The 47,148-nt window shown below is 71.8% G+C and carries 42 protein-coding genes, 7 tRNA genes and 1 pseudogene (1 of these 50 running past the window's edge); 17 read left to right on the plus strand and 33 right to left on the minus strand.

Translation table 11 applies throughout. The features are described from left to right. Together ACWCQS_RS31475 and ACWCQS_RS31480 are read left to right on the plus strand one after the other, a co-directional pair. Positions 1 to 625, plus strand: partial view of an elongation factor G-like protein EF-G2 gene (locus ACWCQS_RS31475; RefSeq protein ID WP_451007592.1) — the 3' portion only. The gene continues 1,577 nt to the left of window position 1, outside the view; only the last 625 of its 2,202 coding nucleotides appear in the window; the start codon falls outside the window, past its left edge; its stop codon occupies positions 623 to 625. A gap of 211 nt (positions 626 to 836) precedes the next feature. Continuing rightward, a complete protein-coding gene (locus ACWCQS_RS31480; RefSeq protein ID WP_451007593.1) occupies positions 837 to 2,483 on the plus strand; it encodes a hypothetical protein in 1,647 nt (548 codons plus the stop codon). A 30-nt stretch (positions 2,484 to 2,513) separates the two neighbouring features. Here the strand turns inward: ACWCQS_RS31480 and ACWCQS_RS31485 are convergent, their stop codons facing one another. Continuing rightward, positions 2,514 to 3,071 carry an HIT family protein gene (locus tag ACWCQS_RS31485; RefSeq protein ID WP_451007594.1) on the minus strand — a complete coding sequence of 186 codons (558 nt, stop codon included), beginning with the start codon at positions 3,069 to 3,071 and terminating at the stop codon, positions 2,514 to 2,516. 67 nt (positions 3,072 to 3,138) lie between these two features. Between ACWCQS_RS31485 and ACWCQS_RS31490 the strand changes: the two genes are divergently transcribed. Next, positions 3,139 to 3,795 (plus strand): potassium channel family protein, encoded by a 657-nt coding sequence (locus ACWCQS_RS31490; protein ID WP_451007595.1) that lies wholly within the window; start codon positions 3,139 to 3,141, stop codon positions 3,793 to 3,795. Between the two features lie 37 nt (positions 3,796 to 3,832). Here ACWCQS_RS31490 and thrS read toward each other — a convergent pair whose 3' ends face one another. The 3 genes from thrS to ACWCQS_RS31505 form a co-directional block, all read right to left on the minus strand. Beyond that, positions 3,833 to 5,809 carry a threonine--tRNA ligase gene (gene thrS, locus ACWCQS_RS31495; protein WP_451007596.1) on the minus strand — a complete coding sequence of 659 codons (1,977 nt, stop codon included), beginning with the start codon at positions 5,807 to 5,809 and terminating at the stop codon, positions 3,833 to 3,835. A gap of 119 nt (positions 5,810 to 5,928) precedes the next feature. Further along, positions 5,929 to 7,161, minus strand: coding sequence for a hypothetical protein (locus ACWCQS_RS31500; RefSeq protein WP_451007597.1), 1,233 nt, complete (start codon positions 7,159 to 7,161; stop codon positions 5,929 to 5,931). Further along, positions 7,158 to 7,724, minus strand: coding sequence for a DUF4365 domain-containing protein (locus ACWCQS_RS31505; protein WP_451007598.1), 567 nt, complete (start codon positions 7,722 to 7,724; stop codon positions 7,158 to 7,160). The genes ACWCQS_RS31500 and ACWCQS_RS31505 overlap by 4 nt, the downstream gene beginning before the upstream one ends. A 168-nt stretch (positions 7,725 to 7,892) precedes the next feature. On the opposite strand from ACWCQS_RS31505, the gene ACWCQS_RS31510 reads away from it, so the two are divergent. Then, a complete protein-coding gene (locus ACWCQS_RS31510) occupies positions 7,893 to 8,618 on the plus strand; it encodes an exonuclease domain-containing protein (RefSeq protein ID WP_451007599.1) in 726 nt (241 codons plus the stop codon). Positions 8,619 to 8,671: 53 nt separating this feature from the next. On the opposite strand, the gene ACWCQS_RS31515 is transcribed toward ACWCQS_RS31510, so the two are convergent. From ACWCQS_RS31515 to ACWCQS_RS31535, 5 genes and pseudogenes are all read right to left on the minus strand, one after another. Continuing rightward, positions 8,672 to 8,743, minus strand: a tRNA-Val gene (locus ACWCQS_RS31515). Positions 8,744 to 8,782: 39 nt separating this feature from the next. Then, positions 8,783 to 11,356: pseudogene (locus ACWCQS_RS31520) on the minus strand (extracellular solute-binding protein); the annotation flags it as partial. Positions 11,357 to 11,889: 533 nt separating this feature from the next. After that, positions 11,890 to 12,873, minus strand: a complete 984-nt coding sequence (locus ACWCQS_RS31525) for an alpha/beta fold hydrolase (RefSeq protein ID WP_451007600.1) — start codon at positions 12,871 to 12,873, stop codon at positions 11,890 to 11,892. 469 nt (positions 12,874 to 13,342) lie between these two features. Then, positions 13,343 to 13,414: transfer RNA gene (locus tag ACWCQS_RS31530), tRNA-Val, on the minus strand. Positions 13,415 to 13,498: 84 nt separating this feature from the next. Further along, on the minus strand, positions 13,499 to 13,975 hold the full coding sequence (locus tag ACWCQS_RS31535; RefSeq protein ID WP_451007601.1) for a TIGR02611 family protein: 477 nt from the start codon (positions 13,973 to 13,975) through the stop codon (positions 13,499 to 13,501). A 191-nt stretch (positions 13,976 to 14,166) separates the two neighbouring features. Between ACWCQS_RS31535 and ACWCQS_RS31540 the strand changes: the two genes are divergently transcribed. Both ACWCQS_RS31540 and ACWCQS_RS31545 read left to right on the plus strand, forming a co-directional pair. Continuing rightward, positions 14,167 to 14,580, plus strand: coding sequence for an SsgA family sporulation/cell division regulator (locus ACWCQS_RS31540; RefSeq protein ID WP_004002642.1), 414 nt, complete (start codon positions 14,167 to 14,169; stop codon positions 14,578 to 14,580). A 304-nt stretch (positions 14,581 to 14,884) separates the two neighbouring features. After that, complete coding sequence (locus tag ACWCQS_RS31545; RefSeq protein ID WP_451007602.1) at positions 14,885 to 15,445, plus strand: CGNR zinc finger domain-containing protein; 561 nt, start codon at positions 14,885 to 14,887, stop codon at positions 15,443 to 15,445. Positions 15,446 to 15,557: 112 nt separating this feature from the next. Here ACWCQS_RS31545 and ACWCQS_RS31550 read toward each other — a convergent pair whose 3' ends face one another. After that, positions 15,558 to 15,725: a hypothetical protein gene (locus tag ACWCQS_RS31550; protein ID WP_450983273.1), complete on the minus strand. Its 168-nt coding sequence runs from the start codon at positions 15,723 to 15,725 to the stop codon at positions 15,558 to 15,560. Between the two features lie 108 nt (positions 15,726 to 15,833). After that, on the minus strand, positions 15,834 to 16,277 hold the full coding sequence (locus tag ACWCQS_RS31555) for a hypothetical protein (RefSeq protein WP_451007603.1): 444 nt from the start codon (positions 16,275 to 16,277) through the stop codon (positions 15,834 to 15,836). Positions 16,278 to 16,536: 259 nt separating this feature from the next. Between ACWCQS_RS31555 and ACWCQS_RS31560 the strand changes: the two genes are divergently transcribed. Further along, a complete protein-coding gene (locus tag ACWCQS_RS31560) occupies positions 16,537 to 17,061 on the plus strand; it encodes a DsbA family protein (protein ID WP_450983139.1) in 525 nt (174 codons plus the stop codon). A gap of 14 nt (positions 17,062 to 17,075) precedes the next feature. Here ACWCQS_RS31560 and ACWCQS_RS31565 read toward each other — a convergent pair whose 3' ends face one another. From ACWCQS_RS31565 to ACWCQS_RS31575, 3 genes are all read right to left on the minus strand, one after another. Next, positions 17,076 to 17,900, minus strand: coding sequence for a GNAT family N-acetyltransferase (locus ACWCQS_RS31565; RefSeq protein WP_451007604.1), 825 nt, complete (start codon positions 17,898 to 17,900; stop codon positions 17,076 to 17,078). 73 nt (positions 17,901 to 17,973) lie between these two features. Continuing rightward, complete coding sequence (locus ACWCQS_RS31570) at positions 17,974 to 18,795, minus strand: aminotransferase class IV (RefSeq protein ID WP_451007605.1); 822 nt, start codon at positions 18,793 to 18,795, stop codon at positions 17,974 to 17,976. Then, positions 18,792 to 19,847, minus strand: coding sequence for a chorismate-binding protein (locus tag ACWCQS_RS31575; RefSeq protein ID WP_451007606.1), 1,056 nt, complete (start codon positions 19,845 to 19,847; stop codon positions 18,792 to 18,794). The genes ACWCQS_RS31570 and ACWCQS_RS31575 overlap by 4 nt, the downstream gene beginning before the upstream one ends. Before the next feature lie 178 nt (positions 19,848 to 20,025). On the opposite strand from ACWCQS_RS31575, the gene ACWCQS_RS31580 reads away from it, so the two are divergent. The 5 genes from ACWCQS_RS31580 to ACWCQS_RS31600 all read left to right on the plus strand — a co-directional run bounded on the left by ACWCQS_RS31580 (position 20,026) and on the right by ACWCQS_RS31600 (position 20,503). Then, positions 20,026 to 20,098: transfer RNA gene (locus ACWCQS_RS31580), tRNA-Gly, on the plus strand. Between the two features lie 38 nt (positions 20,099 to 20,136). Continuing rightward, positions 20,137 to 20,210, plus strand: a tRNA-Cys gene (locus ACWCQS_RS31585). 1 nt (position 20,211) lies between these two features. Next, positions 20,212 to 20,283: transfer RNA gene (locus tag ACWCQS_RS31590), tRNA-Val, on the plus strand. A gap of 47 nt (positions 20,284 to 20,330) precedes the next feature. Then, positions 20,331 to 20,402, plus strand: a tRNA-Val gene (locus tag ACWCQS_RS31595). Between the two features lie 29 nt (positions 20,403 to 20,431). Next, positions 20,432 to 20,503, plus strand: a tRNA-Val gene (locus ACWCQS_RS31600). 47 nt (positions 20,504 to 20,550) lie between these two features. Here ACWCQS_RS31600 and ACWCQS_RS31605 read toward each other — a convergent pair. The 3 genes from ACWCQS_RS31605 to ACWCQS_RS31615 form a co-directional block, all read right to left on the minus strand. After that, positions 20,551 to 20,838, minus strand: coding sequence for a TFIIB-type zinc ribbon-containing protein (locus ACWCQS_RS31605; RefSeq protein ID WP_388626234.1), 288 nt, complete (start codon positions 20,836 to 20,838; stop codon positions 20,551 to 20,553). 80 nt (positions 20,839 to 20,918) lie between these two features. Then, positions 20,919 to 21,878: a phosphotransferase family protein gene (locus ACWCQS_RS31610; RefSeq protein WP_451007607.1), complete on the minus strand. Its 960-nt coding sequence runs from the start codon at positions 21,876 to 21,878 to the stop codon at positions 20,919 to 20,921. 245 nt (positions 21,879 to 22,123) lie between these two features. Then, positions 22,124 to 22,300: a hypothetical protein gene (locus tag ACWCQS_RS31615; protein ID WP_228618820.1), complete on the minus strand. Its 177-nt coding sequence runs from the start codon at positions 22,298 to 22,300 to the stop codon at positions 22,124 to 22,126. Between the two features lie 602 nt (positions 22,301 to 22,902). Here ACWCQS_RS31615 and ACWCQS_RS31620 point away from each other — a divergent pair. Then, the gene (locus ACWCQS_RS31620) at positions 22,903 to 24,315 is read left to right on the plus strand and encodes a protein kinase domain-containing protein (protein WP_451007608.1); all 1,413 of its coding nucleotides are present in this window, start codon (positions 22,903 to 22,905) and stop codon (positions 24,313 to 24,315) included. 17 nt (positions 24,316 to 24,332) lie between these two features. Here ACWCQS_RS31620 and ACWCQS_RS31625 read toward each other — a convergent pair whose 3' ends face one another. From ACWCQS_RS31625 to ACWCQS_RS31665, 9 genes are all read right to left on the minus strand, one after another. Further along, the gene (locus ACWCQS_RS31625) at positions 24,333 to 25,151 is read right to left on the minus strand and encodes a TrmH family RNA methyltransferase (protein ID WP_451007609.1); all 819 of its coding nucleotides are present in this window, start codon (positions 25,149 to 25,151) and stop codon (positions 24,333 to 24,335) included. An 88-nt stretch (positions 25,152 to 25,239) separates the two neighbouring features. After that, positions 25,240 to 26,472 carry a uroporphyrinogen-III C-methyltransferase gene (gene cobA, locus ACWCQS_RS31630; protein ID WP_451007610.1) on the minus strand — a complete coding sequence of 411 codons (1,233 nt, stop codon included), beginning with the start codon at positions 26,470 to 26,472 and terminating at the stop codon, positions 25,240 to 25,242. A gap of 167 nt (positions 26,473 to 26,639) precedes the next feature. Beyond that, positions 26,640 to 30,683, minus strand: a complete 4,044-nt coding sequence (gene cobT, locus ACWCQS_RS31635) for a nicotinate-nucleotide--dimethylbenzimidazole phosphoribosyltransferase (RefSeq protein ID WP_451007611.1) — start codon at positions 30,681 to 30,683, stop codon at positions 26,640 to 26,642. Between the two features lie 345 nt (positions 30,684 to 31,028). Beyond that, on the minus strand, positions 31,029 to 32,252 hold the full coding sequence (gene cbiE, locus ACWCQS_RS31640) for a precorrin-6y C5,15-methyltransferase (decarboxylating) subunit CbiE (protein ID WP_451007612.1): 1,224 nt from the start codon (positions 32,250 to 32,252) through the stop codon (positions 31,029 to 31,031). 87 nt (positions 32,253 to 32,339) lie between these two features. After that, the gene (locus ACWCQS_RS31645; protein WP_451007613.1) at positions 32,340 to 32,978 is read right to left on the minus strand and encodes a GNAT family N-acetyltransferase; all 639 of its coding nucleotides are present in this window, start codon (positions 32,976 to 32,978) and stop codon (positions 32,340 to 32,342) included. A 131-nt stretch (positions 32,979 to 33,109) separates the two neighbouring features. Further along, positions 33,110 to 33,940, minus strand: a complete 831-nt coding sequence (locus ACWCQS_RS31650) for a MetQ/NlpA family ABC transporter substrate-binding protein (protein ID WP_451007614.1) — start codon at positions 33,938 to 33,940, stop codon at positions 33,110 to 33,112. A 71-nt stretch (positions 33,941 to 34,011) separates the two neighbouring features. Continuing rightward, positions 34,012 to 34,749, minus strand: coding sequence for a methionine ABC transporter permease (locus tag ACWCQS_RS31655; RefSeq protein WP_451007615.1), 738 nt, complete (start codon positions 34,747 to 34,749; stop codon positions 34,012 to 34,014). Continuing rightward, positions 34,746 to 35,780 (minus strand): methionine ABC transporter ATP-binding protein, encoded by a 1,035-nt coding sequence (locus tag ACWCQS_RS31660; protein WP_451007631.1) that lies wholly within the window; start codon positions 35,778 to 35,780, stop codon positions 34,746 to 34,748. Before ACWCQS_RS31660 ends, ACWCQS_RS31655 begins: the two co-directional genes overlap by 4 nt. Before the next feature lie 343 nt (positions 35,781 to 36,123). Beyond that, positions 36,124 to 36,774, minus strand: coding sequence for an HAD family hydrolase (locus ACWCQS_RS31665; RefSeq protein ID WP_451007616.1), 651 nt, complete (start codon positions 36,772 to 36,774; stop codon positions 36,124 to 36,126). Positions 36,775 to 36,862: 88 nt separating this feature from the next. Here ACWCQS_RS31665 and ACWCQS_RS31670 point away from each other — a divergent pair, with 88 nt between their 5' ends. Further along, positions 36,863 to 37,222 (plus strand): hypothetical protein, encoded by a 360-nt coding sequence (locus tag ACWCQS_RS31670; protein ID WP_351021782.1) that lies wholly within the window; start codon positions 36,863 to 36,865, stop codon positions 37,220 to 37,222. 7 nt (positions 37,223 to 37,229) lie between these two features. Then, positions 37,230 to 37,661: a hypothetical protein gene (locus tag ACWCQS_RS31675; RefSeq protein WP_450983266.1), complete on the plus strand. Its 432-nt coding sequence runs from the start codon at positions 37,230 to 37,232 to the stop codon at positions 37,659 to 37,661. On the opposite strand, the gene ACWCQS_RS31680 is transcribed toward ACWCQS_RS31675, so the two are convergent. The 3 genes from ACWCQS_RS31680 to ACWCQS_RS31690 all read right to left on the minus strand — a co-directional run bounded on the left by ACWCQS_RS31680 (position 37,649) and on the right by ACWCQS_RS31690 (position 39,966). Then, a complete protein-coding gene (locus ACWCQS_RS31680; protein ID WP_451007632.1) occupies positions 37,649 to 38,146 on the minus strand; it encodes a GNAT family N-acetyltransferase in 498 nt (165 codons plus the stop codon). The two genes, ACWCQS_RS31675 and ACWCQS_RS31680, sit on opposite strands and share 13 nt — an antisense overlap. Before the next feature lie 45 nt (positions 38,147 to 38,191). Further along, complete coding sequence (locus ACWCQS_RS31685; protein WP_451007617.1) at positions 38,192 to 38,698, minus strand: sigma-70 family RNA polymerase sigma factor; 507 nt, start codon at positions 38,696 to 38,698, stop codon at positions 38,192 to 38,194. Between the two features lie 92 nt (positions 38,699 to 38,790). Continuing rightward, positions 38,791 to 39,966: a glycerophosphodiester phosphodiesterase gene (locus tag ACWCQS_RS31690; protein ID WP_451007618.1), complete on the minus strand. Its 1,176-nt coding sequence runs from the start codon at positions 39,964 to 39,966 to the stop codon at positions 38,791 to 38,793. Positions 39,967 to 40,329: 363 nt separating this feature from the next. Here ACWCQS_RS31690 and ACWCQS_RS31695 point away from each other — a divergent pair, with 363 nt between their 5' ends. After that, on the plus strand, positions 40,330 to 41,001 hold the full coding sequence (locus ACWCQS_RS31695; protein ID WP_388626254.1) for a lysophospholipid acyltransferase family protein: 672 nt from the start codon (positions 40,330 to 40,332) through the stop codon (positions 40,999 to 41,001). Positions 41,002 to 41,112: 111 nt separating this feature from the next. On the opposite strand, the gene ACWCQS_RS31700 is transcribed toward ACWCQS_RS31695, so the two are convergent. The 3 genes from ACWCQS_RS31700 to ACWCQS_RS31710 form a co-directional block, all read right to left on the minus strand. Next, positions 41,113 to 42,636: an MFS transporter gene (locus tag ACWCQS_RS31700; RefSeq protein WP_451007619.1), complete on the minus strand. Its 1,524-nt coding sequence runs from the start codon at positions 42,634 to 42,636 to the stop codon at positions 41,113 to 41,115. Next, positions 42,633 to 43,184, minus strand: a complete 552-nt coding sequence (locus ACWCQS_RS31705) for a TetR/AcrR family transcriptional regulator (protein ID WP_451007620.1) — start codon at positions 43,182 to 43,184, stop codon at positions 42,633 to 42,635. Before ACWCQS_RS31705 ends, ACWCQS_RS31700 begins: the two co-directional genes overlap by 4 nt. Before the next feature lie 83 nt (positions 43,185 to 43,267). Then, positions 43,268 to 44,239 carry an aldo/keto reductase gene (locus ACWCQS_RS31710; RefSeq protein ID WP_451007621.1) on the minus strand — a complete coding sequence of 324 codons (972 nt, stop codon included), beginning with the start codon at positions 44,237 to 44,239 and terminating at the stop codon, positions 43,268 to 43,270. A 177-nt stretch (positions 44,240 to 44,416) separates the two neighbouring features. Between ACWCQS_RS31710 and ACWCQS_RS31715 the strand changes: the two genes are divergently transcribed. Continuing rightward, positions 44,417 to 45,172 (plus strand): HAD family hydrolase, encoded by a 756-nt coding sequence (locus tag ACWCQS_RS31715; protein ID WP_451007622.1) that lies wholly within the window; start codon positions 44,417 to 44,419, stop codon positions 45,170 to 45,172. Between the two features lie 94 nt (positions 45,173 to 45,266). Here the strand turns inward: ACWCQS_RS31715 and ACWCQS_RS31720 are convergent, their stop codons facing one another. Next, on the minus strand, positions 45,267 to 46,703 hold the full coding sequence (locus ACWCQS_RS31720) for a hypothetical protein (protein ID WP_451007623.1): 1,437 nt from the start codon (positions 46,701 to 46,703) through the stop codon (positions 45,267 to 45,269). Positions 46,704 to 47,148: the final 445 nt, after the last annotated feature.

Genomic DNA, 47,148 nt, shown 5'->3' on the forward strand with positions numbered 1-47,148 from the left:
CAAGGCCGGCGGACGCGGGCGGCATGTGAAGCAGTCCGGCGGGCACGGGCAGTACGCCATCTGCGAGATCGAGGTGGAGCCGCTGCCGGGCGGCTCGGGCATCGAGTTCGTGGACAAGGTGGTCGGCGGTGCCGTACCGCGCCAGTTCATCCCGTCCGTGGAGAAGGGCGTACGGGCGCAGGCCGCCAAGGGTGTCGCCGCGGGATATCCGCTGGTGGACGTGCGGATCACGCTGCTGGACGGCAAGGCGCACTCGGTGGACTCCTCCGACGCGGCCTTCCAGACCGCGGGCGCGCTCGCGCTGCGCGAGGCCGCGGCGGACGCGAAGATCCATCTGCTGGAGCCGGTGGCCGAGGTGTCCGTGCTGGTCGGCGACGACTACGTGGGCGCCGTGATGAGCGACCTGTCCAGCAGGCGCGGCCGGCTGCTCGGCACCGAACAGGTGGGTTCCGGGCGGACGCTGATCAAGGCCGAGGTGCCCGAGTTCGAGATCGGCCGGTACGCCGTCGACCTGCGCTCGCTGTCGCACGGCACGGCACGGTTCGACCGCGCCTACGCCCGGCACGAGCCGATGCCGCCGCAGATCGCCGAACGGATCCGGGAACAGGCAGGTGAGAACGGGTAGTTCAGCACCCGCGAGCGGGTGCGCGGGCGGGCGGCTTCGGCCGTCCGCCCGCGGGTTGTCGGTGGCGGCGGATACGCTGATCACGTGATCGGGTCGTGCCGCAGTCGTCCGGTTGTGACGGGTAATCGACGCGACGGCCCGTTCAACAGGTGTGCGGAGCAGGGAAGTCGGGAAGGCCGCAGAAGCGACACCGGCGGCGATGGGGGCGGGAATGTCGTTGGGAACGGAGTGGGACGGGCCCCAGGTGCCCGTCTCGGGCGACGCGAGTCAGGCGGCGACCGCCGCGCTGGCCTCCGCGGCGTACCGGGACAGCCCGATGGAGGAGATCAAGAAGGCCGACAACGAGTGGCACGAGTCGACTCTCAAGCCCGGCAGGATCGCCCTGCTGCGGCCCAACCTCGGTGAGGCGTTCTCGCGGGCCGTGATCGGCCGGATGCTCGCTCCCGGCCGCAAGCCGCTCATCCAGTCCTTCGGCACCGAGCCCCAGTTCGTCGTCGAGCACTGCCTCGCGGCGAACAACATCCGCCGGGAGCGCGACAACCGCCTGACCGCCGTGACGGTCCTGTGCGGAGTCCTCTTCCTGCCCGGGCTGCTCGCCTGGCTGCTCGTCTTCCAGCTGCGCACGTTCGTCGCCACGCGCGAGCACAAACGGGCGGGTGCGCTCGCCACCGCCCTGCTCCTGGGGGTCGGCGTGCTCGCCGCGCTGTTCCTGATCAAGATGCCGTTCACCGGCTTCTGGGCGTGGTATGCCCGGGGGTCGGTCGTGCTCCCCGTGCTCGGCTGGTTCTGGGCCAAGCGGATCTGCGAGCGCACGGCCAAGGATCTGCGGGCCCGCTGGGGCGGCCTGCTCTCGGGCACCAGCGTCGGCGCCAAGGTCCCCGAGGCCGTGCCGCGCGGCCCCAACCAGACCGCGGCCGAGGAGCTGCGCCAGTCGCTGGCCCGGCTCAGCGCCGAGCAGCAGTCCAACTCGGTCTTCTACGCCGGCCCCAAGGGCATACTCGGCATGGGCACCCGCTGGGGCGCCTGGCAGCTCGCCGAGGACCTGGTGCCCGCCGACCCGGCCCGGGAGATCCACCCCTTCCGCAGCTGGGACGTGATACGCGCGATCCACGACCAGCTCGCCCTGCTGGAGCGGGGCCCGCTGAACACCGGCGGGTTCCCCAAGCCGTCCATCAAGCACTGGATCGTCACGCCGATCGGCGAGAAGGCCACGGAGGTGGCCCGGCCCGAGGGCACCGACGTCGAGGCCTTCCAGGTCAAGACGCACGCGATACAAGAGATCTGCAACAAGCAGCAGTTCGGCAGCGGCGACCGGCACTATCTGGGCGTGCAGTGGACGCTGTGGGACGGGCAGCTGGTCCTCACCATGCTGATCACGGTGACGGTGCTGCACGAGACGCTGCGCATCGAGGTGACCGGGCATGCGCTGGGTCCGGTGAACGCGCTGTTCACCTCCAAGCCGGAGCCGCCGAGCAAGGAGGTGGCCAAGTCCCTCAAGCCCTGGGAGACCAGGAAAATCATGCTGCCGCTGGTCACCACCGACGAGGTGGTACGGCTCGCCGCGCGCGCCCCGCTGACCTGGTACCCGCCGCTGCTCAACTGGCTCGGCGGCTCGCTCGTCCTGCCCGAGCCGTTCGGTCTGCGGCACGCCTGGGCTGACCAGCCCTGGCGGCACCGCTTCATGGCCGACGACGCGCTGCGCGCGGCCACCCCGGTGCTGCGGGTGGTGCACTCGGCGGCGATCCGGGTGCTGGAGGAGAACGGCGTGGACACGGAGAAGTTCGGCACGCGGTCGGGCATCCTCAGCGGCTTGGTCCAGGACCCCACGCCGAAGAAGGCCGACCTGTACGACGCGTGAGCGGTGCCCTCGGCGGAGGGCACCCCGCGGCTACGCCGGCCAGGACTCCGCCAGCATCTTCCTGGTGTCGGCCAGCAGCTGCGGCAGCACCTTCGTGTGGCCGACCACCGGCATGAAGTTCGTGTCGCCGCCCCAGCGCGGGACGATGTGCTGGTGCAGGTGGGCGGCGATGCCGGCGCCCGCGACCGTGCCCTGGTTCATGCCGATGTTGAAGCCGTGCGCGCCGGACGCGGTGCGCAGGGCCGTCATCGCCTGCTTGGTCAGCTCGGCGAGCTCCGCGGTCTCCGGACCGGTCAGGTCCGTGTAGTCGGCGACATGGCGGTACGGGACCGTCATCAGATGGCCGCCGTTGTACGGGTAGAGGTTGAGGACGGCGTAGACATGCTCGCCGCGCCGGACGATCAGCCCGTCCTCGTCGGACTTGGCCGGGATCGTGCAGAAGGGGCAGCCGTCGTCGGCCCCCGGGCCGCTCGGCTTGTTCTCGCCCTGGATGTAGGCCATCCGGTGGGGCGTCCACAGGCGCTGGAACGCGTCCTGCGTCCCCACTCCGATCTGCTGCTCCGGCTCACTCGTCATGCTAGGCAGCATATGGCTTCGCCCGTTCGCGGCGTGTCGCCGGGGCGGCGGGAGAAAGGTCACCGGCCAAGCTTGGCCGGTGGACGACGACAGCCGCCGGGCGCTCTGGGAGCAGCGCACCGAGATCCCCCTCTTCCTGGCGTCGCTGGTCTTCCTGGCCGCGTATGCCACCCACGTCCTGGCTCCGGACCTGCCCGCCTTCTGGCACACCGTGTGCAAGCTGGTGATGCTGGCCCTCTGGGTGCTGTTCGCCGCGGACTACGGGGTGCGCTGGCGGCTCAGCGGGCAGGGGCTGCGCTTCGTCCCCACGCACATGCTGCACACGATGGTGGTCATTCTGCCGCTGCTGCGCCCGCTGCGGATCGTTCCGCTGTACGACGCGGTACAGCGCAAGGCCGGACAGCCCCGGCTCTCGCTGCACGCACGCGTGATCTCCTACGCCGGCCTGTCCACCCTGCTGCTCGGCTTCTCCGGTGCTCTCGCGGTCTACCAGGCGGAACGCGGGGCGCCCGGCGCCACCATGCGCACGTTCGGGGACGCCGTGTGGTGGGCGGCGTCGACCCTCACCACGGTCGGCTACGGCGACGTCACCCCGGTCACCCCGATGGGCCGGACGATCGCCATCGGGATGATGATCGGCGGCCTCGCCCTGCTCGGCGCGGTGACGGGCTCGTTCTCGTCCTGGCTGATGCAGACCTTCACCCGCGAGGGAGACGAGAGGCCCCCGGGGAGGTGAACCTCCCCGGGGGCCTTCGTACGGAGCCGGTGCCGGATCAGACCTGGGCCCGCTCCTGGACGACCTGTGCGATCTTCGCGATGGCCGCGTCGAACGGGATGCCGTTCTCCTGCGAGCCGTCGCGGTAGCGGAACGACACCGAGCCGTTAGACATGTCCTCGTCGCCCGCGATGACCATGAAGGGCACCTTCTGCTTCTGGGCGTTGCGGATCTTCTTCTGCATGCGGTCCGAGGAGGAGTCCACCTCGACGCGCAGGCCCTGCTTCCGGGCCGCGGCGGCGAACTTCTCCAGGTACTCCACGTGCGTGTCGCCGATCGGGATGCCCAGCGCCTGGACCGGGGCCAGCCACGCCGGGAAGGCACCCGCGTAGTGCTCCAGCAGGACGGCGAAGAACCGCTCGATGGAGCCGAACAGCGCGCGGTGGATCATGACCGGGCGCTGCTTGGAGCCGTCCGGGCCGGTGTATTCCAGGTTGAAGCGCTCGGGCAGGTTGAAGTCGAGCTGGATGGTCGACATCTGCCAGGTCCGGCCGATCGCGTCCTTCGCCTGGACGGAGATCTTCGGGCCGTAGAAGGCGGCGCCGCCCGGGTCCGGGACCAGGGGCAGGCCCTGCTTCTCGGCGACCTGGCGCAGGGTCTCGGTCGCCTCCTCCCAGACCTCGTCGGAGCCGACGAACTTCTCCGGGTCCTTGGTGGACAGCTCCAGGTAGAAGTCGGTCAGGCCGTAGTCGCGCAGCAGGCCGAGGACGAAGGTGAGCGTCTTGTCCAGCTCCTCGGACATCTGCTCACGGGTGCAGTAGATGTGCGCGTCGTCCTGGGTGAAGCCGCGGGCACGGGTCAGGCCGTGCACGACGCCCGACTTCTCGTACCGGTACACGGTCCCGAACTCGAAGAGGCGCAGCGGCAGTTCGCGGTAGGAGCGGCCGCGCGCGTCGAAGATCAGGTTGTGCATCGGGCAGTTCATGGGCTTGAGGTAGTAGTCCACGCCCTCGTCGAGCTGCATGGGCGGGTACATGCCCTCGGCGTACCAGTCCAGGTGCCCGGACGTCTCGAAGAGCTTCCCCTTCGTGGCGTGCGGGGTGTAGACGAACTCGTAGCCCTCCTCCTCGTGGCGGCGCCGCGAGTAGTCCTCCATGACCCGGCGGACGATGCCGCCCTTGGGGTGGAAGACGGCGAGGCCGGAGCCGATCTGCTCCGGGATGGAGAAGAGGTCCAGTTCGGTGCCGAGCTTGCGGTGGTCGCGCTTCTCGGCCTCGGCGAGGAAGTCCAGGTAGGCCTTCAGCTCGTCCTTGGACGGCCAGGCGGTGCCGTAGATGCGCTGGAGCATCGGGTTCTTCTCGCTGCCGCGCCAGTAGGCGGCCGCGTTGCGCATCAGCTTGAACGCCGGGATGAGGCGGGTCGAGGGCAGGTGCGGACCGCGGCAGAGGTCCTTCCAGCACAGCTCGCCGGTCTTGGCGTCCAGGTTGTCGTAGATCGTCAGCTCACCGGCGCCGACCTCGACGTCCGCGCCGTCGTCGGAGGAGGCCGAGCCCTTGAGGCCGATCAGCTCCAGCTTGTACGGCTCGGCGGCCAGCTCCTCACGGGCGGCCTCGTCGGTGACCACACGGCGGGCAAAGCGCTGCCCCCGCTTCTGGATCTCCTGCATCTTCTTCTCGATGGCCTTGAGATCCTCGGGCGTGAACGGCTTCTCGACGTCGAAGTCGTAGTAGAAGCCGTCCTTGACGGGCGGGCCGATGCCCAGCTTGGCCTCGGGGAACAGCTCCTGCACGGCCTGCGCCATGACGTGCGCGGTGGAGTGGCGCAGGATGTTCAGGCCGTCCTCGGACGAGATCTCGACGCCCTCGACGGTCTCGCCGTCCTCGACCTCGTGGGCGAGGTCCTTCAGCTCGCCCCCGACACGCGCGGCGATGATCGAGCGCTCGCCCGCGAAGAGGTCGGCGGCCGTAGTGCCCGTCGTCACCACGCGTTCTTCCCGCTCGGAATCGCGTTGGATGATCACACGGACGTCTGACACCGGTCTCTCCTGACTGAAGGTGGGTGCGGCGCCATACCAGGAGCGCGCGCACAGGCGATCGTACCGACCCCACGGCGCCGACCGCGAAACGGTCACCCACAGTCCCCTGTCGTCACTCCTCAGTCCTCGTCCCCGTACGCCTCCCCGCAGGCCTCCTCGAAGAAGTCGAGGTTCTCCTGCAGGGACTTCAGCAGCCGGTCCCGCTCGCCCTCGTCCACCTGTACGGGCACGACCCCGGAGGCGCCGGTGAGCCGGCGGAAGCCGCCCCGGCGCTCCAGCCGGCCGTGCACGCGCACCGGGAGTCCGACGAGGTGGGCGTGGCCGGCGATGCGGTAGTCCTCCTCGTCCAGGGTGACGCGGACGTGCGGGACATCGGCTCCGGCGAGGACGCGGAGCCGTACGGTGCCCTCGCCGCCCGGTCCGGAGCGGCGCATACGGACGACGGCGCCGGTGATCCGGACCGGTACGGAGGGTTCCTCGCGCAGATAGCGGGCGGCGGCCTCGCGCAGCACGGGCAGGTCGCCGGGTGAGAACTCGACGGGTTCGGCGGAGGGGGCGCAGCCTTCGGGGACGCCGGCGCCGGGTGCCCAGGCGACGGCGATCCGGGCGCCCTCGGTGCCCCGCACGAGCGCGGCCAGCGCCTCGGTCAGTTCACGGCTGACGCCGGCCTCGACCGCGCCGTCGAAGGCGTCCATGCCGCCGGTGGCCCGCTGGTAGTCGACGGCCTCGCGGGCGGCGTTCAGGGCCTGGTGCAGGCGGACGGCGAGCGCGCGGCCGGTGGGCACGGGCACGAAGGCGGTGAGGTGCCGGCCCTCGGCGGCGGGCCCGACGAGGACGTCCTGCAGCAGTGCGGCGGCGGAGCGGCGGTGGCGGGCGCCGTAGTACCCGGCACGCGCGCGTGTGGCGAGCGCGGCGGCGAGCAGCATCTGCCGGGCGGCGCCGCGCAGTTGCTCGGCGGCCGTCCAGGGCGCGGCGCCGACGGGTCCGCTCGGGGTGTCCCGCCACCAGCGGATCTCGTCGCTGGGCACGGCGAGGGAGATCAGCACCTCGCGCGCGGCGGGCGTCGCGCTGCGGGCGAGGGCGTCGAGGGCCTCGCCGAGCAGGTCGTCGCTGTCGGGGAAGGCGCGGCTCTCGGGCACCAGCAGGCTGGTCCCGCCGGCGCCCGGTCCCGGCGGGGTCCAGCGGCCGTAGCGCCCGGGGGCTCCGCCGCGCCGCTGCCAGCCGTGCCGGTGCAGCAGGGCGCCGAGCACGGCGGGGTCGACCTCGGCGGGCTCCGGGGGCCGGTTCCACGCGAGGTCGTCGGGATGCGGCCGGACCTGGCGCGGCAGCTCCTCGTACGGACGGCTCCTCATGGCCTGCCTCCCGTCCCGACCCGCGTCATGATCTCGCACAGCGCCCGGTCGTCGAAGATGCGTGTGGTCGGTATCCGCACGGTGGTCCGGTGCCGGCCGGTGATGGGGTGGCCGGCGAGGTTGATCCAGTAGCAGCAGTGCCTGAGGTCGAGCCGGTCGTGGCTGGCGCGCAGCCAGTCGTCCTGCGAGCGCGGGACGAGCATGACGACCAGGATCTTGTGCACCGAGACGGGTGTGCGGGCGAGCTTGCGCAGGTGGTCGTTGTCGAGGGTGAAGGAGAAGGTGCGCCCCGGAGGGTTCGGCGCGACCTGGTACGTGGCCTTCAGCTGCACCTTGATGGTGACCTCGTCGTCGACGGTGTGTCCGGGCGCGCTGTGGCTGACGTGCCAGTCGATGCCGTTGTCCGGGAAGGGCTGGGACAGCGAGCAGCCGGCCGCGGCGGCGACCGCGTGCAAGTAGCCGACCTGCAGTGTCTCCATGCAGGCGGTGGTGGCGAGCGTGCCGCGAAGGGGGCCCGTGCGATCGGGCAGCAGCCCGCCCCGCTCGGGCTGCGCTATGGCCATGACCAACAGCCTTCCAAGCCAAGAGTTTCCCCGCTGCGGGCCGCTGAACTGCAAAGACCCGTACTCCTGTTGTCTCCCCCCGGCGTACGGCGCAAACGGCCCGGGTATCACCAAACGGGCAGAAGACGGAACGTCACCTGCCCTGGGTGAACGAGGAGTTGGGTTGGGATGACGTACTGGTACGAGGGGCCGCTGGCCGGCTTCGACACGGAGACGACGGGCGTGGACGTCGAGACCGACCGGATCGTGTCGGCCGCCGTCGTCGTCCAGGACGCGCCGGGCACCCGGCCCCGGGTCACCCGCTGGCTGGTGAACCCGGGTGTCCCGGTGCCCGAGGAGGCCACCGCCGTGCACGGGCTGACGGAGGAGCACCTGCAGCGCAACGGCCGCTGGCCGGCGCCGGTGATGTACGAGATAGCCGAGCATCTGGCGGAGCACGCGGCGATGGGCCGCCCGCTGGTGGTGATGAACGCGCCCTTCGATCTCACCCTGCTGGACCGGGAGTTGCGCCGGCACCGGGCGTCGTCGCTGGACCGCTGGTTCGAGGCGACCCCGCTGCACGTACTGGACCCGCGCGTGCTGGACAAGCACCTGGACCGCTACCGCAAGGGCCGCCGCACCCTGACCGACCTGTGCGCGCACTACGGCGTGACGCTGCAGGGTGCGCATGATGCTGGTGCGGACGCCCTGGCCGCGCTGGACGTCGTACGGGCCCTCGGCCGCCGTTTCGCGACCCGGCTGGAGCGTCTGACCCCCGCCGAGCTGCACACGCTCCAGACGGGCTGGCACGCGGCACAGGCCCGCGGGCTGCAGGCGTGGTTCGCGCGCAGCGGCTCGGAGGAGATCGTCAGCACGGACTGGCCGCTCAGGCCGGAGCTGCCGGCGGCGGCGTGAGCCCGCTCAGTACGCAGAAAGCCGGCCCACTGCTGCGGACCGGCCTCTCCGGGTGGGCGATACTGGGTTCGAACCAGTGACCTCTTCGGTGTGAACGAAGCGCTCTCCCACTGAGCTAATCGCCCGGGAACGCACTGAACAATACAGGTCTCGGCGCCGATCCTTCAAACCGCTTGGAGGCGGCGCAGCAGCCCGCGCCGTCCGGACCGCATCATCAGGCGGTGGTTGGCCCGGAAGACCGGGCGGCCGAGTACGGCGAACCGGCGCAGCAGCGGCTTGTGCACGTCCACTTCCTGGTCGTAGCGGGCCAGGGTCCCGGAGCCCTCCGCCGTGACCGTCCAGCGCGCCCAGCCCTCGATGTCGCCGGACAGGGTGACCTCCAGCACACCGGCGTCGGGGTCGCGGTGGGCCTGCCGCGCGGTGAAGGTCATGTCGTACGGCAGGAGGGAGCGGACGGTGATCACCCCGGTGTCGGCGTCCAGCCTGGTCACCGAGCGGACCTGCGGCCACCAGCCCGGATAGTCCTCGGGCCGCTCCAGCACCGCGTACACGGCGGCGGGCGGTGCGGGCAGGGACCACAGGCTGCGGAAGCGGTAGTGGGTCCAGTCCATGGGAGGAGTCTGCCCGGCGAGGCGGGAGATCTGAGTACGCGTACTCATGCGCCGCACCATGCGCCGGGCCAGACTCGGTGGGCGAGCGCCGCCGCCCGTGCGACGGCGCTCCCCCGACCTCGGCCAGGGCATCCTGTCCCCGAGCAGCGCCAGGTTCTCGATGGCCGCGAGGCCGTAGAGCGCGGTGTCGTTGCTGGACACCCAGCTCGCCTCGCTGCCCTCGACCAGGGTGACGGGGCCGGTCAGTCTCTCGGTCTTCCACGGCGAGGACCCGGTGTAGCCGTCCGAGCCGTAGAACTTGGTCCAGGCGCGCTTGGCGAGGGTGGCGTCACCGGTCTGTACGGCGGCGTAGGCGTCGAGGCGCGAGTGGCCCTGGAAGAGCAGCAGGGTGCCGAAGTCGGAGCCGTAACGGGCCTTCTGCTCGGCCTTGGTGGCGTTGAAGTAGCGGCGGTAGTCCAGGTAGACCTCCTTGAACTTCGGCATGCCGACGAGGTGGATCAGCTCGGCGCACAGCTCGCCCAGGCCGAAGACGGCCGAGAGGTGGGACACGGACACGACCGGCTTGTCGGCGACGGCGAACTCGCCGGTGTCGAGGTCGTACAGCCCGCTGCCCTGGACGAAGCCGTTGGGCTGGGCGGCGATGCCCTCCATCGTGGACAGCACACGCGCCTTGGCCTTCTCCCACTTGGGCCCCTTGCGCTCCCACTCGGTCAACCAGGCCGAGACCAGGCCGCTCCAGTCGGTGCCGAAGCCGATGGACAGGGCGTGCCGGTCGGGGGTGTAGGGGTCGGTGCGGACCTTGCGCTGGGGGTCGAGGACGAGGAAGGTCTCGTCGGAGTCGACGTTGGCGTGCATGACGTCGCCCACGCGTTCGTCGGCGGTGAGGAAGTAGTAGAAGCGGCGGTAGGTGGTGTTGGCGATGCGCTGCTGTTTGGCGCTGTCGCCGAAGTGCTGCACACCGTGCCGGGTGCCGAGGCCGGCCCACGTGCCGAGGTGGTAGACGTCGACCTCGCCGGTGTGCCGGGTGAGCGCCTCGGCGAAGCGGAAGAGGTCCGAACGGCCGCTTCTCAGGTATGCGTACCAGAGCCACAGGTCCGGTGAGAGCTCGGAGTTGTCCCAGGCGTAGCCGCCGACGTCGTACCGCCACTGGTGGCGCACGGTGTCGTAGGTGTGCATGAAGTCGCCGTAGTCCCAGAAGCCGTACCAACGGCGTTGCTCCACCTGGTCCTTGTAGTAGGTGAAGAGGAAGTCGAGGTGGTCCTCGATCTTCGCCTTGGCCTGGGTGGAGCGGTCCGGCTCGGAGTACAGGCCGGGGCCGAAGACCTTGGCCTTGATGAGCTGCCGGGGCGGGGCCGCGAGCTGGGGCAGCACGCGTACGGCCGCCACCTGCCAGGCGAGCGGGTCGGCGGAGGGGGTGGAGTCGTTGGCCCAGAAGAGGAGTTCGCAGGTGCGGGCGATCCCGTACGGGGTGCCGAACTCGGGCTCGTAGTCCTCGTAGGTGATGTTGAGGCCTTCTGCGGAGAGGGAGGACCTGGGCATGTCCTGCTGGACGACCTTCGGGTCGGTGACGATGCCCGCCTTGACGCGGTTGTAGCCGTCGGTCCACCACTCCGTCAGATCGGCCTTGTCGAAGCCGAGTCCGTCCTTGGAGAAGAACGCCTTGCCGTTCTGGCGGAGGTAGAGGTCGTACAGGTACATGATGGTGAAGTAGCCGGTGTCCCCGGGAACCTTCGTCCTGTCGTGGATCGTCTTCAGGGCCTTGAAGTAGTCGTCCCAGGTCCAGCCCGCGTGCGGCTCGACGCCCGCCGTCTGGAAGACCTTCTTGTCGACGACGAGCGCCATGGTGTTGGAGCCGACGGGAATTCCGAGTTGCTTTCCGTCGCCCTCGCCGACCTTCGTGACGCCTTCCCGGAAGTGATCCAGGGTCAGATTACCTGCCTGCACCTGGGACTTGAGGTCGAGGAGAATTCCCCGCTTGTCGTATTTCCGAAGAAAGGTGACGGCATTTTGGAAAACGTCCGGGGGATTTCCGCCGGCCGCCCGGGTCTGGAACTTCTCCCAGAAGGACGCGTACGTCTGGAAGTCCGTCTTGACCTTGATCTTCGGGTACTTCTTCTCGAAGAGCGCGATGGTCTGGTTGATCTTCTTGGCCCGCCCCTCGGCACCCCACCAGGAGTAACGGATCGTCACCGTCCCGTCCCCGGAACCGCTTCCGCCTCCGCACCCGGTCGTCGCGGCGAGCCCGAGCACGGCCGCCGAGGCTCCGGCCGCCTTCAGGACCGTACGCCTCTCAAGATTCCTGCTGGTCACGGAGGGGTCCGGGGTGCGTCAATGATTCGGACAGGATTTTCTTGCGGGCGGCGCCGGCGCGGGGGCGGTCCGCCGGTCGTTCGCGCAGGTGAGCGGGGCGTGGCTGACGGGCCGAACGAGGGGACGAGCAGGGCGAGGGGACGAGCCGGGCCAGCGGGGCGGCCGGGGGTGCGGCGGGATCGTGCGAGCCCGCTGGAGCTCCGGGAGCACGGTGCGGGGTGGCCGGGGGTCCGGCCGAAAGCCGGGGGGCGGCCGGATGTCGGGCGGAACGGGTGCGGGGCGACCGGACGTCGAACGACACGGTGCGAGCCCGCCGCAGCTCAGGCAGTTCGGTGCGGGGCGGCCCGAGCTCAGGTGGGCAGGGTGGTGAGCCAGTCGATCAGGATCCGGTTCGTCTCCTCCGGGCACTCCTGCTGGACGAAGTGGCCGCAGCCGTCGAGGACGTGTGAGCCGAGCAGGGCGGGCAATGTCTTCGGGTACGCCTCGACCGCGTCGGCCAGCCAGGCGAGCGAGGCGTCCAGGGCGCCGCCGATGAACAGCGAGGGCTGCGTGATCGGGGCGCCCTCGTGACCGGCCAGGTCCGCCCAGTCCCGGTCCATGTTCCGGTAACGGTTCAGCGCCCCGGTCATCCCGGTCCGCTCGAACTCACCGGCCAGGAAGTCGAGGTCACCCTCGCTCAGCCAGGCCGGCGGCGGGCCGGCGGGGAACCGTTCGCGCAGAGTGCCGCCGCGGCCGACGTAGTGCGGGTCGGGGGCGCCCGGCGCGGGCATGGTGCCGGCGGACAGGGCGGCGTAGAAGCCCGCGAGCCAGCCGCGCACGTCCGGCTCGATCTCCGCCTCGGCCCGGCCCGGCTGCTGGAAGTAGGACGCGTAGAACTCCTCGTCCGCGCCCATCCGCGCGAAGACCTCGCTGGGCCGCGGGCCACCGGGCGGGGTGTAGGGCACGCCGAGCAGAGCCACCGCCCGGAACACATCGGGCCTGGTCAGAGCGGAGGTGGCGGCGATCGTGGCGCCCCAGTCGTGCCCGACGACCACCGCGGTCTCCTCCCCCAGGGCCTCCACCACGGCGATGTTGTCCGCGACCAGGTCGAGCATCCGGCACGCGTCCACGGCCACCGGCTTGGACGAACGGCCGTAGCCCCGCACGTCGACGGCCACGGCGCGGTAACCAGCGGCGGCCAGGGCCGGCAACTGGTGCCGCCAGGAGTACCAGGACTCCGGGAACCCGTGCACCAGCAGCACGAGGGGGCCACTGCCCTGCTCCACGAGATGCACACGCCCGGCGGGGGACGGGATCAGCCGGTGGGTGGGAGTGGGGGCGGGGGGCTTCGGCATGGGGGCTCCCGGGGTGTTCTCGGGCGGCGTGGGTTCTGGGGGCGCGCCCGGCCTCTTGCGGGCGGTGCGGCGTCGGTTCTGTCGGTGCGCTGGGCCGTTCGGCTTGTCTGCCGGTCGGGCGGCGTACGGAGAGGGGCCGCGCGAGGCGGGCCTGGTGGTGGCGGACGGCGTGTGGATGCGGTGCGACGACGACCCGGCGGCCGTGCCGGGTCGATTGCGGTCGGTGCCGACGATGGTGCAGCGGGCGGACCAGAGGGCACGAGGGATGTTGCCGGTTCCGCAAAAAGGCGGACTGCTCGCGCGGCCTCGACACACGGAGGCTTGCGCTGCTCGCCCTCGGCATCCGCGCAGGACGCCTGGAGCCTCTGCTCGCTGCCGGAGTCGGCCGGCCGGGTTCCGTCGGCCCGGTTCGGAGGACGCAGACGCCGACGGCCCACCTGCTCTTTCGCAGGTGGGCCGTCGGTCCGGGTGGGCGATACTGGGTTCGAACCAGTGACCTCTTCGGTGTGAACGAAGCGCTCTCCCACTGAGCTAATCGCCCGGGCGCAGGAAGAACATTACCCCATGTCAGGGGGTGCTTCCGACCACGGGCCGGGGCGGTGGACGGCCGGGCGGCAAAGCCGCGTCACTGATTCTTGATCTTCCACGGCATGACGAGGCCGAACTTCCACGCGTAGATCCCGACCAGCACGGCCACGATCACCAGCCCGACCACGGTAAGCGTGATGTTGCGGCGGCGCACCTCGGGATCGAGGGCCCGCTGGGCGGCCTCGGTGACCTTGCGCTTGGTCCAGCGGAGCACGAGCTGTGCCCAGACGAACTCGGTCGCCCAGATCGCCATGCCGCCGAAGATCACCACCCAGCCGGGTCCCGGCAGCGGCAGCATGATGACGCCGGCGACGACGACCGCGAGGCCGACCACGAAGACGCCGACCTGCCAGCTCAGGTGCAGCAGCCGGCGGGCCTTGATGAATTCCGGCGCCCGGGAGCCCAGCCCGGTACCGGTCTCAGGTCCGGCGCTCCGCCCCGCTTCCTGCCGATCCGCCCTCTCCCTGTCCGCCGTCACGACGACCTCGCCCGGCTCGTCACTCCCCGTATTCATACAGACAAACCCTACCGGAGTGAATCCAGTCACCGGAATGGTCGTAGATCTCGTACGAGTTCTCGGCCGGAAGAGTTACGTAAAGACACGCAAAACCCTCAGAGGGGTTTACAACGGCATCGTAGGTGGCATGTCGATTTCGCCGACGTGCGAATCCCCGAGCGCACACTGAGCGAAAGGCCCTGGCGCTTATGAACACCACGGTCAGCTGCGAGCTGCACCTGCGCCTCGTTGTGTCGAGCGAGTCCTCCCTGCCTGTCCCCGCAGGCCTGCGGTACGACACGGCCGACCCCTACGCCGTGCACGCCACCTTCCACACCGGAGCCGAGGAGACCGTCGAGTGGGTGTTCGCCCGCGACCTCCTCGCCGAGGGGCTCCACCGGCCCACCGGAACCGGCGACGTCCGTGTCTGGCCGTCGCGGAGCCACGGTCAGGGCGTCGTGTGCATCGCCCTCAGCTCCCCGGAAGGGGAGGCCCTCCTCGAAGCCCCGGCGCGGGCCCTGGAGTCCTTCCTGAAGCGAACCGACGCCGCCGTGCCACCCGGCACGGAGCACCGGCACTTCGATCTGGATCAGGAGCTCTCGCACATCTTGGCGGAGAGCTAGGTCGCGGCCCCCGAAAGCAGCCCGGCGCCGTCCACTCGGGGAGACGGCTCGGGCCAAGACAACCGCATACGGCACAGCCCGGCGCCGTCACCGTGAGCGATTCACGCGTGACGGCGCCGGTCTGTACACCGGTGCCGGCACGGAAAGGATCGGCGCACGGTGCCGCGGGCGGGAACCAGCTCGGGCGCGGAGGCGTTCTACCGGCAATCGAGGTCGGCGGGGGCCGGTGCGGTGGGCTGGGTTGTCGCTACCATCGGCCAGCATCGGCGGGCGTCCGCCCGACCCTCAGGCCAGGGAGCGAAACGTGCTGATCACCCACGACACCCGGTGCGCCCTCGACACCGTGGTGGATCTGGTGAACACCGCGCCGGAGGACGACGCGGCGGCCGACGGACTGCCCGATGTCCCGGCTCTCGTGGATTTCGTACGAAACCACGAGATCAGCGACGTCGGTGTGCTGTCGGAGTTCGATCTCTCGGCGGTGCGCAGGGTCCGGGGGCGCTTTGCGGCGATCTTCGCCGCGTCGGACGAGCGTTCGGCCGCCGGGCTGATCAACGAGCTGGTCGCCGCGGCGGGCACCACCCCGCGTCTGACGGACCACGACGGCTACGACTGGCATGTGCACTACTTCGCACCCGGCGCCTCGGTGGCCGACCATCTCGCCGCCGACTGCGGGATGGCACTCGCCTTCTTCGTGGTGGCCGGGGAGCGGGAACGGCTGCGGCGCTGCGAGGCACCGGACTGCCGGCGCGCCTTCGTCGACCTCTCCCGCAACCGCTCGCGCCGCTACTGCGACAGCCGCACCTGCGGCAACCGACTGCACGTGGCCGCGTACCGGGCCCGCCGCAAGGAGGCGACGGGCTGACGAACGCCGGGCGGGGCGCCGTAGGGGTTCGTGTCGTGCGCCGCGTGCGGAGGATCCGGGGCTGAGGGCGACGTCGGTCCCGGCGGGTGGCGCCGGGACGGACGTGTACGGCTCACAGCAACAGCAGATCGTGCAGCGCAGCCATGAGGAGCAGACACCCGATCACCGCAAGGAAGATCATCAGCGGTGGCTGGGATAGGGCGAAGAGGCACCCGCGCGGCTCGTCCTTCGGCGGCGCGGCCTCGCTCTGTCTCGTGTCCAGCATCTCGCTGCCGATCATGGCGCAGGAGAGGCCCCGAGCGCGATCAACGTTCCCGCTATATCCGGGAGTTGCCGGATATAGCGCCGTCTCGTCCGACTTGCTTCCGGTTGTGAACGGTTCCTGACGTCATATGCCGTGCTTCTTGAGGATGGCCTCGATGTCGCTGAAGTCGTCGCCGGAGCCGGTGGCGCGCGGGGCGGTGGCGGAGCCGGTCGCGGGCCGGGTGCCCGGGCCCAGGGAAGGAGCGGACGCCCCGGGCGTCACGGCCTCGGAGCCGTCGCCGCGGGCCGCCTTGCGCTGGGCGCGGGTGCCGCCGCGCCGGCGTTCGACCGTCCGGGTGCCGGCGAACAGGAGCCAGGCCGCGCCCAGCACCCCGAAGCCCGCCCAGGCGGTGGGGCTGAAGGCGGTGTCCGCGAGCCAGCCGACGACCCCGGTCATCACCAGGCCGACCGGCACCAGCGAGTAGGCCGCGATGCGGGTCGCCGCGAGGAAACGCTTGCGGTAGGCCGTGACCACCGCGATGCCCAGGCCCGCCGCGGACACGGCGGAGCAGACGGTCTCGGCAATCATCCGGTCCTCCTGGCGGGCTCGGTCGGGTGCGGTGCAACGCTCGGCGGGCGGCACCAACGGCGCCCGCCTCCGTCCCCTCCATCCTGCACCGCCGCCTCCTCGCGATGCCATGCCCCGGCCGGACATCAGGGACATCTCCGGGTCGTCTCCTACTGGAGTGCCGGTGCGCTGCCGTACCCCCTGAACACCCTCTGACCGGGAATGGCCGCCGTACCGTCCCGATTGGGTCGCCCGCGTCCGGCCTGGAAGACTGGTCGGCATGAGCGACTCCTCCCCCGTACGCGCCGATGCCCTGATCCTCGACGTCTGGTGCGAACTGCAGTGCCCCGACTGCCGCACCGCCCTGGACGACGTCCGTGCCCTGCGCGCCCGCTACGGCGACCGGCTGGACCTGCGGCTGCGGCACTTCCCGCTGGAGAAGCACAAGCACTCCTTCGCCGCCGCGCAGGCCGCCGAGGAGGCGCTGGAGCAGGGCAAGGGCTGGCCGTACGTGGAGGCCGTGCTGGAGCGGGTCGAGGAGCTGGACCGCAAGGGGGAACCCTTCCTGGTCGAGGTGGCCCGTGAACTCGGCCTGGACGCCGAGGAGTTCGACACCGCGCTGATCGACGGCCGGCACATCCTGATCGTGGACGCCGACCAGGCCGAGGGCAAGGCGATCGGGGTGACCGGCACCCCGACGTACGTCATCGGCGACGAACGCCTCGACGGTGGCAAGAGCCAGGAGGGGCTGCGCGAGCGCATCGAGGAGATCGCCGACCGGCTGCTGGGCGAGCAGGGGGCCTGAGCCGGCGGGAGCCCCTACAGCAGGGGTTTGGAGAGGGCGTGGGTCGTCGTCTCGTAGCCGAGTGACTCGTACAGCCGCTCGGCCGGGGTGTTGCCCGCGAACACATTGAGGCCGAGGACCGGCCGGCCGGCCTCGATCGCCTGGCGCTCGGCCAGCAGCATGAGCGTACGGCCGTGCCCCCGGCCGCGGTGGGCCGCGTCGGTCTCGACGTCGAACACGAACGCCTTGTCGTCCCGCAGGGCCAACCACAGCGTGCCCACCCGGGCCCCTTCGTGCTCCAGGACGCTGAAGATCATGCCGTCGGTCGCGAGACCGTGCGGCAGCAGTGTCTCGTGGTCGCGGCGGGCCTTGGCGCGGGCCGTGGCCTCGGGGACGCCGCGCTCGATCCACATGCGGGCGTAGTGCTCGCTCTCGTACGCGTGCCACGCCTCGTACTCCGCCGCGGTCATGGGCCGCGCGCTGCTGCCCGGCGGCAGTTCGGGCGGGGTGACCCCGAGGCGCTTCTCCATGCCGCGGTTGCGCAAGGTGTAGCCGAGGGCGCCGAACAGGCGCAGGGCTATGGCGGCGGAGGCGGGGACGAGGGTCTCGATCTGCGTGCAGCCCCAGCCGCGCGCGACCTCCTCGGCGGCGAGCGCGGCCACCGTGCCCCGGCCGCGCCGCCGGTCGGCCTCGGCGATCCGCAGGTCGATCACGCGGGCCACCGAGGCGCCCAGCGACGGCGAGGTGCCGAGGTGGATCTCGCCGACGGGACGGCTGTTCACGCACACCTGATAGCGGCGGGATCGGGTGCCGTCGGGGTGCTGCTGCAGCGGCTCGACCGGCCGCAGGGTCGTGGTCATCCCTGGTGTTCTACCCGCAGCCGACCACCGAGTCAGCCCGTTTTTCCGCGCCGCCGTCGGCCCGTCCCGCGGCTCACGGGTCCAGGTCCTGCCCGGACCGCTCGTCGAAGATCCGCATGGCCTTGGCGGTCACCGGGCCCGGGGCGCCGGGCAGCTCGCGGTCGTCGACCCGGTGGACGGCCTGGACGTCGCGCAGGGTCGAGGTGAGGAAGACCTCGTCGGCGCTCCGCAGGACGTCCAGCGGCAGGTCGGTCTCCTTGGCGCCGGTCCACTCGACGGTCAGCGCGCGGGTGATGCCGGGGAGGCAGCCGGAGGCGACCGGCGGGGTGTGGATCTCGCCGTCGAGGACGACGAAGACGTTCGACCCGGTGCCCTCGCACAGCTGTCCGACCGTGTTGCCGAAGAGCGCCTCGGACGCGCCGTGTTCGTGGGCACGGGCCAGGGCGACGACGTTCTCGGCGTACGAGGTCGTCTTCAGGCCGGTGAGCGCGCCGCGTTCGTTGCGGGTCCAGGGGACGGTGATCACGGCGGTGGTGTCCGGGCGGCGGGTGGTGTCGCCGAGGGCGACCACGAGGGTCGGGCCGTGCTCGCCGCGGTCGGAGCCGAGCGGGCCGTGGCCGCCGGTGTAGGTGATCCGGAGCCGCCCGAGCGGCATCGGGTTCGCCTCCAGGACCGCCGCGCAGGCCTCGCGGACCTCGTCGTGGTCGGGGTCGGGCAGGCCGAGGCCCCGGGCCGAGCGGGTCAGCCGGTCCAGGTGCCGGGTGAGGGCGAACGGCCTGCCGTGGACCGCCTTCACCGTCTCGAAGATGCCGTCGCCGACGGTCAGCCCGTGGTCGAAGACGGAGACACGCGCGGATTCCAGGTCCCGCAGCCCGCCGTCCAGCCAGATCCTCATGCCAACACCCCTCCACTTGCCTCGTACGTCCCCGACGCTACCGTGAGCAGCCGGGATGCCTTCAGTTCGGTCTCCCGCCACTCCCCCTCGGGGTCCGAGCCCCAGGTGATGCCGGCGCCGGTGCCGAAGCGCAGCACGCCCTCGGCGCGGTCGATCCAGAAGGTGCGGATGCCGACGGCCAGCTCGCCGGTGCCCCGGTCGGCGTCGACCCAGCCGATGCCGCCGCAGTACGGCCCGCGCGGGGCCGTCTCCAGGGCCTCGATGATCCGCAGGGCGCTCGACTTGGGCGCGCCGGTGACCGAGCCGGGCGGGAAAGCGGCGGCCAGCAGGTCCGGCCAGCCGGCCCCGTCCCGCAGCTCGCCGCGGACCGTGGAGACGAGGTGGACCAGGCCCGGGTGCTTCTCCACGGCGCACAGCTCGGGGACGGTCACGCTGCCGGTCGCGCAGACACGCCCGATGTCGTTGCGGACCAGGTCCACGATCATCACGTTCTCGGCGTAGTCCTTCTCCAGCAGGTCCGCCTCCGTGCGTCCGGTGCCCTTGATGGGCCCCGACTCCACGACACGCCCGACCCGGCGCAGGAACAGCTCGGGCGAGGCGGTGGCGATCTCCACGCCGTGCTGCGGCAGCCGGATCGTCCCGGCGTACGGCGCCGGGTTGCCGCGGGCCAGCAGGGCGGTCAGGGCGTCCACGTCGGCGTCCGGAGCGACGGGCGCGGACAGCACCCGGCAGAGGTTGGCCTGGTAGACCTCGCCGGCCGCGATGTGCTCGCGTATCCGGCGGACGGCGGCCGTGTACGCGGCCCGGTCCAGGCTGGAGGTCCAGTCCTCCACCGCCGGACCCCGCCAGGCGTCCGGCACCGGGGCGGGCACCGACGCCGCGCGTACGTCCGCGAAGCGGGCGCAGGTCAGCCGCCCCTCGAAGTCCGCGCAGACGGCCCAGAAGCCGGTGGAGTCCAGGGCGGCGGGGTCGCTGGTCACGTCGAGGAGGCTGGTGGCGACGCGGTCGCCGAAACGGGCCAGGGGAGGGAGGCCGGAAGGGTGGTGCAGCACGTGGTCGAGTCTAGGTCGGGTGTCCGACAGGTGGCCCCGGGATGTCCCGGAGGCGGCTGTGACCACGGGGTGCGCCGGGGGCAGCGCAGCACGCTGCGCAAACGCGTTTTTGTACTGGCCCGGGAATCCGCTAGAGTTCAACACGTCGCCGGGACGCGCAAGCGGATCGAAACGACAAGCGGACGTAGCTCAGTTGGTAGAGCGCAACCTTGCCAAGGTTGAGGTCGCGAGTTCGAGCCTCGTCGTCCGCTCGAAGGAAGAAGGGGTCGTCCCGATCCCCTACACTCCTGGTGGAGTGGCCGAGAGGCGAGGCAACGGCCTGCAAAGCCGTCTACACGGGTTCAAATCCCGTCTCCACCTCCAAGGACGATTAGCTCAGCGGGAGAGCGCTTCCCTGACACGGAAGAGGTCACTGGTTCAATCCCAGTATCGTCCACTGGATCTTCTCGGAGGATCCACGGGTCTTCTCGAAGATCCTCGCCCGCGCGATTAGCTCAGCGGGAGAGCGCTTCCCTGACACGGAAGAGGTCACTGGTTCAATCCCAGTATCGCGCACTGTCTGTGACCCTCGGGTCACGGCCTGCGGACGATTAGCTCAGCGGGAGAGCGCTTCCCTGACACGGAAGAGGTCACTGGTTCAATCCCAGTATCGTCCACACACCAGGAAGCCCCCGGTCTCGCGACCGGGGGCTTCTTCGCGCGCTCAGCTGGAGAACAGCATGTGCGCCCAGCTCTTGTGATGACCGTGGTGTTCATGGTGCCCATGGTGGCCGTGGTGACCGCCGTGCGGGGCGCCCCAGGCGGGCGCGGGCGGCGCCGGGTACGCCTGCGGGGCGGGCGGGACGGGCTTGGACCACTGGGCCTCCAGCTGGGTCAGCGCCTCCAGCTCGCCGTAGTCGAGGAAGATGCCGCGGCAGCCGCTGCACTGCTCGATCTGGACGCCGCTGCGGTTGTAGGTGTGCATCGGCGCGTGGCACTTCGGACAATGCATGGTCGGCTCAACTCCTCGCCGGTCGGTCCTGCTTCGTGCTTCCCCAGGACAGACTCCGTCCCGCCCTGGCCGGTTGCAGCCTAGTCCGCGACTTCGGGCGCCAACTGGTGCGAAATCGGGGCCATTCGGGCACAGGCGTCGACGACTGCCCGTTCCACCTCGTCCAGCGGGCGGCCGGCCGCGAGCGCCTTGGCGACGGCGAGGGCGGCCGTCTGCACGGTCAGCGCGCGGGCCGGGACGTCGAGGGCGGGCCAGGGGTCGCCGGCGGCGGGTACGGCCGGGCCGCCGGCTCGCTGGTACGTGCCGAGGAAACGGGTCCACTCGTCGGGCGGGAGGAGCCCGCAGGCGTACCAGGCGGCGGGGCGGCCGAGGTCCCAGGCCGGGAGGCCGTGGCCCAGGTCGTCGACGTCGATCAGACGCCAGGGGCCGCCCGGTGCCGGGTGGCGGACGAGCTGGCCGAGGTGCAGGTCGCCGTGGCAGAGGGCGGACGGGCCGGGCATCGGGGCCTCGGCGCGGGCCCAGGCGGGGAGCCCCGCCCACGCGGCAAGGACGGGGCCGGCCGCCGGGTGGGGCTCGGCTCGCAGAGCCGTGCGCAGCCGGGCGACGGCACGGGCGGCCTTGACGGGGCCGCGCATCGGTGGCAGGCCGTCGGGCGGGGGCGTGCGGTGCAGGCGGGCGAGCAGGGCGGCGGTGGCCTCCCAGGGCGCCGCGTCCCGGTCGTCGGGGTCCACGGGAGCGCCGTACGGCCAGAAGGTCACCAGGCGATCCTGCACGGGGCTGGGGACCGGGGTGAGCGGCGCCAGGAGGACGTCCCGGAGGCGGGCGGCCGCGGCGAGGCGTCGAGTCAGCTCGGCGGGGTCCGTACCGGGGGCGTGGGCCTTCGCGACGGTGTGGGCATGCCGTACGACGGTGGTGTCGTGGCGGTCGGCGAGAGGGGCGCTGCCGCAGGCGCAGCGGGCGTCGCCGGTGCCGTTCGGGTGGGCTACGGCTCTGGCCTTCGCGGTGAGCGCGGGTATGAGGGCGGGGCTGTCTGCGGTCAACGGTGCCTCGGAAGGGTCGGCTGCGCGGCTGAGCGTACTGGCACCGGCCGGGGGGGCGCTCGCCCGCGCCGGCGGGGCGCCTCCCCCAGAGGGGCGATGCACCGCACTCCGCCCGAAAACGGCGCATGCCGGCGCAGCTCCCCAGCTGCGCCGGCATTTGTGCCGTCCGCCGCACCCCCGTCCCCACGGGGTTTCCTGGATGGATGTCCCCGCCCGGACCGCTCTTCCGGGCCTGGGGTCGCCGCTCAGCGCCCCAGCATCGCACCCACGGACGACGCCTGTGTGGCCACCGTCTCCCAGCCGTCGCAGACGAGCAGGAGCAGGGCCGCCAGGGGAAGGGCCATGAGCGTCGCCACCAGGGGGTGGCGGCGGCCCGTCCGGCGCGGTGCGAACGCCGGGCGTCGCGGTGCCGTGTGGGCCATGGTCCCTCTCCTGACCGTGTCGGTTGTCCTCGGCAGCGGCGGGTGTCTGACCTCGGGGGACGAGTGCTGCACCCGCCGCTTGACCTCAAATCTAGGCGCGGGGCGGCTGCCGGGCGTCATGCCCTCGTATCGATTGCCGGGCCTCCCCGAGGATGAGCCACAACTCGGGACGTACTCCCCTGGGTGGAGACGCGGGTCGGGGTCTCGGGGTCTTCCCGGAAGGGGTGCCCACTGTGTCCGGTCATTTCCGAAGCATCCGACGGACACAAGGAGTGACTTCGATCACTTCGGGCGGGTGCGGGACCTGCGTCGCCTCCGGTGCGTGGCCCGTCCCGCGCCCGGGTCCACGGCCGTTCCGCGGTGGGTGGCGGACGGCTGCCGGAACCCGCGCCGCCTGTCATGTCGCGACCTCAACACCCCGACGTCCAGGATCGGTTGGGGGTGGCGTCGGCTCAAGGACCCCATGCGGGCCTGCTTCCTGACCGCGTTTCATGTCGTACCGGCGGTCGGCTCAATCCGTCCGGCCCGGAGGGCGCGGCCTCTGCGCGCAGGCGGCCGTGGAAACGTAAGCTGTGCCACGTCACAGGGACCGGGCAGCGGGGATGAACATGGCGATGATGCGCCTGAGGCGCGAGGACCCGCGCGTCGTCGGCTCGTTCAGGCTTCACCGACGGCTCGGCGCGGGCGGGATGGGCGTGGTCTACCTCGGCTCCGACAAGAAGGGGCAGCGGGTCGCCCTGAAGGTGATCCGGCCCGATCTGGCGGAGGACCAGGAGTTCCGGTCGCGGTTCGCCCGTGAGGTCTCGGCGGCCCGGCGGATCAGGGGCGGCTGCACGGCCCGGCTGGTCGCCGCGGACCTGGAGGCCGAGCGGCCGTGGTTCGCCACGCAGTACGTACCCGGGCCCTCCCTGCACGACAAGGTCGCCGACGAGGGCCCGCTGAGCGCGGCCGACACCGCGGCGGTCGGTGCGGCGCTCTCCGAGGGCCTGGTCGCGGTGCACGAGGCCGGTGTCGTCCACCGGGACCTCAAGCCCTCCAACATCCTGCTGTCCCCGAAGGGGCCGCGGATCATCGACTTCGGCATCGCCTGGGCCACCGGCGCCTCCACGCTGACCCACGTCGGTACGGCGGTCGGCTCCCCCGGCTTCCTCGCGCCCGAGCAGGTGCGCGGCGCGGCCGTCACCCCGGCGACGGACGTCTTCTCCCTGGGGGCGACCCTCGCGTACGCCTCCACCGGCGACTCGCCCTTCGGGCACGGCAGTTCCGAGGTGATGCTGTACCGGGTGGTCCACGAGGAACCGCAGCTGCTCGGCGTACCGGACGCGCTCGCCCCGCTGGTGCGGGCCTGCCTGGCGAAGGACCCCGAGGACCGGCCCAGCACGCTGCAACTGTCGCTGCGGCTCAAGGAGATCGCCGCCCGCGAGGCGCAGGGCATGAACGACGTACGGCCGCCGGCGCCGCGCGCCGCGGAGGCGGACCGGCCCACCGGGCGGCTCGTCGACACCTACCCCGAGCAGCAGCGCACCCAGCGGCGCACCGCCCCCGGCACACCGGTGCCGCGCGGTGGTGCCCCCGCCCGGGGCGGCGCGCCGTCGCGCGGCGCAGCGCCCTCGCGCACCGGCAGCGGCCGGCGCGGCAACGGTACGGGTTCCACGGCACGGCCGGGCTCCGCGCGCTCGACCCCGGCGCCGCGCGGCTCCGGTGCACGCTCGGGCGGCGCGAACCGTCCCGCTGCCCGGGGTGGTTCCGGGCGGCCGGCGCAGCGTACGACGGGCACCAAACTGCGGCCCGCCAATCCCCGGCTGCTGCGCCAGCGGCTGTTCGTGTTCGTCGTGGTCACGTTGCTCGTGGCGCTCGGCATCGCGGTGGCGCAGGGCTGCCAGGGGCCGGCCCGCGGCCTCGGCGACGACGGCGGCCGGCGTCAGCGGCACGCACAGCCGAGCCGTCCGGCGGACGCCGGCCGGCCGGTGCCCGACCGGTACGGGCCGACGCCGAGCCAGGACATCGAGAGGTAACCGGCCGACCGGGGCGGTCAGGCCTCCGGGCGGCCGGTGGTCACCGCGTAGAAGGCGACCGCCGCGGCCGCGCCGACGTTGAGCGAGTCGACGCCGTGGGACATCGGGATGCGGACCCATTCGTCGGCGGCGACCAGGGCCTGGGTGGACAGTCCGTCGCCCTCGGCGCCGAGCATCAGGGCCACCCGGTCCATCCGGTGCGGGGCGGCCTCGTCCAGGCTGCGGGCCTTCTCGTCCGGAGTGAGCGCGAGCAGCGTGAAGCCGGCCTCGCGGACCGACTCCAGGCCCTTCGGCCAGGTCTCCAGCCGGGCGTACGGCACCGAGAACACCGCGCCCATGGAGACCTTCACGCTACGGCGGTACAGCGGGTCGGCGCAGTCGGGCGACAGCAGGACCGCGTCCATGCCGAGGGCGGCGGCCGAGCGGAAGATGGCGCCGATGTTGGTGTGGTCGTTGACCGATTCCATGACCACGACCCGGCGGGCGGAGCGCAGGAGCTCGCCGGCCGTGGGCAGCGGCTTGCGCTGCATGGAGGCGAGCGCGCCGCGGTGCACGTGGTAGCCGGTGACCTGCTCGGCGAGCTCGGGACTCACGGCGTAGACCGGGGCGGGGAGTTCGTCGATGACGTCGCGCATGACGTCGATCCACTTGGCCGAGAGCAGCATGGAGCGCATCTCGTAGCCCGTTTCCTTGGCCCTGCGGATGACTTTCTCGCCCTCGGCGATGAACAGGCCCTCGGCGGGCTCGCGCTTGCGGCGCAGCTCGACGTCGGTCAGGCCTGTGTAGTCGCGCAGGCGCGGGTCGTCGGGATCCTCGACGGTGATGAGATCGGCCACAGGGTGATACTGCCTTGTCCTGGGTGTGCTGCCAACGGCTGGGAACGGGTAGGTTACCCCGGGTTACGCGTGATCAAGCGGTAGATGATCAGGCGGCGGGCTCCGGGCCGACCGTCACGACCTCGCCGATGACGATGACCGCCGGTGGCTTCACTTCCTCGGTCCGTACTGTCTCGGCGACCGTGGCGAGGGTCGCGTCGACGCGGCGCTGCGCGGCCGTCGTACCCTCCTGCACCAGCGCGACCGGGGTGTCCGGGGACTTGCCGTGCGCGACCAGCGTCTCGGCGATCTTCCCGATCTTGTCGACGCCCATCAGGATCACGAGCGTGCCGGTGAGCTTCGCCAGCGACGGCCAGTCGACCAGCGAACGCTCGTCGTCCGGGGCGACATGGCCGCTGACGACCGTGAACTCGTGCGCCACGCCCCGGTGGGTGACCGGGATGCCGGCCGCGCCCGGCACGGAGATCGAGCTGGAGATGCCGGGGACCACGGTGCAGGGGATGCCGGCCTCGGCGAGCGCCTGGACCTCCTCCATGCCGCGGCCGAAGACGAACGGGTCGCCGCCCTTGAGCCGTACGACCGACTTGCCCTGCTTGGCGTGCTCGATGAGCGCGTTGTTGATGGCCTCCTGGGCCATGAACCGGCCGTACGGGATCTTCGCCGCGTCGATCACCTCGACGTGCGGCGGGAGTTCGTCGAGCAGGTCACGCGGGCCGAGCCGGTCGGCGATGACGACGTCCGCCTCGGCGAGCAGCCGGCGGCCGCGGACCGTGATCAGGTCCGGGTCGCCGGGGCCGCCGCCGACCAGGGCGACGCCGGGGGTGCGGGTGCGGTGATGGGGTGCGACGAGGGTGCCGTCGCGCAGGCCTTCGACGACCGCGTCCCGGATGGCGGCGGTGTGGCGGGGGTCGCGGCCGCGTGCGTCCGTGGTGAGTACGGCGACGGTGACGCCCTCGCTGTGACCGGTCGCCGGGGTCCAGGCGGTGGCCTGGTCGGCGTCGTCCGAGCGCACGCACCAGACGCGGTGGCGCTCGGCCTCGGCGGAGGCGGCGGTGTTGGTGTCGGGGTCGCTGGTGGCGATGAGGGCGTACCAGGCGTCGGCGAGGTCGCCGTCCTGGTACGGGCGCCTGATCCAGGTGAGCTCGCCCGCGTCCGCCATGGCCTCGACGGAGGGGGTCGCCTCGGGGGACACGACGACGATGTCCGCGCCGGCCGCGATGAGTGCGGGGAGGCGGCGCTGGACCACCGTGCCGGCGCCGAGGACGACCACGCGGCGGCCGGAGAGGCGGAGGCCTACGGGGTAGGCGGGGTGTTCGGCCATGGCGGTGGCTCCTCCGGTGGCTGGGCGGTGGCGCTGACGTGCGGATTTTATGTCGGCCGGGCTGAAGGCGGCTCAGGTGTCCGGTGGCTGGGCAACGTGGTCGGGCACAACCGCGGCACGCCGGCAAGGGGCCCGGCACCACGGTCCCGGACCCCTTGCACAGGCCGCTACTTCTCGGTGACCCCCGCCGAATCGAACGTGGCCACCTCGTGCATCGCCCGTGCCGTGCTCTGCACCAGCGGCAGCGCGAGCAGCGCGCCCGTGCCCTCGCCCAGGCGGAGGTCGAGGTCGACCAGGGGGCGCAGGCCGAGCTTGTTCAACGCCGCCACGTGGCCCGGCTCGGCGCTGCGGTGGCCCGCGATGCAGGCCGCGAGGACCTCGGGTGCGATGGCGCGGGCGACCAGGGCCGCGGCGCCGGCGCTGACGCCGTCCAGGATCACCGGCGTACGCAGCGAGGCGCCGCCGAGGAGCAGGCCGACCAAGGCCGCGTGCTCGAAGCCGCCGATCGCGGCGAGGACGCCGATCGGATCGGCCGGGTCCGGCTGGTGGAGGTCCAGGGCGCGGCGGACGACCTCGGTCTTGCGGGCCAGCGTCTCGTCGTTGATGCCCGTGCCGCGACCGGTGACCTCGGCCGGGTCGGCGCCGGTGAAGACCGAGATCAGCGCAGCGGACGCGGTCGTGTTGGCGATGCCCATCTCTCCGGTGAGCAGCGCCTTGTTGCCGGCCGCCACCAGGTCGCGGGCGGTCTCGATGCCGACCTCGATGGCCGCCTTGGCCTCCTCGCGGGTCATCGCGGGGCCGGTGGTCATGTCGGACGTACCCCCGCGGATCTTGCGGGGCAGCAGGCCGGGGGTTGCGGGCAGGTCGGCGGCGACACCGACGTCCACGACGCACACCTCGGCGCCCACCTGGTTGGCGAAGGCGTTGCAGACCGCTCCCCCGCCCAGGAAGTTGGCCACCATCTGGGCGGTGACCTCCTGCGGCCAGGGGGTGACGCCCTGGGCGTGCACGCCGTGGTCGCCCGCGAAGATGGCGACGGCGGCGGGCTCCGGGATCGGCGGCGGGCACTGCCGGGACAGCCCGGACAGCTGTGCGGAGATGATCTCCAGCATGCCGAGCGCGCCGGCCGGCTTGGTCATGCGCTTCTGGCGCTCCCAGGCCTCGCCGAGGGCCTTGGCGTCGAGCGGGCGGATCTGTGCGACGGTCTCGGCAAGCAGGTCGTGGGGTTCCTCTCCGGGCAGGGCGCGGCGGCCGTAGGTCTCCTCGTGCACCACCCAGGACAGGGGGCGTCGCTTGGACCAGCCGGCCTGCATCAGCTCGGGCTCGTCCGGGAATTCGTCGACGTACCCGACGCACAGATAAGCGACGACCTCCAGGTGCTCGGGCAGGCCGAGCGCGCGGACCATCTCCCGCTCGTCGAAGAAGCTGACCCAGCCGACGCCGAGGCCTTCGGCGCGGGCGGCGAGCCAGAGGTTCTCCACCGCGAGCGCCGAGGAGTAGGGCGCCATCTGCGGCTGGGTGTGACGGCCGAGGGTGTGCCGGCCGCCGCGGGTGGGGTCGGCGGTGACGACGATGTTGACCGGGGTGTCGAGGATGGCCTCGATCTTCAGTTCCTTGAACTGCTTGGCCCGGCCCTTCGGCAGCGACTTGGCGTAGGCCTCGCGCTGTCGCATCGCCAGTTCGTGCATCGTCCGCCGGGTCTCGGCGGAGCGGATGACGACGAAGTCCCAGGGCTGCGAGTGGCCCACGGAGGGCGCCGTGTGGGCGGCCTCCAGAACACGCAGCAGCACCTCGTGCGGGATGGGGTCGCTGCGGAAGCCGTTGCGGATGTCCCTGCGCTCGCGCATGACCTTCAGGACGGCCTCGCGCTCGGCGTCGGCGTAGCCGGGCGCGGCGGGGCCGGTGGGCTGGGGTGCTTCCGCCACGGCGGCCGTGCTCTCTTCTTCTCGGTCTTCCTGGTCGGCGGCTCTGGTCCGCAGGTCGTCCGCGTGCTGTACGACATCGGGGGCCGCCGCGGGTGCGGGCTCGGCCTCGCGGGGCGCCGGCACCGTGGCCACCGGCTCCTGCGCGTCCTCCGCGGGGAGGACCAGGGGGTGCGGCGGGGTCGGCGCCAGGTGCGGGGTCGTCGGCACCTGGCCCTCGACCTGCACGAACTGCCCGAGCGGCTGCTGCGGGTGCGCCTGAAGCGGAACGTTTGAGGGGAGCGGCTCGGCCTGCTCGGGGTGCGCGGCGGAACCGCCGGCGGGGTCGCCCGAGGTGGCCCCGGTCTCGGCGGCGGCCGGTACGGGGGTGCCGTCGGCGACCGGATCGGCGGCGGCCTCGGCGAGCTGGGTCTGCGGGGCGGCGGGCCCGTCCACCCCGTTCGTGGGGGCCGTCTCGGCGACAGTGGCCTGGCCGACCTGGTGGACCGTGTCCTGGGCGACCGACTCGGCCTGGGCCTGAACCGGCGGCTGCGGCACGGCGGCGGCCTGCGCCATGCCGGGGACGGCCTCGGTGGCGGCCGCGACGGATCCGGCCAACTGGGGACCCTGGGCCGGGTAGGGGTGCGGCTCGGGCGTCTCGGCGCCGTCAGCGGCGGCCGTTGCCTGCGCCGGCTCCGGAGCGTGGGCCTGAGTGCCGGGCTCGACCACGGTCATCGGCTCGGGCGCCGGTACGGCTTCGGCGGCGGGCGCATGCTGGGCGGCGGGCGCGTCCTGGGCGGCGGCGGGCCGGCCCTCCGTCGCGCCGGGCTGCGGCTCCACGGCGACGGAGCTGCTCGGGTCCGGCTGGGCCGGGGCGGCGGCCTCGCCCTGGGCGGGGACGCCCTCGGCGAACTCGGCCACGCCCGGTGCCTGCTGCGCGGGAACGGAGTCCGCGATCTCGGCGGCGCCCTGTGCGGCGACCGTCTCCGGAGCGTTCGTGACGGCCTGCCCGGAGTCGGCGACGGGCGCGCCGTCGCCCTGCTCCGAGGACTGCACCGGCGCGGACGGCTCGGCGCCGGTGGCTGCTGCCCCAGCGTCCTCCGGCACCTGACCGGGCACGGGCTCGTCCGGCACGGCCTGAACCTGGGCCGCATGAGCGGCACCCGGATCGGCGGGCTGCCCCGGCGCCGTCTCCGGCGCGAGGGCGGCCACAGCCGGATCGACGGCCGCGTCGGCCCCCACGACGTCGGCCTGCTCGGCCTCGGGCGTCACCACGGCAGCCTCGACAGCCAGGCCGGCCTGTGCCTCGGCCACGGGCGCGCCGGCACCGGCGTCGAGACCACCCTCCACGGCGGCCGTGGCGTCCACCGGCTGCGCACCGGTCACGCCCTGACCGGCCTCGTCGGAGAGCTGCCGGCCGTTCTCTGTGCCCTCGCCGGGGACAGGCGTCTGCACACCCTCGGAGCCTTCGGGCCCGTGCCCCGCGACCGGCGGCTGAACGCCTTCGGGTACCGCGCCCGCAGGAGCCGCGTACACGCCGTCGTGGCCATGCACCGGCTGCATGCCGTCGTGGCCGTGGACCACCTGTGCGGGGCCCGGCGCGTGTGCGGCCGCCTGGTTGGCGAGCCGGGCGACGGCGGCCTGGGCGGCGCCGGACGGGTCGGCCTGGGCGGCGGCGTCCGCCGAGGCGGCGGCCGGGTCAACCGTTTCGGCAGCCGGGGTCTGCACACCGACCTGGGCCACCGCGACCGCCTCGGGGACAGCGGGCGCCGCGCCCCAGGGGGCCGCGCTCTGCGGCGCCATGTCGCGCAGCGGCTGGGCGTCGAGGTACTCGGGGCCGGTCGCCGCCGGACCGGGCTGCCGCAGCGGCGCTCCGGCCGGGCCGCGGTCGGCGAGGGAGCGGACCGGGCTGGCGGAGGTGTCGGGGATCGGCGGGCCGAGGTGCAGCGGACGGCGCGGCGGCTGCGGGGCGGCCGGCTGGTCCTGCGGGGCCGCGAGGATCGGTGACGGCGGCACGGACACCGGGGCCGGGTTGGGCAGGCGGACGCCGCTGAGGTCGACGGAGCCGCTGTCGCGGCCGGCCGTCTCGTGCGGGCCCGGCTCGTGGACGGCCTCGACGACCGGTTCCGGAGCGGGTGGCGGCACCTCGTTGCCCCATGCGCCCTGAGCGCCCGGCAGCAGCAGCTCTTCGTCCTCGGCGGGTGCCTCGGAGAGGTAGGTGTACGCACCGTGCGCGGGGACGCCCGGCTGCTCCACCATGCCTGCGCTCTCCGGCTGCCCCTCGGCCGGGACCTGGCCGGTGTCGGTCATGCGTACCCCTCGCCCATCGGTTTAGTGCTCCTACGACCAGCTCACCCGGAACGGCGCACCGACCGCCCGTAGTGAAGAACGAGCGTCCGTGCCCAGCGGCACGAACGACCCTCCGGAAAAGGCGACAAAGCCATTCAGTGGCATTGTCCCGGCCGTTCTGCCGTCGCGACAGCATGATCCGCGACAGCCCGCTGTGGACTGCGCCACGTTGCGCGTCCTCCGGTTCCGCAGTACCACACCCACCCCAAAACGGGCGTGCTTTCCGGACATTGACGAACGAACTTCCGGGCCGCCCGGCGTGGCACAACGATCGGCCAGCCTACCGCGCGCAGTACGACAACAGGATCACGGGGCGCGATCCGGAAGAATCCCGGAAAGCAGGAACGCGACGTTCCGCTCGGTCTCGGACCAGGTGCGGGTGTCGAGTTCGACCGACTGCAGCAGCGCGCACTCGACCCGGTATCCGTGCTCGGTCAGGTCGCGGCCGACGAGTTCGGCCGCGTCGCGGGTCGCGGCGTGCGTGACGATGCGCTGCGGGCGCCGGTCGGCGACCGCGGTGACGACGGCCGCTCCCCCGCCGCCGACCCGGACGACGTCCGGTTCGGGCAGGTTCTCCAGGACGTGCGGGGCGGTGCCCTGGACCACTTGGAGCTGGACGCCGTACCGGCGCCCGGCCGCCTCGGTCCGGGCGCAGGCTTCCAGGTCCCGGTCGACGGCGATGACGGCCGCTCCGGCGCGCGCGGCCTCGGCAGCGAACGCGCCGGAGCCGCAGCCGATGTCCCAGACCAGGTCGCCGACCCGGGGCCCGAGGCGGGCGAGTTGGGCGGCGCGCAGCAGCTCCGTCTCGCCCTCGCCGAGTCCGCCACCGGTTCCGTCGCCGTACGAGGCGTCGGGCTGCACCCAGCCGCGCGGGCCGGCGCCCGGGTCGCGTCCGGCGATCCAGCCGCCGCTGCCACCGGCCGTCACGGGGCCGCCGATGACGATGACGACGTTGGGGTCGCGCCAGGCGTGGTCGGCGGCCTTGTCGGAGGTGACGACGGTGACCTGCTCGCGGTCGGTGCCCAGTTCCTCGCAGATGACGAACGTCCGGTGGACGCCCTCCAGCAGGAGTCCGAGTTCGGCGGGTCCGGCGCCGGGTGCGGTGAGGACGGCGACCTTGGTGTGGGCGCGGCAGACGTTCACGGCCCGGCGCAGGGTGCGCGGGTGGGCGACGACGACCTGGGCGTCGTCCCAGGGCATGCCGGCGCGGGCGAAGGCGGCGGCCACCGAGGAGACGGCGGGGACGACCTCGACCTCCAGGCCGAACTCCGGGGCGCGCAGGGTGCGGACGACGCCGAAGAAGCCGGGGTCGCCGTCGGCGAACACGACGGCGCTGCCGCGGTGGGCGGCGATCCGGCGGGCGGCGAGCGCGACGCTGCCCAGGCGGACACGTTCGGCGGTGGGCGGGACCTCGGGCAGCGCCAGGTGGTGGGCCGCGCCCGCCACGAGCGTGGCGGCGCCGAGGGCGGCGCGTGCCGCGTCGGTCAGCGGCGAGCCGTCCCAGCCGATCACCGTGACCCGGTCGGCCATCGTCGTTTCTCTCCAGGTCTGCGCAGGTCGTCAGGGGTGCGGGCCCGTAGCCGGGCTCCCTGAGCGTACCTGGTGAGGCTCAGGGGCTCAGTTCCAGTCGGAGTACGACGCGAAACCGCCCGTGTCGGCCAGCTGCTCGCCGGCCCCGGCCAGGTCCTCCGGCAGCAGGCTCCAGACGATGACGTCGGTGCGGACATCCGTCCATGTGCCGTCCGCTGTTCTGCTCCGCGCTATCCAGGCGCCCCGCAGGACGCCCTCGCTGATGCAGCCGATCTTCTGGGCGACCTGCTGGGAGGCGGTGTTGTCGGCGGCGGTGCGCAGCTCCAGACGTTCGAACTTCTGGTCGTGGAACAGCCACTGCGCGGTGGCCAGGGCGGCCTCGGAGGCGTAGCCCTCGCCGCGGGCCCATGGCGCGATGACGTAGGCGATCTCCGCCGAGCGCACCCGCCAGTCGGTGTTGCTCAGACGGACGGTCCCGACCAGGCGCTGGGTGAGGAACTCGTCGACGGCGAACACGATGCCGCGGCCCTCGGCGCGTTCGGCGGGAGCCTGTGCGGTGATCCAGTCCCCGGCGTCGGCCTCGGTGTAGGGCTGGGGAACCGAGGTCCAGGTGGTGACCAGTTCGTCGTTCATCATCTCGGCGAAGGCCTCGATGTCCGACTCCTCGAAGGGGCGCAGGACCAACCGCTCCGTGCTGATGGAGACGTTGGGAAAGGTGCCAGTCATGCGCCGCTCCGTAACTTCTGAAAAACCTTCAGGGCCTGCTGAACTGCCCAGCATGCAGCATGAAACCACTGAACCGCACGACGGGGTCCACCCCGGGTGAGGGAGTGGACCCCGTGGCTGTGCGAGTCGGCTCAGAAGGACGGGATGACCGAGCCCTGGTACTTGTCCTCGATGAACTTCTTGACCTCGGGCGAGACGAGGAGCTTGGCGAGCTTCTTGACCCGCGGGTCCTTCTCGTTGCCCTTCTTCACGGCGAGGAAGTTGCCGTAGGGGTTGTTCTTCGCGGACTCCAGGACGATGGCGTCCTTGGCGGGCTTCAGACCCGCGGAGATGGCGTAGTTGCCGTTCACCACGGCCGCGTCGACGTCATCCAGGGAGCGCGGGGTCTGGGCCGCCTCGACCTCCTTGAACTGGAGGTGCTTGGGGTTCTTGGTGATGTCCTGCGGGGTGGCCTCGTTGCCGACGCCGGACTTGAGGGTGATGAGCCCGTTGTCGGCGAGCAGCTTGAGGGCGCGGGCCTCGTTGACGGCGTCGTTCGGGACGGCGATGGTCGCACCGCTCTTCAGCGCGTCGGCCTTCTTGACCTTGTGGGAGTACAGGCCGAGCGGCTCCAGGTGCACCGTGACGACGGGCACGATGTGGGTGCCGCGCTTGCTGTTGAAGTCGTCCAGGTACGGCTGGTTCTGGAAGTAGTTGGCGTCCACCGAGCCGTCCTCGGTCGCCGTGTTCGGCGTGATGTAGTCCGTGAACTCCTTGACCTCCAGGTCGAGGCCCGCCTTCTTCGCCAGGTTCTTCTTGACGAAGTTCAGGATCTCGGCGTGCGGGGTCGGGCTCGCGGCGACGACCAGCGGGCCGCTGTAGTCGGAGGAGGCGGAGTCCTTGCCGGAGCCGCAGGCGGTCAGCCCGAAGGTGAGGGCTCCGGCGGCGAGGACGGCGCTGGTGAGCTTGGCGGTGTTACGCACGAAAAGTGCCTTTCCTTAAGGGTGGTGCGACCCCGTGTATGGGTGAACGGGGAGTCTCAAGAGCGCCGCGCTTACGCGGCCTTGCTGACGTCGGCCGCGGCGGGCTCCTTCGCCTTGAGCAGGCGGAGCTTCGGCGCCGGGCCGGAGCGGCCGCCGCGGCTGTGCAGGGAACGGGCCGCGAGGTCGCCGGCGAACTGGATCAGGGAGATCACGACGGCGAGGATGGCGACGGTGATCCACATCAGCTCGGTCTCGAAGCGCTGGTAGCCGTAGCGGACGGCGAGGTCGCCGAGGCCGCCGCCACCGACCGTGCCGGCCATGGCGGAGTAGCCGATGAGCGCGATGACCGTGGTGGTGGTGCTGGCGATCAGCGAGGGCAGGGCCTCGGGGACGAGGACCTTGCGGACGATCGTCCAGGTGTTGCCGCCCATGGACTGCACGGCCTCGACGAGACCGTTGTCCACTTCGCGGACAGCCGTCTCGACCAGCCGGGCGAAGAAGGGGATGCCGCCGATGGCGAGCGGCACGATCGCGGCGGTCGTACCGATCGTCGTCCCGGTGACCCAGCGGGTGAAGCTCATCAGGGCGACCATCAGGATGATGAACGGCATCGACCGGCCGATGTTCACGATCTGGCCGATCACCTTGTTGGCGAGGACGTTCTGCAGCAGGCCGCCCCGGTCCGTGAGGACGAGGAGGATGCCGAGCGGGAGGCCGGCGGCGACGGCGATCAGGGTGGACCAGAGCACCATCCGGAACGTCTCGCTACATGCCTGCGACAGCAGCGGCTGCATCTCGGACCAGGTCACTTGGCACCTTCCTTCACCAGCAGGGCCTCCTGGCCCACCACGTCGATCTGCAGGCCCTGTTCGCGCAGGAACCCGATCGGCACCACGTTGTCCTCGTAGCGGCCGGGCAGTTCGATGCGCATGCGGCCGATCTGGAGGCCGCCGACGGTGTCGATGGCGGCGCCGAGGATCGAGATGTCGATGTTGTAGGTGCGGGAGAGCTGGGAGATGACCGGCTGGGTGGCGGCCTCGCCGTGGAAGGTGACGTCGAGGACGGTCCGGTCGGCACCGGTGCCCTCGCCGCTCACCGGGAACAGCGCGGCGGCCAGCTCGGAGCCGGGGGTGGCCAGCAGCTCGCTGACCGTGCCGGACTCCACGATCCGGCCCTTCTCCATGAGGGCGGCGGAGTCGCAGACCGCCTTCACGACGTCCATCTCGTGGGTGATGAGCAGAACGGTCAGGCCCAGCTGCCGGTTCAGGTCGCGCAGCAGCTGGAGGATGGACCGGGTGGTCTCGGGGTCGAGCGCGCTGGTGGCCTCGTCTGAGAGCAGCACCTTGGGGTCGCCGGCGAGGGCGCGGGCGATGCCGACGCGCTGCTTCTGCCCGCCGGAGAGCTGGGCCGGGTAGGCCCTGGCCTTGTCGGCGAGGCCGACCAGGTCGAGCAGCTCCAGCGCCTTGCGGGAGCGTTCCTTGCCGGACGTGCCGAGGATCTCCAGCGGCAGCTCGACGTTGTCCTGCACGGTCCGCGAGGAGAGCAGGTTGAAGTGCTGGAAGACCATGCCGATGCGGCTGCGCGCCCGGCGCAGCTCCTTGCCGGCGCGCGGGCCGCGGCCGGCGAGGGCGGTGAGGTCCTGTCCGGCGACGGTCACGGTGCCGGAGGTGGGGCGCTCCAGCAGGTTGACGCAGCGGATGAGGGAGGACTTGCCGGCGCCGGACTGGCCGATGACGCCGTAGACCTCGCCTTCGCGGACGTGGAGATCGACGCCGTCGAGGGCGGTGACGTCACGGCCGCGGGAGCGGTAGACCTTGGTCAGGCCCGAGGTGGTGATCACAGGATTTCCGTCACTGTCGAGTGCGCGGGCGTGGGTGTGCCCGGGCACGGGTGCATGCGGTTCAGGCATGGGGAGTGGATGTGCGTCTCGTACGGACTGCGCGCACGGACATGCCACGGCTCTCGCTTCGGGGCGCGAGGCTCAGCTGATGCGGGGGCCCTCTAGAAGGCGCACATTCGACACATCAGGCGACACATACAACGAGCACCGGGCGTCATGGTCGCCTCGGTCGCAAGGATGCGGCAGCTCGTCGTGGTCATGCGATCAGTAAAGCAGACGTATGGTCCTGACCGGTCGCCGCTGTCCGGATAGTGGACAGGGGTGGACAGCCTGGAACGGGCTCTCAGCGGCGGACGGAGATCTCCACACCCCCGTCGGTGACCAGTGCCGACAAGGCCGACAGGTCCGCCACGACGAGGTCGGCGTCGAGGTCCTCCGCGCGGTGGGTTGTGGCCAACGCCACGGTGGTCATTCCGGCGGCGCGACCCGCCTGGAGCCCGGCCGGGGCGTCCTCGAAGACGACGCAGTGCGCGGGGTCGACGCCGAGCTGCCGGGCGGCGAGCAGGTAGGGCTCGGGGTCGGGCTTGCCACGGGTGATGTCGTCGGCGGCGATCAGCGTCTTGGGCAGGATGCCGACGGCGTCCAGCCGGGCCTCGGCGAGCCGCCGGGTGGCGGAGGTGACGACGGCCCAGCGGTCGGCGGGCAGCGAGTCGAGGAGGTCCCGCGTGCCGGGCAGCAGCCGCACACCGCCATCGGGTACGTCGTCCACCTCCAACTGCTCGACCCGGGCGACGGCCTCCGGCACCAGATGGGCGGGCAGCAGGTCGGCGACTATCTCGGCGGCGGGCCGCCCGTGCAGGGCCACGCGCCCGAACTCCTCGGCGGTGATCCCGTACTCCCTGGCCCAGCGGGTCCAGCAGCGCTCGACGGAGTCGAGGGAGGAGACGAGGGTGCCGTCGTTGTCGAAGAGGAGGGCGTGCGCGTGGATCGTCATGCCTTGACCCTACGGTGTGGTCTAGACCCTGTGGCCTATGGGCGGGGTCGGGGGCCGGCGCCCGTTTCGGCCGTAATAAGGTCACCGCATGCTCAATGCCCTGACGCTGGTGACCGGGGTCGCCGCGCTGTTGCTCGCCGCCTGGTGCGGCTGGGCCGCCTACCGGGACCAGCCGACCAAGGACTGGCACTTCATCGGCATGGCCGTGGTGTCGCTGCTGGCCGTGGTCCAGCTGGTGGTCGGGATCGTGCAGTTGGCGCGGGGCGAGAAGCCGGAACAGGGTACGACGATCTTCGTGGCGTACCTGCTGGGCGCGTTCGCGTGTGTTCCGGCGGCGGGGTTCATGTCGCTGGCCGAGCGGACCAAGTGGGGCTCGGTGACGGTGGCCGCGGGCGGTGTGGTGCTGGCTGTGCTGGAGGTGCGGCTCTATGACATCTGGGGAGGCTGAGGCCGAGATGACGGCGGTGGAGGAGAAGCCGGCCCGGTTGATCAGCGGGCCGGGCATGCTGCTCGTCTGGTTCTACGGCGTGATGGTGGTCGGGGCGGTGTCGCGGTCGGCGTACCAGATCTCCACGGAGTTCGACCGGGCGCCGCTCGCCTACGCGCTGTCGGCGGTGGCGGGCGTGGTGTACGGGTTCATCACATACACGCTGATCCGGGGCGGGGAGACCGCTCGGCGGGCGGCGTTGGTGTGCTGCGCCGCCGAGCTCGCGGGCGTGCTGATCGTCGGTACGTGGACACTGGTCGACCGCTCGGCCTTCCCGGACGCGACCGTGTGGTCGTACTACGGGGCGGGGTACATCTTCATCCCGGTGCTGCTGCCGGTCTCCGCGATGTACTGGCTGCGGAAGGCGCGGGAGCAGGGGCGCTCGGCTCACGCCGTTTGAACGAAAGCCCCCGCCGGTTTCTCCAGGACGATCATCTCCACCCCGTCCGCGCCCTTGGACCGGCCCACCGTCTCGTAGCCCACGCGGCGGTACAGGCGGAGGTTGCCCTCGCTGCGGTGGCCGGTGAAGAGGCGGAAGCGGGTGGCGCCGCGCTCCTCCACGAGCGCCGCCTCGGCCGCGCGCAGCAGTCGCGCGCCGATGCCGTGACCCTGCAGGCGGGGGTGGACGCAGAGCTTGCCGATGGCGGCCGCGCCGTCCTCGCCGACCTTGCCGCGCACCGAGCCGACCACCTCCTCGCCGAGCCGGGCGACGAAGACGCAGTCGGAGGCGACCTCCTGGCGGACGGAGTCCAGGGTTTGGACGAGCGGGTCGATGCGGTAGTTGCCGTACAGCGCCGCCTCGCTCTGGAAGCACAGGTACTGGAGCCTGAAGATCTGCTCCGCGTCCTGCTCGGTCGCCACCGAGATGGTCACGCTCATGCCCATGTGCGCACGCCTCCCGCTCACCTGATCACCTGTCGTCCCCCACTCCTATCCCCGCACTTCGCGGGCCGCAACCTCCGGCGTGAGCAATCGGCGCAGACATCCGAGACATCTGGAGCGTTCCGGGCCGAGACTGCCCTGTGAGATACCCAACTCCCCCGCGATCTCCCGGTATGTCAGGTCGTTCGGCGACAGCAGCGCCTCGATGAGCCGGGGGCAGCGGCCGGGCAGCCGGCGCACCGCGTCGCGCAGGGCGCGGTACCGGGCGGCCGTGAGGGCGTGCTGCTCGGGGTCGGTGCGGGCGTCGTCGGGCGGTTCGGCGCCGTACGGGCGTTCCCGGCGGGTGGTTCGGCGGCTGCGGCGGGCCTCGGCGCGTACGGCCTTGCGCAGCCAGCCGTGCGGGTCCGGCGGCGGCCCCTCGGTCTGCAGCCGCTCCAGCAGGCGGAGCCAGACGGCCTGCTCCAGATCGCCCGGCTCGCTCCCGGCGGCATATGCCTCGGCCGAGGCCTCGGCGGTGAGCAGCGGGCCCAGGGCGGCTACCAGGTCGTGGGTCATATGCGGAACGACGCGCCGCCCCGGGAGCAGGTTTCCGGGGCGGCGCACAGTCACCCCGAAAGGAGTGACGGCAGGGCCGTGGGTTGACGCGGTCAGCCGGCCAGGAAGTCGGCGCGGGCGAGCACGCCGGTGTCGGCGTTGTCCGTGAAGACGCCGTCGATGCCGGTCGCGAAGTACGTCTTGAAGGCGCCGAAGGAGTCGCCGTAGCCGTCGGCCGCGCTGCCCTTGCGGTACTCGGCCGGGAGGAAGGGGTTCTCGTTGCGCATGGTGTAGGGGTGCAGGACCAGGCCCACCTTGTGCGCGTCGGAGACCAGGGTGGTCGGCTTGGTGAGGTTGCCGTTCGCGTCCTTCGGGATGATCAGGTCCAGGGTGGGGCCGATGCCCTGGGCGTAGCCGGCGATCTCCCTGAGGCCCTTGGGCGTGATCAGGTCGGCGACGGTACGCGGGTCACCCGCCTCGACGAAGTCGTAGGGGCGGCTGGCCGCCGAGGAGAGCAGCACCACGAGCGGGTTGTCGACCAGCTGGTTCAGCTTCTGGATGCTGCTCGGCTCGAAGGACTGCAGGATGACCGGCGAGTTCCGGCCGTCCTTGCCGTACTTGCGCAGCAGCTTCGCGACCCGCTCCTCGAGGCCCAGGCCGAGCTTGCGGAAGTAGGTGGGGTGCTTGGTCTCGGGGTAGATCCAGACCTGCTTGCCGCGCTTGCGGGTCTGCTCGTCCTGCCACTTCAGGACCTCTTCGAACGTGGGGATCTCCCAGCGCCCGTTGTAGAGGGTGTTGTGCGGCCGGTTGGCCGGTATGCGCTCGACCGCGCGCAGGGTCTTCAGCTCGGCGAGCGTGAAGTCCTCGGTGAACCAGCCGGTGGTGGCGACCCCGTCCAGCATCTTGGTGGTCTTGCGGTCGGCGAACTCCGGGTGGGAGGCGACGTCGGTGGTGCCGCCGATCTCCGGCTCGTGCCGGCAGACCAGATGGCCGTCCTTGGTGGGCACCAGGTCACCGGCCTCGACGACGTCGGCGCCCAGGTCCAGGGCCAGGTTGTACGAGCCGAAGGTGTGCTCGGGGCGGTAGCCGCTGGCACCGCGGTGGCCGATGATCGCCGGCACCGGCAGGCTCTTCAGGCCCCGGCCGCCCGCTCCGGCCGGCCGGGTCCCGGCGGCCTCGGCCGCGCCCGGCAGCCCGAGGACCGCCCCGCTCGCGCCGAACACCGCCGCGCCGAGGATCGCCCGCCGTCCGGTGCCCTGAGTCTTCTCGTTCGCCTGGTCGCTGCCCATCAGCGCCCTCCTGCCATCCGTCTTGAGTGCGGGCCGATCGTAGGGGCGCACACATGACCGCAGGGAGGCCCTCGACGGAACACGGGGGTGACTCCGAATGTCCTGTGGGAGGCGGGTGGTGACGGGTCGTCGCATCGGTGGCCGGGGCCGGGCGGCCGACCGGGTGACGGCTTCGCGCGATCTCCGTCACACGTGGCGGAGGTGTTACGGGGCGTCCCCGCGATGTCACCGCAGGTAAACCCACGTCAACACTTCGTAAGACCTCGGTGAACCGCCCGTACCCGATGTGCGCCGGGCCCGGGGCCGCGAGTAATGTCCTCACCTGCACAGACTCATATCGACCCCTCGACATCGGAGGCCCCGTTGTCCCGCTTCGCGCTCATCAAGGCAGTGCTCGGACCGATCATGCGCCTGATGTTCCGCCCACAGGTGGAGGGCGTGGAGCACATCCCCGGCGACGGGCCGGTCATTCTGGCCGGTAACCACCTCACGTTCATCGACTCGATCGTGCTGCCGCTCGTCACCAAGCGGCAGGTGTTCTTCATCGGCAAGGACGAGTACGTCACCGGCAAGGGCGTCAAGGGCCGGCTGATGGCCTGGTTCTTCACCGGCGTCGGCATGATCCCGGTGGACCGGGACGGCGCGAGCGGCGGCGTGGCCGCGCTGATGACCGGGCGGCGGATCCTGGAGGAGGGCAAGGTCTTCGGGATCTACCCCGAGGGCACCCGGTCGCCCGACGGCCGGCTGTACCGGGGGCGCACCGGTATCGCGCGGCTGACGCTGATGACCGGTGCGCCGGTCGTTCCGTTCGCCATGATCGGCACGGACAAGTTGCAGCCGGGGGGAGCCGGGATTCCGCGGCCGGGCAAGGTGACGGTTCGTTTCGGTGAGGCGATGGAGTTCTCCCGGTACGACGGGATGGACCGGGACCGGTATGTGCTGCGGGCCGTGACCGACTCCGTGATGGCTGAGGTCATGCGGCTGTCGGGGCAGGAGTACGTGGACATGTACGCCACGAAGGCGAAGGCCGCCTAGTCGCCCTACGGGGCGCGGGATCTGTTGCGGGTGCCGCTCCGTTGTGGTTGCTCGCGCCCACGCGGCGGAGCGCACATCGATACAGCCCCGTGCCCGTTCGGGGCGCATTCCTCACCCGGCACTTTCCAGTTCCTGGCCCTTCAGCAGGAACCACGCCACCACCGCCGTTCCCAGCAGGACTGCCGCTCCCGCGCCCGACGCCAGGTGCAGGCCGTGGAGGAAGGAGTCCCGGGACGCGTTCAGGAGTGCCTCCGCTGCGTGCGGGGGCATTTTTGATGCCGCCTCCACTGCCGCGCCCAGTGATTCGTGGGCCTGGGCCGGGGTGCCGGCCGGGCCGGTGAAGTCGCGGTAGGCACCCGTGACGATGGAGCCGAGCAGGGCGATGCCCAGGGCTGCGCCCAGTTCGTACGCCGTCTCGGAGACCGCCGAGGCGGCGCCCGCCTCTTCCTTGGGCACGCTGGAAAGGATCACGTCGGCGGTGACGGTGAAGGAGAAGCCCGCGCCGATGCCCACGACCAGGAGCGCGACGCCGAGCACGGGGTAGCCGGTGGTCCGGCCGAGAGCGGTGAGCGCGGCCAGAGCCAGGCCGACCGCCGCGAGGCCGCCCGAGACCACGGCGCGGACCGAGAAGCGACGCGCCGAGCGGCCCGCGATGAGGCCGGCCGCCACCGCGCCCACGGCGGCGGGCAGTTCGGCCAGGCCCGCTTCGAACGGGCGCCTGCCCTGGACGAGTTGCAGGTACTGGGAGAGGAAGAACACCAGGCCGGACATGCCCAGCACGGTCAGCAGGTCGGCGAGGACCGCCCCGCTGAAGCCACGGCGCCGGAACAGCCGCATGTCCAGCAGCGGGGCCGGCATGGTGAGCTGACGGTGGACGAAGCCGTAGAGGGCCGTCGCGCCGAGCAGTGCCGTGCCGAGCACCGGCCACGTGAACCCGTGCGTGGCGGCCTCCTTGACGGCGTACACGACGCCGATCATGCCGACCAGCGACAGCACGACGCTGATCAGGTCCCACGGGCCGGGGTTCGGGTTGCGGGACTCGGGCAGCGTGCGGATGCCGACGAGGACCAGGACCGCCATCACCGGCAGGTTGATCAGGAAGACCGAGCCCCACCAGAAGTGCTCCAGGAGGAAACCGCCGGTGATCGGGCCGACGGCCGTGCCGGCGGAGGCGGTCGCGCCCCAGATGCCCACGGCGAGGCTGCGCTCGCGCGGGTCGTGGAAGAGGTTGCGGATCAGGGCGAGGGTGGCCGGCATCAGGGTCGCGCCCGCGACACCGAGCAGCGCCCGCGCCAGGATCATCAACTCCGGTGTGAAGGCGTAGGCGTTGAGGACCGATATCGCGCCGAACGCGGTGGCACCGCCGAGCAGGATCCGCTTGCGGCCGATGCGGTCGCCGAGGCTGCCCATGGAGACCAGCAGACCGGCGATGACGAAGGAGTAGACGTCGCCGATCCATAGGAGCTGGGTGCCGGAGGGGCCCAGGTCTTCGCTGATGTAGGGGGTCGCCAGGCCGAGGACGGTGGCGTCGACGGCCACCAGCAGCACGGCCAGGACGAGGACGGAGAGCGCGAGCCAGCGGCCCGGGCGCGTCACCGCCTGCGTCGTCGCGGCCGGCTGCAGGGTGCTGGTCATGATTCCTCTCTTCGTAGCGCGCCGCCGAGCAGCAGCTCGGCGACCATCGTCGGGAAGTCCCTGGCGGCCACACGGCCGTCCAGGGTGGCCCAGGCGCAGGAGGCGATCAGGCCGTACAGCGCCTCGGTGAGCCAGACCGGGGTGAGGTCGATCCGGAACTCGCCCGTGCGCTGCCCGCGCTGGAACACCGCGCCGACGCGGGTGTCCAGGCGCAGCCATCCGTCGTTCTGCCGCTCGCCCTCCCACAACTGGCTCTCGCCGTACAGGAAGGCGAGCAGTCCGGCCGCGGGCTGGATCTCGCGCACCAGCCTGCGTACGGCCTCGCCCGCGGGCCCCTCGTCCAGCCGGGCCCGGTCCACGGCCGCCTCGCACTCCTCGATGCCGAGCGCCTCCAGCGCCCGTACGAGGGCATCGCGGCCGGCGAAGTGGCGGTGCAGCGTGGCCCGGCTGATCCCGGCGGCCTTGGCGACCTCGTCCATGGTCGCGGTGGATTTACGGGTCAGCAGGGCGGCCGCGCTGCGCAGCACCTGGTCACGATCGAGAGCCATGAGACAAGGATAGCCCAGGTGAGACATTCATGTCTCACAATGGGCGTGCACGACTCATCGCCGCCGGTCGGAAGGGGTGACGGTCAGTGCCAGGGCAGCTGTCCGCGCCGCTCCCAGTAGGCGCGCGGGTCCTCGGCGAGCGTGGCGAGGCGGGTCAGCTGGTCCACGTCGAGGTCGACGGCGGGAGCGTGCAGGTTGGAGACGAGCTGGGTGACCGTCGCGGCGCCGGAGAGCACGACGCCGGCCCACGGCTGGCGCAGGATCCAGGCGAGGGCCACCGCGTCACAGCCGAGGCCGCTCTCCTCGGCGACGGCCCTGAGCATCTCCGGGGCGTGCGGTGCGGCCAGCCGGCCGTTGGCCATGCCTTCCTTGACGATCACGGTGAGCCCGGCGTCGTGCGCCTCGGCGAGCGCGGGGGCCGCCGAGGTCTCGAACACGTTGTACGTCGACTGGACGGTACGGAAGAGGGGCTCGCCGTCGGCGGTCAGCCGGAGGGCGGCGCGGATCGCCTCCGCCTGGGCGGGGCCGCTCGTGGAGAAGCCGATGGTCAGGCCCTGGGCTGCGGCCTCGGCGAGCCGGGCGTGGAGGTCCTTGTCGGTGAGGGCCGGGCTGTCCGGGGTCACCGAGTGGATCTGGTAGAGGTCGAGCCGGTCGCCGAGCACGGCGTCGGTCTCGGCGCGCTGCCGCTCGTATGCGGTGAGGCTGTGATCCTTGACCTCGTGCTGTTCGGCGTCGGTGGACCAGCCGGCGGTGTAGGTGTAGCCCCATTTGCTGCCGATGACCACGTCGTCGATGTCGGGGCGGGCGTTCAGCCAGTCGGCGAGGAACTCCTCGGAGCGGCCGTAGGAGCGGGCGACGTCGAAGTAGCGGACGCCTTGGGCGTAGGCGGCGTCGAGGAGTTCGTGGGTGCGGGTGCGCAGCGAATCCGCGCTGCGGTTCTCCCCGAGGTCTTCCTCGCGGCCGAGGTTGATGTAGCCGGGGCGGCCGACGGCGGCGAGGCCGAGTCCGATGTGCGCGGTGGGCGTGGTCACGGCGGCCAGGCGGCTGAACGGCATGGGGACTCCCTGCACGATCGGCGTAGAGGATCTCACTTCAGGGGAGGATCTCGCACCAATCTACCCAGCCCTGCGCGGTTCAGCCCGCGCCGGGAGCCGTCGGCGGATGTCACGCCCACGGCGTTTTCACTCTGGCGGTCCCGACTCGACAGCGTCCGCCAAGGGGAGGCACTCACCATGTCTGTGATCTTCTTCGACGTCGGCGAGACCCTTGCGGATCCCCATGTGGACCCCGACGACTCGCTGAGACTGGAGCCCCTGCCGCGTGTCGTCGCCGTGCTCGACGCCCTCCGCGAGGTGCGCAAGGGCATCATCTCCGACCCCGGGTCGGGCGACAGTGCCGCGGCCCGGGCGGCGGACGCGCTGGCGGCGGCGTTCCCCGGTCGTTTCACGGACGAGACCCTGGTGCACTGGGGTGCGAAGGACAGTCGCGGGATCTTCGACCGGGCAGTCGCGAGCACCGGGGGAGCGACAGCCGACGACTGTGTCTTCGTGGGCGAGAACGCCCAGGAGCGCGCGTTCGCGCGGGAGGCGGGGATGCGTACCGCGCCCCATCCGGTGTTCACCCGCGCCGCGATCGAGAACCGTCCCGTCTTCCGGGCGCGGATCGAGTTGCCGGACGGCCAGGGCCGGCCCGCGTTGACCGCGGCCATGAACGAGACCGAGGCCGTTCCCGTGCCGGTCGTCTCCGAGCGGCTCGTGGTCGCCATGGCGACCACGAGGGGCACCGAAGTGCTGGAGCGCGCCGGTTTCACGGTGGACGTGCAAGGAGGGGTGGAGGAAATGGCGGAAGCCGAGAAGTTCGTCAGCGACCTGCTGGCCCGCGGCGAGGCGGTCTTCGAGGGCGAGGAGCCGACACCCGGGACGACGCACGTGATCAGGCGCGAGGACGACGGACGGCTCACCGCCCGTCGTCTGCGCTTCTTCCATTGAGTTCGAGACCGGGTTCTCGGACCGAGTTCACGGGCCGAGACCTCAGAGCGGGTTCTCAGAGCAAGTTCTCAGAGCGAGTTCTCGGACCGGGTTCTCAGTCGAAGCACCGCCGGACCAGGGTCAGGCCCTCGCCGGTCGTGCTCCGCGTGATCTCGTGCGTCTTGAGCCGGGAGGGGTTGTCGTCGGCGAACGACGTGGCGGAGCGGTGCTCTTCGGGCACGTGCACCCGGCCGCGGCGGAAGAGGTCCTCAAGGTACGACGTCGCGACGCGCTCGGGGTCGGAGGGCCGCACCGAGCCGCCGGCGGGGTCGGAGCCCGCGATGCCGAAGCGTCGCTCCTGCGCCGGGGCGGAGAGGGTGAGCGGCTGGGTGACGCCGTACGTCGCCCCCTGGATGGTGACGGGCGTCAGACCCTCGTCGTCAGCACCGCCCGGCGTCGCCTCGGCGATTTTGGCGCCTCGGCGTGCCACCTCCGGCTCGGTGATGGACGCGGCGGACTCCAGGGAGAGGATGCCGTGCCGGATGAACGCCGAGCGCAGCGACGGGCCGTACATGCCGCCGTTGCGGCGCTGGTCCGCGGCGATCATGTGACCCGCGACCTGCGCGTAGTAGGCGGACACCACGGGGGCGGCCACGACCGCGTCCACCAGCAGCTGTCCCGCGATCTCGGCCGCCCTGCCCAGACCGGCCTGGTCCTGCAGGTCCTGCTGCCGGAAGATGCCGGCGACGATCTTCAGGAAGGCGCCGCTGAACACCCGGGAGAACGAGTGCGGCTCGCTGGAGAGCCTGTTCGCGGGCTCGTTCGGCGACAGCAGCACCGGGTCGCGGTAGAAGAAGCTGTTCGCCAGGTTGCGCAGACAGTCCGGGTCCACCGCGTTCGGGTGGCCCTGGCGGATCGCCCAGCCCAGCTGCTCGGCCATCCTGGACACCCGCGAGGACAGTTCGAGGTCGCCCTGCGTCTCGGACAGTACCGCGGTCCGCAGCGACTCCAGCTGGAGTGAGCCCAGCAGGGCGCTGATGTCACCGAATGCCTCGTGCAGGGCGGCCGTCTCCGCGCTCGCCATGTTGAACAGCTGGGGGCGCAGGGCGTCGAGGACCGCGTGCCCCGTCTCGTGCAGGACGACCTCGTTGCTCTCGCACGCCGCGACATTGACGCCTGCCACCGTGCTGCGGAAGAACCACAGGCCCTTACGGTCGTAGAAGGCGTTCAGGTCGTCTCCCGCGTTGAGGTGCGCCGTGAGGGCGCGGCCGACCTGCGGATGCCACTTCGTTCCGGTCGGAACCAGCGGACCCCAGGTCCGGCCGGCCCGGCTGAGCGAGTCGGCCGCCACCCAGTAGCGAAATGCCTCGGTGCCGGGCCCGGCGCTGTCCGGCTGCGGCGCGGTTTCCGCGATGGCCGTCGGGAAGGGCTGGGTGTCCAGATGGGGGACCGGATGCGGGACGGGCATGTTGATGTGGAGAGGGTCTCCGCCGGGGTCGTCCTCGAACACCAGGACCGTCGGCATTGTCGCTTGCTGTGGCTGCACTGTCATGGCGGCTCCATGGGGGGAGATGGGGGGTGGTGAAGTGCACCGAAGGGACGCTTTTGCCCCAAAGCGTCTCCTGATTCAGTACGAGGCCCCCGTCGCCCGGTGTCAATTCGAACAGGAGCAGGCGGACGCGCCTCCGACCGGCACGGCGGCGGATGAGCGGGCCGTCCCTCCTGGCCCGCGCGCGGTGCACACGGGCCGCCGAACCCGGCGAGGTCGGCGGCCAGTCGGGGGACGGTGCAGGCGTCCGGGGCCCACCGTCGGTTCCCCGGGTCGGCGTTGAGCTTCTGTCACCCCACGTCCGGCGCAGCCAGAAGGGCCCGGACATGTCCGGGCCCTTCTGGCTGCGCTGTGCTAGGCCCTGTCGTCAAATTCCCGTCGTCCGCCCGCAGGGCGGGCTCGGCGGCGTCTGGTGCGTGCGATCGCAAGGCGCCGGAGCGCCCTCGTG

Source organism: Streptomyces sp. NPDC002076, assembly GCF_053593835.1.

Coding starts and splice junctions, on each gene's coding strand:
- ACWCQS_RS31480 (WP_451007593.1), top strand. CDS start 837: ATGTCGTTGGGAACGGAGTGGGACGGGCCCCAGGTGCCCGTCTCGGGC.
- ACWCQS_RS31485 (WP_451007594.1), bottom strand. CDS start 3,071: ATGCTGCCTAGCATGACGAGTGAGCCGGAGCAGCAGATCGGAGTGGGG.
- ACWCQS_RS31500 (WP_451007597.1), bottom strand. CDS start 7,161: ATGAGGAGCCGTCCGTACGAGGAGCTGCCGCGCCAGGTCCGGCCGCAT.
- ACWCQS_RS31505 (WP_451007598.1), bottom strand. CDS start 7,724: ATGGCCATAGCGCAGCCCGAGCGGGGCGGGCTGCTGCCCGATCGCACG.
- ACWCQS_RS31510 (WP_451007599.1), top strand. CDS start 7,893: ATGACGTACTGGTACGAGGGGCCGCTGGCCGGCTTCGACACGGAGACG.
- ACWCQS_RS31525 (WP_451007600.1), bottom strand. CDS start 12,873: ATGCCGAAGCCCCCCGCCCCCACTCCCACCCACCGGCTGATCCCGTCC.
- ACWCQS_RS31535 (WP_451007601.1), bottom strand. CDS start 13,975: ATGAATACGGGGAGTGACGAGCCGGGCGAGGTCGTCGTGACGGCGGAC.
- ACWCQS_RS31540 (WP_004002642.1), top strand. CDS start 14,167: ATGAACACCACGGTCAGCTGCGAGCTGCACCTGCGCCTCGTTGTGTCG.
- ACWCQS_RS31550 (WP_450983273.1), bottom strand. CDS start 15,725: ATGATCGGCAGCGAGATGCTGGACACGAGACAGAGCGAGGCCGCGCCG.
- ACWCQS_RS31555 (WP_451007603.1), bottom strand. CDS start 16,277: ATGATTGCCGAGACCGTCTGCTCCGCCGTGTCCGCGGCGGGCCTGGGC.
- ACWCQS_RS31560 (WP_450983139.1), top strand. CDS start 16,537: ATGAGCGACTCCTCCCCCGTACGCGCCGATGCCCTGATCCTCGACGTC.
- ACWCQS_RS31565 (WP_451007604.1), bottom strand. CDS start 17,900: ATGACCACGACCCTGCGGCCGGTCGAGCCGCTGCAGCAGCACCCCGAC.
- ACWCQS_RS31570 (WP_451007605.1), bottom strand. CDS start 18,795: ATGAGGATCTGGCTGGACGGCGGGCTGCGGGACCTGGAATCCGCGCGT.
- ACWCQS_RS31605 (WP_388626234.1), bottom strand. CDS start 20,838: ATGCATTGTCCGAAGTGCCACGCGCCGATGCACACCTACAACCGCAGC.
- ACWCQS_RS31615 (WP_228618820.1), bottom strand. CDS start 22,300: ATGGCCCACACGGCACCGCGACGCCCGGCGTTCGCACCGCGCCGGACG.
- ACWCQS_RS31620 (WP_451007608.1), top strand. CDS start 22,903: ATGAACATGGCGATGATGCGCCTGAGGCGCGAGGACCCGCGCGTCGTC.
- cobA (WP_451007610.1), bottom strand. CDS start 26,472: ATGGCCGAACACCCCGCCTACCCCGTAGGCCTCCGCCTCTCCGGCCGC.
- cobT (WP_451007611.1), bottom strand. CDS start 30,683: ATGACCGACACCGGCCAGGTCCCGGCCGAGGGGCAGCCGGAGAGCGCA.
- cbiE (WP_451007612.1), bottom strand. CDS start 32,252: ATGGCCGACCGGGTCACGGTGATCGGCTGGGACGGCTCGCCGCTGACC.
- ACWCQS_RS31645 (WP_451007613.1), bottom strand. CDS start 32,978: ATGACTGGCACCTTTCCCAACGTCTCCATCAGCACGGAGCGGTTGGTC.
- ACWCQS_RS31665 (WP_451007616.1), bottom strand. CDS start 36,774: ATGACGATCCACGCGCACGCCCTCCTCTTCGACAACGACGGCACCCTC.
- ACWCQS_RS31670 (WP_351021782.1), top strand. CDS start 36,863: ATGCTCAATGCCCTGACGCTGGTGACCGGGGTCGCCGCGCTGTTGCTC.
- ACWCQS_RS31675 (WP_450983266.1), top strand. CDS start 37,230: ATGACGGCGGTGGAGGAGAAGCCGGCCCGGTTGATCAGCGGGCCGGGC.
- ACWCQS_RS31680 (WP_451007632.1), bottom strand. CDS start 38,146: ATGGGCATGAGCGTGACCATCTCGGTGGCGACCGAGCAGGACGCGGAG.
- ACWCQS_RS31685 (WP_451007617.1), bottom strand. CDS start 38,698: ATGACCCACGACCTGGTAGCCGCCCTGGGCCCGCTGCTCACCGCCGAG.
- ACWCQS_RS31690 (WP_451007618.1), bottom strand. CDS start 39,966: ATGGGCAGCGACCAGGCGAACGAGAAGACTCAGGGCACCGGACGGCGG.
- ACWCQS_RS31700 (WP_451007619.1), bottom strand. CDS start 42,636: ATGACCAGCACCCTGCAGCCGGCCGCGACGACGCAGGCGGTGACGCGC.
- ACWCQS_RS31705 (WP_451007620.1), bottom strand. CDS start 43,184: ATGGCTCTCGATCGTGACCAGGTGCTGCGCAGCGCGGCCGCCCTGCTG.
- ACWCQS_RS31710 (WP_451007621.1), bottom strand. CDS start 44,239: ATGCCGTTCAGCCGCCTGGCCGCCGTGACCACGCCCACCGCGCACATC.
- ACWCQS_RS31715 (WP_451007622.1), top strand. CDS start 44,417: ATGTCTGTGATCTTCTTCGACGTCGGCGAGACCCTTGCGGATCCCCAT.
- ACWCQS_RS31720 (WP_451007623.1), bottom strand. CDS start 46,703: ATGACAGTGCAGCCACAGCAAGCGACAATGCCGACGGTCCTGGTGTTC.